The organism is Micromonospora xinjiangensis (assembly GCF_056150165.1).
The window spans coordinates 166480-221208 of record NZ_JAXCFO010000007.1; the positions used below are offsets into that span (position 1 = coordinate 166480).

The following is a 54729-nucleotide window of genomic DNA, read 5'->3' on the forward strand; positions in this document are numbered from 1 at the left end:
CAGGCGCCCGGCAGCCGCGTCGACGTGCCGGAGCACCTGCGGCTCGAGGTGATCGACTCCGCGCGGGAGTGCCCGGGCGAGTGCATCCACGTCGTGCGCGGGGGCGACGGCGTCGAGGTCGCCGGTCCCGACGCCGCGGACTGAGCGACACCGGCGAGCCACCAGGCCGGGGGACGCGCGAGCGCGCGCCCGGCCCGGGCGGCTCAGAGCATCGGGCGGCCGACGACCGAGGCGACCAGCCGGGCGAACTCCTCCAACCGGGCGATCTGCCCGGCGCCGCCGTCGTCGAGGGTCTTGCCGAAGCGCAGCGCGTCGTGCCGGGGCGCGCCGGCGGCCTCCTCCGGTGGCGGCGCCTCGTCCAGCGACGTGAGCAGCAGGTAGACGTCGATGCTGTCGACCCGGATGGTCCCGTCGTCGGCGCGGGTGAGCCGCCGCCGGCAGCCGACCTCGGTGACGGTGGAGACCGGCACGACCCGCAGCGACGAGGTCATCGACCCGGGCGGCCCCTCCCCCGGCGGCACGTCCTCGCCGTGCCAGAGGATCAGTCGGCTGCCGTCGCAGACGACGACCTCCTGCCACACGCCGTTGACCTCGTTGACGAACCGTTCCAGCGTGAAGCCGAGCACCGACGCGCCACGCAGCACCCCGCCGAGGGCCTCCAGCGCGATGTCCGGGTCCCGCAGGTAGGCCCGCGCCGCGGACTCCAGGTCCTGGTACGGGGACCAGTCCGGGAAGACCGCGGGCAGGTCCCCACCGCCGTAGCCCGGGTTGCTCATGCCGCCACCCCCTCCCGGTCGGCGCACCGGTGGACCGCGCGCGGGCGGGTGTGCCGTCCGCTCCTGCCAGGCCGCCCGTGACCCGTCACGGCGTGTCCATCTCCTCCGTTGCCTCGGGCCCCGCCGCGGCGGCCGCGACGGCCGCCTGCCGGGCCGCCTCCGCCTCGCGCAGCACCTGGCGGCGCTGGACGTACGCCTCGGCGCCCTTGCTCGGCTTGCGCCGCCGCGGCGGCGCGGTGACACCGGGGGCGAGCCTGCGGGCCGACACCAGGAAGGCGGTGTGCGCGACCATCCGGTGGTCGGGCCGGACGGCGAGGCCCTCGGCGTGCCAGTCGCGCACCAGGGACTCCCAGGCCCGCGGCTCGGTCCAGCCGCCCCGCTCGCGCAGCGCCTCGACCAGCTCCGACAGCTGCGGGGTGGTGGCCACGTAGCCGATGAACACGCCGCCGGGCAGGAGCGCCCGCTCGACCATGTCGAGGGTCTCCCAGGGGGTGAGCATGTCGAGGATGATCCGGTCGAAGCCGGTCTCCGGGCACCGCGCCACGTCGCCGACGTGCAGGTTCCAGGCGGGGTGCGGGCCGTTGAAGAACGACTCGACGTTGCGCCGGGCGATCTCGGCGAAGTCCTCGCGCACCTCGTACGAGTGCAGCTCCCCCTCCGTGCCGACGGCGCGCAGCAGGGAGCAGCTGAGCGCGCCGGAGCCGGCGCCGGCCTCCAGCACCTTCGCGCCGGGGAAGATGTCGCCCATCGCGACGATCTGCGCGGAGTCCTTCGGGTAGATCACCTGGGCGCCGCGGGGCATGGAGAGCACGTAGTCGGCGAGCAGCGGGCGCAGGGCGAGGAACGCGGTGCCGCCGCCGGTCGTGGTGACCACGCTGCCGTCGGGCAGACCGATGAGCGCGTCGTGCTCCAGGATGCCGCGGTGGGTGTGGAACGCCTTGCCGGGCTCCAGGGTGATCGTGTGCATCCGCCCCTTCGGGTCGGTCAGCTGCACCCGGTCGCCGACCTGGAACGGGCCCCGGCGCACCGGTGTCGGCCCGGTGCGGTCGGCGGGCAGGGGGGCGCCCGAGTCGGCCGGTACGGCGGAGGGAGTTGCGCTCACGTGTTCATCTTCCGGTCGGGTTCGAGGAGCTGGGCGAGATCCGCGATGTGCAGAACGCCGACGACATCTTCGCCTGCCGTCACGACGTACTGCGCGCCCGGGTGGGTCTGCACGGCCTCCATCACCCGTTCCCCGTCGAGTCCGACCGGCAGGGCGGGCAGGGCCGCCAGCGACCGGGACACCGCGTCCACGGCGAGCCAGGGGCGGCGCTCGGCGGGCACCGCCGCCGCGGCGGCCGGGTCGACCAGGGCGACCGGGCGGCCGGTGCCGTCGGTCACGAGGAGCGCGGCGTTCGGCGCGCCGCCCTCGGCGTGGCGGCGCTGCGCCTCGGCCAGCGGGGTGCCGGTGGGCACCGGCCAGACCGGGCGGGCGAGGCGGGCCAGGTCGATCAGCGGGAAGCGCCGGCTGACCCGGGCGTACCGGATCGACTGGCCGGCGCCGCGCCACAGGGTGAACGCGACGAGCAGCATCAGCGGCAGCGCCAGCGGGGCCAGGTGGCGGGTGAGGGTGAGCGCGGCGACGAGCAGCGCGGTGCCGGCGGCGACGGCCCGGCCCACCCAGCCGGCCACCTCGGTGCCCCGGTGCCGGTCGCGGGTCACCGCCCAGACCGCGGCGCGCAGCGCCCGGCCGCCGTCGAGCGGCAGCCCGGGCAGGATGTTGAACACGGCGACGATCACGTTGCTGACGGCGAGCTGGAACGCGAGCTGGTTGGCGACGGTCCGGTCGGGCAGGGCCAGGGTGGCCGCCACCGCGAGCACGCCGAGCACCGCGGAGACCGCCGGGCCCGCCAGCGACACGAGCAGGTCGACCCGGGGGGATGGGGCGTCCCGGTCCATCTCCGTGTAGCCGCCGAGCAGCTCCAGCGTGATGCCCCGTACGCCGATGCCGTAGCGGCGGGCGGTGAGGGCGTGGCCGAGCTCGTGCAGCAGCACCGAGCCGAGCAGCGACACCACGAACCCGGCGCCGATGACGTACCCGCCCAGCTGCGACAGGGCGAGCTGGTGGCGGGCGAACTCGGCGTACAGGACGGTCACCAGCAGGGCGAGCAGGAGCATCGAGCCGTTGAGGTGAAGGGGCACCCCGAAGACCCGCCCCAGGGTCAGGCCGGGGGTGCGGCCGGGCCGGCGCCGCGGCCGGGACGTCTGCTCCATCGGGTCGATGCTACGGACCACACCTGGGAGCACGCGCGGGGCGGCGGGGCGGGCGCTGTCACACCGGTGTCCTAACCTTCCGGACATGACGGCGGATCCGGTGACCACCCAGCAGGCCACGGCGACGGCGGAGGTGCCGGCCACGGTGCGGGCGTCGCTCTCCCCGTCGCGGGCGGCCGACTTCAAGACCTGCCCGCTGCTCTACCGGTTCCGCAGCATCGACCGGCTGCCCGAGCGCCCCACCGTCGAGCAGGCGCGCGGCACACTGGTGCACGCGGTCCTGGAGCGGCTGTTCGACCTGCCGTCCAGCGGCCGCACGCCGGCCGCCGCCGGCGACCTGGTCGCCCCGCAGTGGGACCGGCTGGTCACCGAGCAGCCGGAGCTGGCCGGGCTCTTTCCCGATGACGCCGATCCGGCCGCGCGGGCCGATTTCCTCCGCTCCGCCGCGGCGCTGCTGGAGGGCTACTTCGCGGTGGAGGACCCGCGGCGGCTGGAGCCGGCCGAGCGCGAGAGCCTGATCTCGGCGGTGGTCGACGACGAGCTGCTGATCCGTGGTTACCTCGACCGGCTCGACGTCGCGCCGGACGGCGCGCTGCGCGTGGTCGACTACAAGACCGGCGGCGCGCCCCGGGAGGCGTTCGAGGCGCGGGCGCTGTTCCAGCTGAAGTTCTACGCGCTGGTGCTGTGGCGCACCCGCGGCGTGGTGCCCCGGGTGCTGCGCCTGCTCTACCTGCGCGACGCCGAGATCTGCGACTACACCCCCGACGCGGAGGAGCTGGTCCGCTTCGAGCGCACGGTGGTGGCGCTGTGGCGGGCCATCGAGCAGGCCACCGCGCAGCAGGATTTCCGGCCCCGGCCGAGCCGACTCTGCGACTGGTGCAGCCACCAGGCGCTCTGCCCGAGCTTCGGTGGCACCCCGCCGCCGTTCCCGGTCGCGGCGGCCGACACCGACCCGCTGCGCGACGCCCGGTCCCGGCCGGCCCCGCCCGGCGCGGACGAGTGACGCCACCCGGCCGGCGGTCTCCGGGGCGGACGAGAAGCCCTCATCCCCGGGGAGGAGACGGGACTCGTCTGCGGCGACGATCACCTCGGCCGCACGGCCGCTAGCGTCGCGGTATGACCGAGCGCCCCCGGGCGGTGCTGCGCCGGCACCCGCTGGCCGCCGACGCGCTCCTCGCCGCCGCCCTGGTGGCGCTGGACGTGCTGTTCACGGTGCTGACCCCCCGCGAGTACCGGGTGGGGACGCTGCCCCAGGCGGTCGCCTTCAGCGTGCTCGGGGCCGCGCCGGTGGTGCTGCGCCGGGCGGCGCCCTGGCCGGCGGTCGGCGCGGCGGTGGTGACGCTGGTGGTGCCGGCGTTGACCGGGCGGGGCCCCACGGCGCAGGCCCTGTCGTTCATCGTGCTGACCTACACCCTGGCGGCACGGCGGCCGGCCCGGGCGGCCGCGCTCGCGACGGCGCTGCTCTGGGGGCCGGTGGTGCTGGCCGGCCTCGTCGCCCCGGCCCGCGAGGTGCCGGCCGCCGGCCCGGCCTTCCAGGTGCTGAACAACCTGCTGGTGGGGCTGCTGTCGTACGCGGTGGGGCGGGTGGTGCACGCCCGCAAGACGGCGACGGAGGCGCTGCGGGAACGCGCCCGGGTGGCCGAGGAGCGGCAGCGGGCGCTGGCCGAGCAGGCGGTCGCCGACGAGCGCCGGCGCATCGCGCGGGAGCTGCACGACGTCGTGGCGCACCACGTGAGCGTGATGGGGGTGCTCGCCACCGGGGCCCGCCGGGTGCTGCGCCGCGACCCGGACGCGGCCGACGAGGTGATCGGCACGATCGAGGAGACCGGCCGGGCGACGCTGCGCGAGCTGCGCCGGCTGCTGGACGTGCTGCGCACCGAGGCCGAGCCGGCCGCCGAGCTCGCGCCGCAGCCGGGCCTGGCGGGCATCGACCTCCTGGCCGAGCAGGTACGCGAGGCGGGCCTGCCGGTGACGGTGCGGGTCGAGGGCGTTGCGGGGCCGGTGGAGGAGGGGGTGGAGCTGGCGGTCTACCGGATCGTGCAGGAGGCGCTGACCAACGTCCTCAAGCACGCGGGGGCGGCGACCGCCGAGGTCCGCATCGCCTACGAGGAGGCGGCGGTGGAGGTGGAGGTGACCGACACCGGGCGCGGCCCGGCGCCCGGCGCGCCGGGGACGGGGCACGGGCTGGTGGGCATGCGGGAACGTGTCGGGCTCTACGGTGGTGTCCTACGCGCCGGCGCGCGCTCCGGCGGCGGCTTCCGGGTGTACGCGAGGATCCCGGTGGAGCAGCCGGGGTCGGTGCCGGCGTGACCGGGTGGGACAGGGAGGCGGAGTTGACCGATCGGGCGGCACGGCCGGTACGCGTCCTGCTCGCCGACGACCAGCCTCTCCTGCGCACCGGGTTCCGGATGGTGCTGGGCGCGGAGGGTGACCTGGACGTGGTCGCCGAGGCCGGCGACGGGGTGGAGGCGGTGGACCTGGCCCGCCGGCTGCTGCCGGACGTGGTGCTGATGGACATCCGGATGCCCCGGATGGACGGGGTGGCGGCGACCCGGGCGATCGTCGACGCCCGCCTGCCGGTGCGGGTGCTCATCCTCACCACCTTCGACCTCGACGAGTACGTGGTGGGGGCGCTGCGGGCCGGCGCCAGCGGGTTCCTGGCCAAGGACGTGCCCGCCGAGGACCTGGTGACGGCGATCCGCACGGTGGCCGCTGGGGAGGCCGTCGTGGCGCCGCGGATCCTGAAGCGGCTGCTGGACCGCTTCGCCGACGTGCTGCCGGACCCGTCGGCGGCGCCGCCGCGCTCGCTGGCCGCGCTGACCGACCGGGAGCGGGAGGTGCTGGTGCAGGTGGCGCGGGGGCTGTCCAACGCCGAGATCGCGGCGGAGCTTTCGGTGAGCGAGACGACGATCAAGACCCATGTGGGGCACGTGCTGACCAAGCTGGGGCTGCGCGACCGGGTGCAGGCCGTGGTGCTGGCGTACGAGACCGGCCTGGTCCGCCCCCGGGGGTAGCCGGCGGCGCCGGTCTACGCCCGCCGGCGTACCCGAAGCTCCGCCCACCGTCCGACGAACCTGTTGTCGTCGTCACGTACCGTGACCGCAGACGGCCCGGCACTGTTGACTCTCACGCGGCGTGAGCTCGTAGCGTCGGGCCTCGCGCCGTCCGGTGACGGCTGCGCGGCGGGCCCGGTGACCTGCGGTGATCAGGGGCAACCCTGAGTCGGGATCGGGGGCACCCGCAGCGCGGAAATCCGCGCCGGCTCCGCCCGGAGGTGGACGGATCCGGGGCGGGAAGCACGGACGATGGGACTGCCGGGCCGATTCCAGCGGGGGGCGGCGCGGATCAACCGGATGAACGAGGGAGAAGACGTGACCGCGACGGTAGGCCAGCAGGCGCAGGCCGCGGCCCGGGCGAGCGACGTGTGGAAGGTGTACGGCAGCGGCGAGGCACAGGTCGTCGCGCTACGGGGGGTCAGCGCCGAGTTCGAGCGGGGCCGGTTCACGGCGATCATGGGCCCGTCCGGGTCCGGCAAGTCGACGCTGATGCACTGCCTGGCCGGTCTGGACACGGTGACCCGGGGGACGGTGTCGATCGGCGACACCACGGTCACCGGCCTCGGCGACGCCGGGCTGACCAAGCTGCGCCGCGACAAGGTGGGCTTCATCTTCCAGCAGTTCAACCTGCTGCCCACGCTGAGCGCCAAGGAGAACATTCTGCTGCCCCTGTCGATCGCCGGGCGCAAGCCGGACCCGGCCTGGTACGACACGGTGATCGACACGGTCGGTCTGCGGGACCGGCTCGACCACCGGCCGGCGCAGCTCTCCGGCGGCCAGCAGCAGCGGGTGGCGTGCGCGCGGGCGCTGGTCAGCCGCCCCGAGGTGATCTTCGCTGACGAGCCGACGGGCAACCTGGACTCCCGCGCCGGCGCGGAGGTGCTCAACTTCCTGCGCAACTCGGTGCGGGAGCACGGGCAGACGATCGTCATGGTGACCCACGACCCGACGGCCGCCGCGTACGCCGACCGGGTGGTCTTCCTGGCCGACGGCCAGATCGTCTCGGAGCTGATCGAGCCGACCGCGGAGACCGTGCTGGACACCATGAAGAAGCTGGACGCGCCGACCGAGGTGAACGGCTGATGGTCCGGGCGACGCTCAAGAGCCTGCTGGCGCGGAAGCTGCGGCTCATCCTCTCCGGCCTGGCGGTCGTGCTGGGGGTGATGTTCGTCTCCGGTGCCTTCGTGCTGACCGACACCCTCGGGCGCACCTTCGACTCGGTCTTCGCCGACGCGTACGAGGGCGTGGACGTCAACGTGGCGGCCAAGCCGAAGATCGCGATGTCGGAGATGGAAGGCGAGCAGAGCGCGCCGCCGTTGCCGGCGGCCGTCGTGGAGAAGGTCCGCGCGGTGCCCGGGGTGGCCGAGGCGACGGGCATCGTGGCAGCGGACGGTGCCCGGCTGATCGGCAGCAACGGCAAGGCGGTGGCCTCGTTCGGCCCGCCGCAGCTCGGCGAGAACTGGACGGGTGAGTCCGACCTGGTCCAGCTGCGGGAGGGGCGCGGCCCCGACAACGACACCGAGATCGTGATCAACAAGGGCCTCGCCACGGCGGGCAAGGTCAAGCTCGGTGACCGGGTCGGGGTGCTCACCCCCATGGAGCCGAAGCAGGAGTTCACCATCGTGGGGATCTTCGGCTACAGCGGTGACCGCGACTCCATCGGCGGCTCCAACGAGATCATGTTCACCACGCCGGTGGCGCAGCGGCTGATGCTGGGCGAGCCGAACACCTTCAGCAACGTCTCCGTGACCGCGGCCGACGGGGTGTCCCCCGACTCGCTGCGCGACTCGGTGGCCTCCGCGGTGGGCGACACGTACGTGGTGAAGACCGGCGAGCAGCTGTCGAAGGAGGCCGCGGAGGGCTTCAAGGAGGCGCTGTCGTTCTTCAACCGCATCCTGCTCGGGTTCGCGGCGGTGGCGCTGCTGGTCGGCACCTTCCTGATCCTCAACACCTTCTCGATCATCGTGGCGCAGCGCACCCGCGAGCTGGCGTTGATGCGGGCCGTCGGCGCCAACCGGCGGCAGATCGTCGGCTCGGTGGTGCTGGAGGCGGTCGCGGTGGGCCTGATCGCCTCGGTGCTCGGCCTGGCGGCCGGCATCGGCATCGGCGCGCTGCTGGCGTGGCTCTTCGGCAACCTCGCCGGGGGGCTCAGCCTGGCCGGGCTCGGCGTGCCGCTCTCCGCGGTGATCGGGGCGTTCGCGGTCGGTGTGGTGATCACCGTGGTGGCGGCGCTGCTGCCGGCGCTGCGGGCCTCGCGCATCCCGCCGATCGCGGCGATGCAGGACGTGGCCACGCCGGACCGGCCCCTGACCAAGATCACGGTGGCCGGTGGCCTGGTCACCGCCGTGGGCGCGGTGCTGCTCTTCCTCGGTCTCACCGGCAACGCCGGCGGCAGCACGCTGGTGACGATCCTCGGCGGCGTGCTGTTCGCCTTCATCGGGGTGGCGCTGCTGACGCCGCTGATCAGCCGGCCGGTGGTGAGCCTGCTCGGGGCGATCTTCGCCTGGTCGGTGCCGGGCAAGCTGGGCCGGCTCAACTCCGGGCGCAACCCGCGCCGCACCGCCATCACCGCGGCCGCGCTGATGGTCGGCATCGCCCTCGTCACCGGCGTGACGGTGATCCTGGACTCGGCCAAGAGCAGCATCAGCGGCCTCGCCCAGGACAGCATCAAGGCGGAGCTGGTGATCGCCGGGGTGCAGAGCGGGCCGCGGCCGCCGACCTTCGACCCGGCGGTGCTGGAGAAGACGGCCGCCATCCCGGGCGTGCAACTGGTCGACGGCGAGTACGGCGACATGGCCGTCGTCGGCGGCGAGCGCACCTGGGTGGGTGCGAGCAGCAACGACAGCGCCCTGCGGCAGATCTTCGGCGCGAAGCCCACCGCCGGTGACATCGACCGGCTCGCGCCCGACCAGATGCTGGTCAGCTCGGACACGGCGAAGGCGCGCGGGCTGTCGGTCGGCTCGACGGTGCCGGTGCAGCTGGCGCGGGGCGAGAGCCGCACCTACACGGTCAGCGGCATCTACGAGAGCAGCCAGCTGACCAACCCGGTCGTGCTGCCAGCGGAGGCCACCCGCGACTTCGCCATCCCGCAGCCGATCCAGGGCTACATCCAGCTGGCCCCGGGCACCCCGGTCTCCAGCGTGCAGCCGCAGGTGGAGGCGCTGCTCGCCGACTCGCCCGAGGTCTCGGTCGCCGACCGGGACGCGTTCATCGAGCAGCAGGCCGGCCAGCTCGACGGCCTGCTCACCATGATCCAGATCCTGCTGGCGCTGGCGATCGTGATCGCGGTGCTGGGCATCGTCAACACCCTGGCGCTGTCGGTGCTGGAACGCACCCGGGAACTGGGCCTGCTGCGGGCCATCGGCCTGCGCCGGGCGCAGACCATGCGGATGATCACGGTGGAGGCCGTGGTGATCTCGGTCTTCGGCGCGCTGCTCGGCGTCGTCGTCGGCGCCGGCCTCGGCGCCGCGGTGGTCGAGGCCCTCAAGGACGAGGGGATCACCGACCTGATCCTGCCGTGGTCGCAGATGGGGATCTTCCTCGGGCTCGCCGCGCTCGTCGGCGTGATCGCGGCGGTCCTGCCCGCGGTCCGGGCCGCCCGGATCAACGTCCTGGGCGCGATCGCGCACGACTGATCCACCACGACGTGGGCCCCTGCCGTCGGCAGGGGCCCACGTCGTGCGCTCCGGCGCGGGCGCGCCTCACTCCCCGACGGCCCGCTCCCCCAGCAACGCGGCGAGCAGCTCCAGGTCGGCCGCGGTGAGGCTCTCCAGCTGGCGTACGCCCGCCAGCTCCGGCAGCGGCGCCTCCGGCACGGCCAGCACGGCCGCCCCGGCAGCCAGCGCGCTCGCCACGCCGGTCGGCGAGTCCTCGATCGCCACGCAGCGCGCGATCGGCACCCCGAGCAGCCGGGCGGCCGTCAGGTACGGCTCCGGGTCCGGCTTCGGCGCCACCACCTCGTCGCCGCAGACCACCACGTCGAAGCTGTCCCGCCCCAGGGTGTCCAGGGCCACCTCGACCAGGGGCCGGCCGCTGGAGGTGACCAGCGCGGTCGGGATGCCGGCCGCGCGTACCGCCCGCAGCAGCGCCATGGCGCCGGGGCGCCAGCGCAGCCCGCTGCGGAACAGCTCGAGGATCCGCCCGTCGATCCAGGCGGCGCTGGCCGCCGGGTCCCGCTCGGGCTGGCCCAGGTCGTCGTGGAGGATGCGCATCGAGTCGGCCATGCTGGTGCCGACGATCGCCTTGCGGGCGTCGTCGGAGAGCGTGCCGCCGTACGACTCGGCGAGCTCCTGCAACGCGACGTCCCACAGCTTCTCGCTGTCGACCAGCGTGCCGTCCATGTCGAAGAGCACGGCGGCGGGGTGACGGCTGTTCGGCGGGTCCTGCGACATCCCGGGATCCTCTCAGGGCCGCACCCGGCCGGCCCCCGCGGCACCCGCCCGGGTGACCCGGGTCAACCTCAGCCCAGCCCGCAGGCCTCGAGCGAGCGCTCGTAGCCGCGGAAGAACGACTCGGTGCGCTGCTCCGCCGTGCCGTGCGAGCCCTCGGCGAACCACGGCTGGTCGGGGTCGTCGCCGACCGCGGCGAGGCCTTCCCGGAACTCCTCCAGGTCACCCTCGGCGAGGGTCAGCGTGCCCTGCCGGACCGAGTCGCCGAGGTACGCCCCGGCCATGCAGTCCGCCTGCAGCTCCTGCTGGATGGTGAAGTCGTAGCGGATGCCGAGGCGCACCTGGATGCCGTGGGCGTACTCGTGGCCCAGCAGGTAGAACACGAACGCGTCGCCGACCTGCCGGAACGCGCCCACCGACCAGGCGACGTCGTACGCGATGAAGTCGCCCTGCGAGCAGTAGACCGCGTTGTTGCGGGGCAGCGCCTGACCGCCGCAGGACACCTCCCCCGCCCGCTGGTAGGGGATGATGCGCCGGATCGGCCGGAACGCCTGCCCCGACGCCCGGAAGCGGGCCGCCCAGTAGCGCTCGGCCACCGCCTGCGCGTCGGCGACGTCCTGGGCGAACTCCTCCACGCTCGTCGTGCCGTCGGCGCGGGTGGTGGTCGCGTCGGGCGCCGCCGTGGGAGGCGGCGGCGCCGGCTCCTCGCCCTGCGGCCCGCTCACCCCGCCGACGAAGCAGCCGCCGACGGCGAGCATCGCCGCGACCAGCCCGGCCAGCGGGCCACGAGACCGACGTGCCGAGTGTCTCCCCACGGTGCCCTCCCCGGCGTCCACGCTGCCGCATCCAGTACCCCGGCGGCACGTCGCTCATGCGAAATGATCCACTACCCGGCCGGTCAGTCCGCCGCCGGCGCCCGGTCGCCGTCGCGCGACGTCGGCCCGCCGGGCGTCGGCCGCGTGACGGGGGTCCCGGGGCCTGGTGTACGCGCGGGCTGCCCGGGCCGGGGTGCCGGCGGGGTGAACATCGCGGCCACCTCCTCGGGGCTGCGTCCCTCCCAGCCCTCGAAGTGCCATCGCCCGGGCATCCGGCGCAGGGTCAGCCGGGCGCGCAGCTTCGACGGCGGGAGGTCGAGGGCGCGACGCGCGAGATCCTCGAAGTACATGTGGTAGTTCGCGTCGTTGCGCCGCCGCCGCTCGTTGGCGATGTACGGCGACAACCTCGCCCACGAGCGCAGGATCGACCCGCCCATCGCGCTGGTGGGCACCACGTCGTCGATGACGTTGTTGGCCACCAGGAGCCCGACCGTGTTGAAGAAGCCGGCCACCGCCATGACGTGCCGCCGCGCCTCGCCGTCGAGCTGGGACGTCCCGGTCTCCGCGGGCGGATACTCCGCCCAGAGGCGGTGTTGCAGATAGTCCAGGTGCTCCTTGAACACGGGGTCCCGGAACTCCGTGAAGATGTCGACAATCACCGGCAGCAGGTTGTTGTGTCGCATCAGGCGCGCCTGCCGCAGCGCGAGCACCGTCGAGACGATCACCGCCAGCAGGGAGAAGGCCAACGTCAGGACGTTCATGAGTTGAGCGCCGTCCATCCACCCGCCTCTGTCGCGCCGCCGCGGACCGGCACCGATGCTAGGCGCGGCCGGCAACCGTCCACAACGTCAGCCCGTTGACCCGCCGATGTCCGGAACGCAGCGGCGGCGACGACGTCTCCGGTGAGCGGCGCCACCCGGCGTCGGCGGAAGGAGCACACCGTGAAGTACATGATCATGCTGTACGGCTCGCAGCAGGACTACGACGTCCTCAGCGGGCACCCCGGCGACAAGCCGGCGATGTCGCCGGAGCAGGTGGCGGCCATGCACGCCCACATGGAGAAGATCCACCAGGCGTTGGCTGAGTCCGGTGAGCTGGTCGACGCCCGCGGGCTGACCGCGCCCGTGCACGCCCGCCGCGTGCAGCTCAACGGCGGCCTGCCGGTGGTGACCGACGGACCGTACCCGGAGACGCAGGAGGTGCTCGCCGGCTACACGATCGTGGAGTGCGCGAGCTTCGACCGGGCCACCGAGATCGCCGCCGGCTTCGTGAACCCGGACGCCTCCGGGGAGTACGTCGACGTGCGGCCGGTCCTCGACGGCGTCGAGGACCTGGCCGGCTGAACGTGTGCGGGACGGGGGTCGAGGACCTGCTGCGCGATCTGGCGCCGCAGGTCCTCGGCGCGCTCGTACGCCGCTACGGCCACTTCGACACCGCAGAGGACGCCACCCAGGAAGCGCTGATCGCCGCCGCGACGGGGTGGCCGCGCCACGGCGTACCGGAGAACCCCCGCGCCTGGCTGATCACCGTGGCCGCCCGGCGGCTCACCGACCTGCTGCGGCGGGAGCAGGCGCGGGCACGGCGGGAGGCGACCGTCGCCCGGTGGGCGCTGCCCGCCGACCGGGTGGCGCCGGCCGCCGACGCACCGCCGTCCGACGCCGACGACAGCCTCATCCTGCTCTTCCTGTGCTGCCACCCGGCGCTGTCTCCCGCGTCGCAGATCGCGCTCACCCTGCGCGCGGTGGGTGGGCTCAGCACCGCCGAGGTGGCCCGTGCGTTCCTCGTGCCGGAGGAGACGATGACCCGGCGGATCAGCCGCGGCAAGCAACGCATCCGCGACAGCGGCGTGCCGTTCCGGATGCCCACCGGCCCGGAGCGGCGCGAGCGCCTCGCCGCCGTCCTGCACGTGCTCTACCTGGTCTTCAACGAGGGCTACACGCGCACGTCCGGGCCGGGCCTGCTCCGCGCCGACCTGGCCGCCGAGGCGATCCGGCTGGCCCGGCTCGTGCACCGGCTCCTGCCCGACGATCCTGAGGTGACCGGTCTGCTGGCGCTCATGCTGCTCACCGACGCGCGGGCACCGGCCCGGATCGGCCCGCAGGGCGAACTGGTGCCGATGGGCGAGCAGGACCGCCGCCGGTGGAAGGCCGACCAGATCGCCGAGGGCGTCGCGCTCGTCAGCGACGCACTCCCCCGCGGAAACGTCGGGCCGTACCAGCTCCAGGCGGCCATCGCCGCCCTGCACGACGAGGCGCCCAGCGCCGCCGAGACCGACTGGGCGCAGATCACCGCCCTGTACGAGGTGCTCCGGCGCGTCGCCGACAGCCCGGTGGTGGCCCTCAACCACGCCGTCGCGGTCGCGATGAGCCGCGGCGCGCCGGCCGGGCTGGCCCTGCTCGACGCGCTGGCCGCCGAGGGCCGGCTCGCGCACGACCCACGGCTACCGGCCGCCCGGGCCCACCTGTTGGAGCGCCTCGGTGACCGTGCCGCCGCGCGGGACGCGTACCGCACGGCCGCCGCACGGTCGACGAACCTCGCGCAGCAGCGCTACCTGCACGCCCGCGCCGACCGGTTGGCCGGCGGCGACTGACCGGACACCGGTGTGGCGAGATGGCGGTGGGGCCGGTCGGCCACGGGCCCGCCCGGGGCGGACACGGGCGGGGCGTACCGGGCCGGACGCGCGCCCGGGCCGTGCCGGGCCGGTCAGGGACTGGCGGCGAGGAACACGAACGCGGCGAGCAGTAGCAGGTGCCCACCCGCCTGGAGCAGTGTGGCCCGCCCCGGCACCACGGTGAGCACGCCGGTCACCGCGGTCAGCGCGAGCAGCACGAGCTGGGTGCCGCCGAGGCCGAGCAGCAGCGGCCCCTCCAGCCAGATCGAGGCGATCGTGATGGCCGGGATGGTGAGCCCGATGCTCGCCATCGCCGAGCCGAGGGCGAGGTTCAGGCTGATCTGCACCCGGTCGCGGCGGGCCGCCCGCGCCGCCGCGATGGTCTCCGGCAGCAGCACCAGCAGGGCGATGATCACACCGACGAACGACTGCGGCAGGTTGGCCGCCGAGACCCCCGCCTCGATGGCCGGGGAGACCGTCTTGGCGTCCCCCACCACGGCCACGAGGGCGACCAGCAGCAGACCGAGGCTGAACAGGGCGGCCCGGTTGCTGGGCGGGCTCGCGTGCGCCTCGGTGTCGACCACCCGCCCCTGCGGGTCGACCGGCAGGAAGTAGTCCCGGTGCCGCCCGGTCTGCACCATCACGAACAGCAGGTACAGCGCCAGGGACGCCACCGCGGCGAACGTCAGCTGGGCCGGGCTGAACTCCGGCCCGGGCCGGCTCGTGGTGAACGTCGGAAGGACCAGGCTCAGCGTCGCGAGGGTGAGCACCGTGGCGAGCGCGCCGCCGGTACCCTCCGAGTTGAAGATCGCCACCCGGCGGCGCAGGGCGCCGAGCAGGAGCGAGAGGCCGAAGATGCCGTTGCAGGTGATCATCACGGCGGCGAAGACCGTGTCCCGGGCCAGCGACTGCGTCTTCTCCCCGCCGCTGATCATCAACGTGACGATGAGCGCCACCTCGATGACCGTCACCGCCACGGCCAGCACCAGGGAGCCGAACGGCTCACCCACCCGGTGCGCCACCACCTCGGCGTGGTGCACCGCGGCCAGCACCGCCCCCGCGAGGAAGCCCGCCACCACGACGGTCACGGCGAGCGGCAGGTCGCGGCCCCAGGTGAACGCCAGGAGCAGCACGGCCAGCAGGGGTACGACGACGGTCCAGTCGGTCAGGCGGGAGCGCAGAGAGACGGCCATCCGTCAACTCTGCCAGCAAGGTGGATCATGCGCCCACGCTCTCCGTCGGAGGGTGGTGGAGGGTGAGCACAGGGTGTGACGACGAGCGCGGCGGGAACGTCGGCGGGATGACTGATCCGTCGGAGCTGGCGCGACGCGCTCTCCAGCGAATCCATGAGGCTGCCGTCCGGCATCGGGACCCCGAGCTACACCGCGCGGCCGACGACATCGTCCGGGCCGCCCTGGCCAGGGGCCTCGACCCGGGCCCCGTCGAGTCGTACCGCCCCTGCCCCGTCTGTGGCGCCGAGGCGGGTCAACTGTGCATCAGCGTCCCCGGGCGTCCCGTGGCCCGAGGCGAGATGCACCCTGAACGCACCACCTAGGTGAACCCCGGCCTTGTCCCCGGATCGCCGACCTGCTCGCGCCACGGGCCGACGCGGTCACCGTGTCACTTGGCGTTGAAGTAGCTCGCCTCCGGGTGGTGCACCACGATCGCGTCGGTGGCCTGCTCCGGCATGAGCTGGAACTCCTCCGACAGCTGCACGCCGATCCGGTCCGCGCCGAGCAGCTCGACGATCTTCGCCCGGTCCTCCAGGTCGGGGCAGGCGGGGTAGCCGAACGCGTACCGGCAGCCCCGGTAGTCGGTGCGCAGCAGACCCGCCAGGTCCGCCGGGTCGTCGTCGGCGACCGTACGCCCCCCGGGCAGCGTCAGCTCCGCGCGCACCCGCTTGTGCCAGTACTCGGCGAGCGCCTCGGTGAGCTGCACGGACAGCCCGTGCACCTCCAGGTAGTCGCGGTACTCGTTGCGGGCGAAGAGCTTCGCCGCGTACTCGCTGACCGGCTGGCCGACCGTGACCAGCTGCAACGCCACCACGTCCAGCTCCTCGCCGCGCGGGCGGAAGAAGTCGGCCAGGCAGAGCCGGCGCTCCTGCCGCTGCCGGGGGAACGAGAACCGGGCGCGTTCGCTGTGGCCGTTCTCGTCGAGCACCACCAGGTCGTTGCCCTCGGAGTAGGCCGGGAAGTAGCCGTACACGACGGCCGCCTCGAGCACCTGGTCGGCGATGAGCCGGTCCAGCCAGTAGCGCAGGCGCGGGCGCCCCTCCGTCTCCACCAGCTCCTCGTACGACGGGCCCTTGCCGCCCCGCACGCCGCGCAGCCCCCACTGGCCCAGGAACGTGGCCCGCTCGTCGAGCAGCGCCGCGTAGTCGGCCAGCGGCACACCCTTGACGACCCGGGTGCCGAAGAACGGTGGGGTGGGCACGTCCACGTCCCGCGCCACGTCGGAGCGGACGGAGGCGTCGTCCAGCGCCGGCAGCGAGTCGGTGACGATCGCCCGCTGCCGCTCCCGGCGGGCCCGGCGCGCCGCGAGGGCGGCCTCCCGCTCCGCGTCGACCACCGGCGCCCCGCCGCGCTTCGCCGCCATCACCCGGTCCATGAGGGACAGCCCCTCGAACGCGTCCCGCGCGTAGTGCACCTGGCCGGGGAACATCGACCGCAGGTCGTCCTCGACGTACGCCCGGGTCAGCGCCGCGCCGCCCAGCAGGACCGGCCAGCGCTCCGCGACCCCGCGACTGGCCATCTCGGCCAGGTTCTCCTTCATGATGACCGTGCTCTTGACCAGCAGCCCGGACATGCCGATCGCGTCGGCCCGGTGCTCCTCGGCGGCGTCGAGGATGGCGCCGATCGGCTGCTTGATGCCGATGTTCACCACCTCGTAGCCGTTGTTGGACAGGATGATGTCCACGAGGTTCTTGCCGATGTCGTGCACGTCGCCCTTCACCGTGGCGAGCACGATGCGGCCCTTGCCGCCGTCGTCGGCCTTCTCCATGTGCGGTTCGAGGTACGCGACCGCGGACTTCATCACCTCGGCCGACTGGAGCACGAACGGCAGCTGCATCTGCCCCGAGCCGAACAGCTCGCCGACCACCTTCATGCCGTCGAGCAGCACGTCGTTGATGATCGACAACGGGGTGCGCCCCTCGGCCATCGCCGCGTCCAGGTCGGCCTCCAGGCCGTTGCGCTCACCGTCGATGATCCGCCGCTTGAGCCGCTCCTCCAGGGGCAGCGCGGCCAGCTCCTCGGCCCGGGTGGCGCGCGCCGAGGCGGCGTCCACGCCCTCGAAGATCTCGATGAAGCGCTGCACCGGGTCGTACCCCTCGCGCCGCCGGTCGTAGACCAGGTCGAGCGCGACCTCGCGCTGCTCCTCCGGGATCTTCGACATCGGCAGGATCTTGCTGGCGTGCACGATCGCGGAGGTCAACCCGGCCTGCACGCACTCGTGCAGGAACACGGAGTTCAGCACCTGCCGGGCCGCCGGGTTGAGGCCGAACGACACGTTCGAGACGCCGAGGGTGAAGTTGACCCCCGGCCACCGGCGGGCGATCTCCCGGATCGCCTCGATCGTCTCGACGCCGTCGCGGCGGGTCTCCTCCTGCCCGGTGGCGATCGGGAAGGTCAGCGCGTCGATCAGGATGTCCGCGCGGCGCATCCCCCACCGGCCGGTCAGGTCCTCGATGAGCCGCTCGGCGACGCGCACCTTCCACTCCCTGGTGCGCGCCTGGCCCTCCTCGTCGATCAGGAGCGCCACGACTGCCGCACCGTGCTCCCGGACCACCGGCATCACCCGCGCGTACCGGGAACCGGGGCCGTCGCCGTCCTCGAAGTTGACGGAGTTGACCACGCACCGGCCGCCGAGCATCTCCAGCCCCGCCTCGATCACCGCCGGCTCGGTCGAGTCCAGCATGATCGGCAGCGTGGACGCGGTGGCGAACCGGCCGGCCAGCTCCCGCATGTCCCGCGTGCCGTCGCGCCCCACGTAGTCGACGCACAGGTCCAGCAGGTGCGAGCCGTCCCGGGCCTGCCCCCGGGCGATCTCCACGCACGCCTGCCAGTCGCCGGCGAGCATCGCCTCCCGGAACGCCTTCGACCCGTTGGCGTTGGTGCGCTCCCCCACCATCAGCACGCTGGCGTCCTGGGCGAACGGCACGTGGTGGTAGATCGAGGAGACGCCCGCCTCCGGCGCCGACCGCCGGGCCACCGGACGGGCGCCGCGCACCCGCTCCACCAGCACCCGGATGTGCTCCGGCGTGGTGCCGCAGCAGCCGCCGACCAGCGCCACGCCGTAGTCGCCGATGAACTGCTCCAGGGCGTCGGCCAGCTCGACCGGGCTCAGCGGGAAGTACGCCCCGTCGGCGGTCAGCACCGGCAGGCCGGCGTTCGGCATCACCGAGACCGGGATCCGCGAGTGCTGAGACAGGTAGCGCAGGTGCTCGCCCATCTCCGCCGGACCGGTCGAGCAGTTGAGGCCGATCAGGTCCACCCCGAGCGGCTCGATGGCCGTCAGCGCGGCACCGATCTCGCTCCCCAGCAGCATCGTGCCCGTGGTCTCCACGGCCACCTGGCAGATGATGGGGACGTCCCGGCCCAGCTCCGCCCGTGCCCGCTTGGAACCGACCACCGCGGCCTTGACCTGGAGCAGGTCCTGACACGTCTCGATGATCAGGGCGTCCGCGCCGCCGGCGATCAGCCCCGCCGCGTTCTCCTGGTAGGCGTCGCGCAGGCTCGCGTACGAGGCGTGGCCGAGGGTGGGCAACTTGGTGCCCGGCCCCATCGAGCCGAGCACGTAGCGCGGCTGCTCCGGCGTCGCGTACCCGTCGGCGGCCTCCCGGGCCAGCCGCGCCCCCGCCTCGGAGAGCTCCCGGATCCGGTCGGCGATGCCGTACTCGGCGAGGTTCGGCAGGTTGGCGCCGAAGGTGTTCGTCTCGACGCAGTCCGCGCCGGCGGCCAGGTACGCCTCGTGCACGCCGCGCACCACGTCCGGGCGGCTGACGTTGAGGATCTCGTTGCAGCCCTCGTGGCCCTCGAAGTCGTCGAGGGTGAGGTCGGCGGCCTGGAGCATGGTGCCCATCGCCCCGTCGGCGACGAGGATCCGGTCGGCCAGCGCGTCGAGAAACGGAGTCTGCACGGCTTCAGGCTAATGCGGTGAACGGCGCACTGATCCCCGCTGGCGCGCCGTCCCACATTCTGTCAGCTGGATCACTCTGTCCGGTTCCACCGCCGACGCCCCGTCTCGTCCCGCACCCCGACCGGCGCGGCCGACGGGCCCCATCCTCGCCCGGCACGTAGGCTACGGACGTGAAGGAGAACAGGGACGCCAGGGTGCACCACCGGCGGACCGGGCTCGGCCGGGCCCGCCGCCACGAGCGGGGCGAGGTGACGGCGTGACCGAGTTCGACGGACTGCCGGTGCTGCGTTCCCCGGTGGCCATCGCCGCGTTCGAGGGCTGGAACGACGCCGCCGACGCGTCCACGGCCGCGGTCGAGCACCTGGAGCAGGTCTGGGAGGCCCGGCAGGTCGCCGAGCTGGACCCGGAGGACTTCTACGACTTCCAGGTGAGCCGTCCGACCATCACGATGGCCGAGGGCGAGACGCGCCGGGTCGAGTGGCCCACCACCCGGTTCATGGTCGCGAGCCCGGAGGGCACCGACCGGGACGTGGTGCTGATCCGCGGCATCGAGCCGAGCATGCGGTGGCGCACGTTCTGCGAGCAGGTGCTGGAGATCTGCCACAGCCTGGAGGTCGACCGCGTGGTGCTGCTCGGCGCGCTGCTGGCCGACGTGCCCTACACCCGGCCGCTGCCGATCAGCGGCAGCGCTTCGGACGCGGAGGCCGCCGAGCGCTACCAGCTCACCCCCACCCGCTACGACGGGCCCACCGGCATCGTCGGGGTGCTGCACGACGCCTGCACCCGCGCCGAGGTGGACGCCGTCTCGTTCTGGGTGCACGTGCCGCACTACGCCAACAACCCGCCCTGCCCCAAGGCCACCCTCGCGCTGCTGCACCGCGTCGAGGAGGTGCTGGACCTGCCGGTGCCGATGGCCGACCTCGCCGAGGAGGCCGCCGAGTGGGAGCAGCGGGTGCGCAACGCCGCCGAGCAGGACGCCGAGCTCGGCGAGTACGTGCGCGAGCTGGAGGAGCGCGTCGGCGACGCGGGGATCACCCCGCTCACCGGTGACGAGATCGCCCAGGAGTTCGAGAAGTACCTCCGCCGCCGCGGCGGGTCGGCGGGCCCCACCGCCGGCTCCTGGTAGCCGGCGCGGCTCTCCCCCGACGTCCGGCCCGGGCGGTACGACGACAGGTCGTACCGCCCGGGCTTCTCTGTGCCTCGCCGGTCGTACGCGTCCACGCCCGACCGCTCTCGTGCGGTCGCCCGACCGTGCGCCGGGCCTCGGCCGGCGTGTCGGGTCGCGCGGGGCACACCCTCTACGGCATCCTAGGAACCTAGCTGTGATGAAGGAGGGACCCGTGCAGATCAACCCGGGGGCGGCCGAGTTCCCGCACCGGCAGATCGCCGACCAGCTGAAGGCGCGGGTGCGGCGCGGCGACTGGGCGCCGGGCGAGCGGCTGCCGTCCATCCCCGCCATGGCCGAGCTCTTCGGGGTGGCGAAGCAGACCGTGCAACGCGCCGTCGACCAGCTGCGGGTCGAGGGCGTCCTGATCACCAAGCCGGGCTCCGGCACGTACGTCCGAGGCACCCGGCGGCGGCTCAACCGCCTCTCCCGCGGACGGTACGGCGGCTTCCGCGGCTACCACACCGACCTCGCCGCGCGGTACCGCCAGCAGCTCGTCTCCGTCGGCCGCGCCCCCGCCCCGCCCGAGGTGGCCGACGCGTTCGGCGTGCCCGACGGCACCGAGCTGGTCTGCCGGCGGCACCTCGTGCGCACCGAGGACTCCCCCGTCGAGGTCGGCGCCTCCTGGTTCCTGCCCACCGACGCCGCCGGCACCACGCTGGAGCGGGCCGAGGCGTTCGGCCGGCCGCTCTACCAGGAGGCCGAGGAGGCCACCGGCCGGCGGTACGTCACGGCCACCGACACGATCAGCGCCCGCCAGCCCAGTCGGGAGGAGGCGGAGACGCTGCAGATCCGTCCGGACACGCCCGTGCTGCACCTGCTGCACGTCGCCTACGACGGCAGCCGCAAGCCGATCGAGGTGGCCCAGGCCACCTGGCCCGGCCCGATGACCACCCTCACCGAGGAGTACAAGATCCCCGCCCCGACCCCCGACCCGAACCCCGACCCCGGCCTCGTCCTGGGCTAACCCCACGCCCCGGCGGGGCGCCCCCGAGGCCAGGCGCGCGGGGTGCGGGGTGCCGGGGGGTGGGTGGGTTAGAGGTGGATGCCGAGGAGGGCGTCTACCGTGTCGCGGAAGAGCGCCGGGGCCGCCGGGTCGTCGGCCGCGCCGGCCAGGGTCTGCTCCGCCCAGGCGTCGGCGACCGCCAACGCACCCGGGCTGTCGAGGTCGTCGGCGAGGCGAGCGCGTACGCCCGCCAGCAGCTCCGCCCCGGACGGCCCGGCGGGCGCCGCGGCCGCCTGCCGCCAGCGGGCCAGGCGCTCCTGCGCGGCGGCCAGCAGCTCGTCGGTCCACGTCCGGTCGCTGCGGTAGTGCCCGGCCAGCAGCGCCAGCCGGATCGCCATCGGGTCGACCTTGTCGGCGCGCAGCCGGGAGACGAAGACCAGGTTGCCCCGGGACTTGGACATCTTCTCGCCGTCCAGCCCGATCATGCCCGCGTGCACGTAGTGCCGCGCGAACGGCGCCTCGCCGGTCAGCCGCTCGGCGTGCGCGGCGGACGCCTCGTGGTGCGGGAAGAGCAGGTCGTTGCCGCCGCCCTGCACGTCGATCCGGTCACCCAGCAGATTCAGCGCGATGACCGCGCACTCGATGTGCCAGCCGGGCCGCCCCGCGCCCAGCTCACCGCCCGGCCAGGACGGCTCGCCCTCCCGGGCGCCGCGCCACAGCAGCGGGTCGAGCGCGTCCCGCTTGCCGGCGCGGTCCGGGTCGCCGCCACGCTCCGGGAAGATCTTCAGCATCTCCTCCCGGCTGAGGTTGGACTCGTAGCCGAACCGGGGCGAGGCGGCGATGTCGAAGTAGACGTCGCCCGTGCCGTCGTCCAGGCGGTACGCGGCGCCGTCCTTGACCAGCAGCTGCACCTTCTCGGCGATGTCCGGGATCGACTCGACCGCGCCCACGTAGTGCTCCGGCGGAATGATCCGCAGCGCCTCCATGTCCTCCCGGAACAGCGCGGTCTCCCGCATCGCGAGGACCACCCAGTCCTCGCCGTCCCGCTCGGCGCGCTCCAGCAGCGGGTCGTCGATGTCGGTGACGTTCTGCACGTACCGCACCGGGAGCCCCGCGTCACGCCACACCCGCTGGACCAGGTCGAAGGTGATCATGGTGGCGGCGTGGCCGAGGTGGGTCGCGTCGTACGGGGTGATGCCGCAGACGTACATCCGCGCCACGTCGGCCGGGTCACTGGGGTGAACGCCCTGTCGCGCCGAGTCGTACAACGCCAGCGGCCCGCCCTTGCCGGGCAGCCGCGGCACCTCGTGTCCCGCCCACGCTTCCATGCCCGCCAGCCTAACGAGCCGCGCGCGGCGGGGCGGGCGGGCCCACGGGTGATCAACATGACAGCGGCGGGCGCCGAGCGCCACCGTCGTCGTGGCCGTCAGATCGGCGGCCAGGGCATCGCCGGCCACTCCTGCGGCGGCAGCGGGAACCGCCCGCTCTCGCGCAGCCGGTCGATCCGGGCGGCCACCTCGGCGACCTCGCTGATCGTCAGATGCTCGGCCAGCTCCTCACCGAGCGGCCCGGCGACCTGCGCGGCGAGCCCGTCGAGCATCTCCACCGCGTCCGGCGGCAGTTGCCGGCCCGCCCAGCCCCAGAGCACCGTGCGCAGCTTCTCCTCGACGTGGAAGCTCACCCCGTGGTCCACGCCGTAGATCCGGTCGTCCGGGCCGACCAGCACGTGCCCACCCTTGCGGTCCGCGTTGTTGATCACCGCGTCGAGCACCGCGAGGCGGGCCAGCCGCGGGTCGTCGGCGTGCGCCAGGGCGTACGGGGTGCCGTCGTCGTCCCGCGCGGCCGCGACCGCGAACCAGCGCGGCGGGAGCGCGTCGGCCGGCACGAACCCGACCAGCGGCTCGGCCTCGGCCGGCTCGTCGATCCAGAGCTGGCAGGAGCCGGGGCCGAACGGGCCGTCCCGGAGCACGGTCGGCGGGACGAGGTCCCACCCGGTGGCCCGCGACACGAGGTAGGCCGAGACCTCCCGGCCGGCCAGGGTGCCGTCGGGGAAGTCCCAGAGCGGCCGCTCGCCGCGCACCGGCTTGTAGACGCAGTGGGCGCTGACCCCGTCGAGGGTCAGCACCCCCCGCAGCGTGGCGTTCGACGCGTCGACGAGCCGCCCCTCCAGGGTGAGCTCGCCGTCGCGCAGCAACCGGAGCGCGGCGCTGCCGTCCTGCCGTGGCTGGATGCCGGACGACGTCACCGGTGGTAACCGTTGTGCCGCGGGCAGAGGTGCCCGGCGGGGTCGAGCGGCTGGCCACAGAGCGGGCAGGGCGGGCGGCCGGCGTTGACGACGCGGCGGGCCCGCTCGATGAACTCGCGGGTCGCCTGCGGGGTGAGCCGGACCCGCAGCCGGTCGAGGTCCTCGTCCGGCTCGTCGTCGTCATCCTCGTCGTCGTCGGAGCCGCCCAGCTCCACCTCGGCCTCGGCCTCGCCGGCGGCGATGGCCTCGATCACGACGGTCGCGCTGTCGACGTCGAAGGCCAGGCCGAGGGTGCCGACCCGGAACTCCTCGTCGACGGGCGTGTCCAGCGGGTCGTTGTCGCCGAGCGTCGCCGGCGCCTCGGGCAGCTCCACCCCGAACCGGCGGTGCGCCTCGGTGAGCAGCTCCTCGAGCTTCTCGGCGAGCAGGGACACCTGGACCTTCTCCAGCGCGACGCTGACCAGCCGGCCTCCACCGCGGGCCTGGAGGAAGAACGTCCGTTCCCCCGGCGGCCCGACGGTCCCGGCGACGAACCGCTCCGGCGGCTCGAAGGCGTGCACCTGGTGGGTCATACCCACGACCCTATCCGGCCCGTCACCGCGTCGCGCACCCCACCGACCCGAATCGCCGCCGCGCGCCACGCCCGGCGTACCACCGGGGGACGCCCGGCCCGCCGAGCGCCCGCCGTGATCATCGGGACGCGCCGGCCCCGCCGCCCACCGCCGCGTCCGAGTCGGCGCGGCGCGGCGCCCGCCGGCGCCGCTTGCTCGGCGGCGCGACCAGGCCGGAGAGGTCACCGCCGGTGTCGTTGAGCCGGACCAGGAACGGCCGCAGCGGGGTGTAGCGGATCACGGTCACCGACGCCGGGTCGGCCACGATCCGCTGGAAGAGATCCAGGTGTACGCCGAGCGCGTCCGCCACGATGGCCTTGATCACGTCGCCGTGGCTGCACGCGAGCCAGATCGACTCCGGGCCATGCTCGGCGGAGATCCGCGCGTCCCACGCGCGCACCGCCGCGACCGCCCGCGCCGCCATCTCGGCCATCGCCTCCCCCTCCGGGAAGACCGCGGCGCTCGGGTGCTGCTGCACCACCGGCCAGAGCGGCTCCTTGGCCAGCTTCTTGAGCGGCTGCCCCTCCCAGCTGCCGTAGCCGCACTCGATCAGCCGCTCCTCGACCACCGGGGAGGCGTCCGGCAGGGCCAGTTCGAGGGTCTGCCGGCAGCGGATCAGCGGGCTGGTCACCACCGCGGCGAGCGGCAGCCCGCGCAGGCGTTCGCCGACGGCGGCCGCCTGCGCCCGGCCGGTCTCGTCCAGCTCGACCGGCTGCCGACCGGCCAGGCCGCCGTCGGCGTTCGCGGTCGTCCGGCCGTGTCGCAGAAGCAGAAGGGTCGCCACGGTGACCACCCTAGGGCCTGCCCCGCCGCCCGTCGCGCGCCCCGGCGCAGGGTCGCGACGGCGACTCCCCAGGGTCTGCGCCGCCGCCCGTCACGCACCCGGGCCCAGGGTCGCCACGCGCCGCGGCCGCCGGGTCTCACCGCAGGATGCCCTCGTGCAGGGCCCGCAGCACCGCGTTGGTCCGGTCCCGCGCGCCGAGCTTGAGCAGGATCGTGGAGACGTGGTTCTTCACGGTCCCCTCCGCGAGGAACAGCGCGCCGGCGATCTCCCGGTTGGTGTAGCCCCCGGCCACCAGCCGCAGCACCTCGAATTCGCGCCCGGTCAGCTCCTGGGCGGTCCAGGCGCCCACACCGACGGGCGCGGGCGCCGACCGGATGGCGCGGAGCTGCCCCACCTGGTGGGCCCGCGCGACGTGCTCCCGCCCGATCGCGGTGAGGCTGAACACCGTCGCCAGCTGGATCAACGCGGGGCGGCCCACCGCCCCCGCGCACCCTGGCGACGCCACCCCGGCCGAGGCCCGTCGGGTCGCACACCACTAGCGGGAGATCACGCGACTATCGGGATGGTGTGGCCTCACCACCCGCCCGAGGCCACACCATGCCGGAAGTAGCGCGATCTTGTGGTCTGTGACGTGTGTCCGGTTCGGGATCGGGCAGTCGATACCCGGGTGGGCCGGTCTGGGTGGTTTCGGGGTGTGACCGGCGGCATGCGGGGGGCGGAATCGGTGGCGGGGTGGGGGCGTTGAACACCCCTGACGATCGAGGTAGCAGCCCCGGGCAGCCGATCAAGGGCCGCTCGAACCCGGGCTGCCGGAGCGACCGACCACCCCGGGGAATGACGGCCGGCCCCCGGTCGTTGCACACCATCCCGGCGCGGTGAGGCCCCGGCCTCCCGACCGCCGAACCCCGGATATCGCGTGAACCCCCGGTTCGCGTGCCCAGAGACTTTCCCCCCCTTGTTGTTTTGAGCGCCTGCTGGTGCTCGCGCCCGCACCCCCACCGTCCCCCCGGACGGCAGCCGGGCGCCTGACCCCCAAGGAGCTTCCCCATGAACACGATCATGCGTAAGAGCGTCCTCGGTATCGCTGGTCTCGCCTTCGCCGGTGGCATCATCGGCGGCCCCGTCGCCGCCCACGCCGCCACCCCCACCCCCGAGGTGAAGCCCGTCGCGGTGGTGCAGGCCGACAAGCCGGGCGTGGACACCACCAAGCTGATCCCCCACGGCACCCAGGGCGCGCAGTCGCACATCGACCTCAACGACGAGCAGATCGCGAACGTCAAGGCGATCATCGCGGCGACGAAGAAGTCCGGCCTGGACGAGCGGGCCGCGGTCATCTCCATCGCCACCAGCCTGCAGGAGTCGAAGCTGGAGAACCTCGGCCACCTCGGTGACCGCAACGACCACGACTCGCTGGGCCTGTTCCAGCAGCGCCCGTCCTCGGGTTGGGGCACGCCGGAGCAGATCACCGACCCCGAGTACTCCACGATGGCGTTCCTGAAGGGCCTCAAGCAGGTCGACGGATGGCACGACATGCCGCTGACCGACGCCGCGCAGACCGTGCAGGTGTCGGCCTACCCGGACGCCTACGCCCAGTGGGAACAGCAGGCCGCCGACCTCGTCGCCCAGCACTGGAACAGCTGACAACCCCCTACAGCCGAACCCCCACAGCCGAACCCGGCACCACCCACAGACATCACACACAAGGGGGAAAAACCGCTGGCCGGCACCCACCAGGGTGCCGGCCAGCGGCGTGTCCGCGAGCGGACCGGCCGGTCAGGTCGCGCTGATCTGACCGGTCAGCAGCAGCGCGAGCACCAGTGTGCCCAGCGCCACCCGGTAGAGCACGAAGACGTACAGGGTGTGGTGGGCGACGTAGCGCAGCAGCCAGGCGATGGCCGCGTACCCGATGCCGAACGCGATGATCGTCGCCACGATCATCTGGGCGACGCTCGGCGCCGACGTGCCCGGGGCGGCCGGCTCGAACACGTCCGGGATGCTGAACACCCCGGACATCACCACCGCCGGGATGGCCAGCAGGAACGAGTACCGGGCCGCCGCCTCCCGGGTCAGGTTCAGCAGCAGGCCGGCGGTGAGCGTACCGCCGGAGCGGGACACCCCGGGGACCAGCGCCATGGCCTGGGCGAAGCCCATCACCACGCCGTCGCGCATCCGGAAGTTCTCCAGGGTGCGGGTCTGCCGGCCCCAGTACTCGGCGAAGGCCAGCACGAACGCGAAGACGATCAGCGTGGTCGCGACCAGCCACAGGTTGCGGCCCGCCGTGCGGATCTGGTCCTTGAACAGGAAGCCGAAGATCCCGATCGGGATCGAGCCGATGATGACGTACCAGGCCATCCGGTAGTCGAGGCTGGAGCGCACCGACTTGTCCCAGATGCCGACGACCCAGGTGCGGGTGATCCGCCAGATGTCCTTGGCGAAGTAGATCAGCACGGCCGCCTCGGTGCCGAGCTGGGTCACCGCGGTGAACGACGCCCCGGCGTCGCGGTCGAAGAAGATCGCCGAGGTGATCCGCAGATGCCCGGACGAGCTGACCGGCAGGAATTCCGTGAGCCCCTGGACGATGCCCAGGACGATGGCCTCGACCCAGGTCACTCGCCGACTCCCGAGAGGTCCAGCGCCTCGGCGACGGTACGCAGGGTCTGCACGCCGCTGTCCCGGTCGGCCACGAACAGCGTCACCGACAGGGTGGTGACGCCGGCCGCGGCGTACTCCCGCATGCGCTCGGCGATGCGCTCCTTCGGCCCGAGCAGGGACGTCCGGTCGATGAACTCCAGCGGCACGGCCGCCGCCGCGTCCCGCTGCCGCTTCGCCAGGTAGAGGTCCTGGACCTCGCGGGCGGCGTCGCCGTAGCCCATCCGGGTGGCGAGCTGGTTGTAGAAGTTCTGCTTCCGGCTGCCCATGCCCCCGACGTAGAGGGCCGCGTACCAGCGGACCAGCTCGGCGCAGGAGGCCACGTCGTCGCCGACGACCACGGGCACGGACGGCACCACGTCGAAGCCGGCGAGCTCCTTGCCGACCCGGGCCCGGCCGGCGCGGACGGAGGCGAGCTGCTCCTCGGCGAACTCGGGGGCGTAGAAGACGGCCAGCCAACCGTCGGCGATCTCACCGGCCAGCTCGAGGTTCTTCGGGCCGACGGCGGCCAGGTAGATCGGGATGTGCTCGCGCGGCGGGTGGAAGCTCAGTCGCAGCGCCTTGCCGGGGCCGTCGGGCAGCGGCAGGGTGTAGTGCTCGCCGTCGTACGCGACCTCCTTGCGGCCGACCGCCAGCTTCACGATGTCCACGAACTCGCGGGTGCGCGCCAGCGGCTTGGCGAACCGTACGCCGTGCCACCCCTCCGAGACCTGCGGCCCGGACACGCCGAGGCCGAGCCGGAAGCGGCCGCCGGAGAGGGCGTCGATGGTGGCCGCGGTCATCGCGGTGGCGGCGGGGGTGCGGGCGGGGATCTGCATCACCGCGCTGCCCACGTCGATCCGTTCGGTCTGGCCGGCGATCCAGGCGAGCATGCTGGGCGAGTCGGAGCCGTACGCCTCCGCCGCCCACACCACCGAGTAGCCGAGCCGGTCCGCCTCCTGCGCCAGAGCCAGGTGATCCGCCGGCGTGCTCCACGCCGTCTGATATCCGAGGCTGAGCCCGAGTCGCAATCGTCCTCCCCCATCCGCACCACAGGTCGCACCAGGTTACGCAATGCCGGCGTCCGACTGGATCACCGGCTCACCGCGAAGGCGGCGGGGGGCGGCTGCCGGGACTCCGGCGGCAGGAACACCGGCAGAACCCGGTAGACATGACGGGAGCGAGGATATCGGTTGCGCCAGGTTCGAAATAAGGTTCACCCATGCAACAGCGACCGCTCGGCCGAAGCGGGCTGGCGGTTTCGCGGCTCGCCCTCGGCACCATGACCTGGGGTCGGGACACCGACGCCGACGACGCGGCCGCCCAGCTGAAGAGTTACCTCGACGCGGGCGGCAACCTGATCGACACGGCCGACGTCTACGGCGACGGCGACGCCGAGTCCGTGATCGGGTCGTTGCTCGGCACCCTGGTCCCCCGCGACGAGCTGCTGATCGCCACCAAGGCGGGGCTGCGGCCGGGCAACGGCCGGCGCCGCGACAACTCCCGGGGCCATCTCCTGCGTACGCTCGACGCGTCGCTGCGCCGCCTCGGCACCGACCACGTGGACCTCTTCCAGGTGCACGGCTACGACCCGGACACCCCGCTCGAGGAGACCCTCGCCGCGCTGGACCACGCGGTGGCCAGCGGCCGGGTGCGGTACGTGGGGGTGTCGAACTTCTCCGGGTGGCAGACGGCCCGGGCCGCGGCCTGGCAGGCGGCCTGGCCGGGGCGGGCGCCCGTGGTCGCCGCCCAGGTCGAGTACTCGCTGCTCGAGCGGGGCGTGGAGCGCGAGGTGCTACCCGCCTGCGACGCGCTGGGCCTGGGTGTGCTGCCCTGGTCGCCGCTGGGCCGGGGCGTGCTGACCGGCAAGTACCGGCACGGCCGCCCGGCGGACTCCCGGGCCGCGTCGCCGCACTTCGAGCGCTTCGTGGCGACCTACCTGGAGCCGCGCTGCTCCAGCATCGTCGAGGCGGTGGCCACCGCCGCCGGCGGGCTCGGCGTCTCGCCGCTGGAGGTGGCGCTGGCCTGGGTGCGGGACCGGCCCGGGGTGACCGCCCCGATCCTCGGCGCGCGCACGGTCGGCCAGCTGCTCGGCGCGCTCCAGGTGGAGCGGATGACGCTGCCCGAGGAGATCATCACGGCGCTGGACGACGTGTCGGCGGTGCCGGTCGGCTACCCCGAGCGCGACAGCTGACGCCGGGCGGCGGGCTCCCGCGCGGGCGGGACCGGGCGCGTGCACCGGTGCCGGACGGGAGGTGAACCCGTCGTGGCGGCACGGGGCGGCACGAAACGCGCCGGCAGCGGCGGCGGTCACCCCGCAGGGGGTGGCGGACCGCCGCCGAGCTGGGCAGCATAGGTCCCATGGACTACGAATACGCGCCGCTGCGGTTGCCGCCGAACGTCGACCGGTTGACCGCCGCGGCGCAGCTGGCGATCCAGGCGGAGTTCTCCGGATGGGAGCTGGCCCGGGTGCGGCTGTTCCGTGACGGCACGCGGCAGGTCATGCTGCGCCGTCGGCGGGTCAACCAGCCGCAGCCGGGCCTGTCGTACTGAGGCGGTTTCCGCCGTACGCGCCAGGGCCCGACCGCGTGGCCGGGCCCCGGCGCGGCGTCGCCTAGTGGACGTGGTCGTGCTCGTCGTCCAGCTCGAGGAACGGGTGCTCGTCGAGGCGGCCGATGAGCCGGTCGTCGGCGGCCGGCTGGAACGGGCCGACCGCGTCGTCGTCCTCGAACGACTCCAGGTCGACCGGGGTGCCGACCTCGCTGACCATCACCACGCCGTCGAGTGGTTCCAGCTCGGGGATGTCCAGCGCGCCGAGTGAGCCGTCGCCGCTCTGCAGCAGCTCGAGCACCGCCTCGCCGACGCCCTCCACCGGCGCCGGCTCGTCGTCCTCCGGGGTGCCCTCCCGGCGGGCGATCTCGGCGACCTTCATGAGGGCCGAGACACTGGGCACCCGGTAGTCGCGGCGCTGGCGCACCGAGATCACCCGCGGGTGCGGGTCGGTGGCCTCGACGCCCTCCGCGCCGCCGCCGAAGCGCTCGTCGGCCTCGTCGGGGTCGATCGACTCCACGTCCCAGGGCGTGACCTCGCCGAAGGCGTCCAGGAGTCGCTCGTCGTAGGCGTAGGAGGCGTTGTTCAGCTCCACGTACGCCTGCCAGACGTCGTCGTCGTCGATGCGGCCCTGGGCGGAGCGGACGGCGGCCAGGTGGCGACGGGCCGCTTCGATCACCCGCTCGAGGGCGGCATCCAGCTCGCCGTGCTGGTCGGTCATGCGAGGTGTTCCCTTCACGATGGGGAGGTGCCGCGCCGGGCGCAGCGGGGAGGACGGGTCAGCAGCTGCGGAGGAACCGGTCGAGAACCCGCACGCCGAACTGTAGTCCGTCCACCGGGACCCGCTCGTCGATGCCATGGAACAACGCGGAGAAGTTCAGGTCGGCCGGCAGTCGCAGCGGGGCGAAGCCGAAGCAGCGGATGCCGAGCCGGGAGAAGGCCTTGGCGTCGGTGCCGCCGGAGAGCATGTAGGGCACCGGGTGGGCGCCCGGGTCCTCGGCGCGCAGCGCGGCGGACATCGCGTCGACCAGGTCACCGTCGAAGGTGGTCTCCAGCGCGGGCTGGCGCTGAATGTACTCGATGGCGATGTCCGGGCCGATCAGCTCGCGCAGCTGCGACTCCAGCAACTCCGACTGGCCGGGGAGGCTGCGGCAGTCGATGGTGGCGGTGGCCCGGCCCGGGATCACGTTGTCCTTGTAGCCGGCGGCGAGGCGGGTGGGGTTGGCGGTGTTGCGGATCGTCGCGCCGATGATGTTGGCGATCGGCCCGAGCTTGGAGATGGCCGTCTCCGGGTCGTCCGGGTCCAGCTCGATGCCGAGCAGGTCGGAGACCTCCTCCAGGAAGGCCCGCACGGTGGGGGTGACCACGACCGGGAAGCGGTGTCGGCCGACGCGGGCGACCGCCTCGGCGAGCGCGGTCACCGCGTTGTCGTCGTGCACCATCGAGCCGTGCCCGGGGCGGCCCTTGGCGTGCAGCCGCAGCCAGTCGATGCCCTTCTCGGCGGTCTCGATGAGGTAGAGCCGCTGCGAGTCGTTGACCGAGTAGGAGAAGCCGCCGACCTCGCCGATCGCCTCGGTGCAGCCGTCGAAGAGGTCACGGTGGTGCTGGACCAGGTGGTGGGCGCCGTAGTCGCTGCCCGCCTCCTCGTCGGCGGTGTAGGCGAGCACGATGTCACGCTCGGGGCGGACACCGCTGCGCTGCCAGTGCCGCACCACGGCGAGCACCATGGCGTCGAAGTCCTTCATGTCGATGGCGCCCCGGCCCCAGAGGTAGCCGTCACGGATCTCGCCGGAGAACGGGTGCACCGACCACTCGTCCGCGTCGGCCGGCACCACGTCCAGGTGGCCGTGCACCAGCAGGGCGTCCCGGCTCGGATCGGTGCCGGCGATCCGCGCGACCACGTTGGCCCGGCCGGGCACGGACTCGTGGATCTCGGCGGTGAGACCCACCTCGGCCAGCTTCTCGGCCACGTACTCCGCGGCGCGGCGCTCGCCCGCGCTGGTGTCGTTGTCGCCGGTGTTGGTGGTGTCGATCCGGAGCAGGTCGCGGCAGAGGTCGACGACCTCGTCGGTCGGCGCGGGTGGGGCGGAGGCGGCGTCGCTCGTCATCGCTTCTTCATACCAGCCGCGTCACCCGGCCGGGACGCCCCGGGCCAGGTGCCGGTTTCGCGCCGGGTCGACCCGGGTACCGCCGCCCGCGACCGTGCGTCGGCGGACGCACGGCCCGCCAGACGAGGAGGGCACCATGACCGTCCCCCTGCCCCCGCTGCCGCCCGCCCCGGACGAGGGCTACCGGCCCGGCGGACGCAGCATCGCCGACATCGTCGCGCAGGAGCACCGCGAACTGCGGGACCTCGTCGGGCGGCTCACCGACCCCGAGCCGTCCACGGACCAGCACCTGGCGGTGTTGACGGCCACGCTGTCGCGGCACCTCTCGGCCGAGGAGCAGTACCTGCTGCCGGCCGTGCGGGCGGCGGTGCCCGCCTGCGACGAACGCGTCGACGCGGTCCTCGACGCGGACGCCGCGCTGCTGACCGCCCTGAAGACCCTCGACCCGACGGGGTTCGGCGCGGTGGCCGAGCGGGTGCGCCGGCACGTCGACGAGGTGGACGCGCTGGTCACGGCGCTGCGCGAGGTGGCCAGCGAGGAGGAGCTGATCCGGCTCGGCAACCGGCTGGAGATCGCCGAGGAGGCGGCTCCGACCCGGCCGCACCCGGACACCCCGGCCACCCCGCCGTGGAACCGGATCGTGGAGCCCGCGCTGGGTGTCGTGGACAAGGTCCGCGACGTGGTGACCGGCCGCCCCACGTACGTCGAGGATCTGTCGGAGCCGCCGCGCGACTGACCCGGCCCCCGGATCGCCGGTCATCCACCATCGCCGATACGTCCGGCCCTTCCCCAGGCCGGAGCGGGGTCATACCGTCACCGTATGAATCTGGAGCTGCGACACCTGCGGGTGGTGTGCGCCATCGCTGAGACGGGGAGCGTGACCAAGGCCGCGTCGACGCTCGGCCTGGCCCAGCCGGCGCTCACCGCCCAGCTCCAACGCATCGAGCGCACCCTGGGCGGCCCGCTGTTCGAGCGGGACCGGCGCGGCGCGCGGCCGACCGCGCTCGGCGAGCTGGTGCTCGCCCGGGCCCGGGTGCTGCTGCCGGCCATGAAGGGACTGCAGGACGAGGCGGCCCGGTTGGCCGGCGCGGCCGACGCCCCCCGCCGGTACCGGTTCGGCGGGGTGAACAGCCCCATCCTCGGCCGGCTCGTGCACCGGCTCGCCGCCGAGCAGCCGCAGGCCCAGATCACCACGTACGCCTCCTGGTCGGTGGACGAGCTGGCGCAGCTGGTGGTCGGTGGCCGGCTGGACTTCGTGCTCACCGGCGTCTGCGGCGACTCCAGCCCGTCGGGTGAGTTCGGGCTGAGCTGGCGGGAGGTGTCGGTCGACCCGGTGCTGGTCCTGCTGCCGGAGACCCACCCGCTGGCCGAGCGGGAGGAGGTGCGGCTGGTCGACCTGTGCCACGAGCAGTGGGTGGCGGCGCCCGGCGACGGCTGCTTCGGTGACTGCTTCGCCGCGGCCTGCGCCCGCGCCGGCTTCACCCCGAGGAAGGTGTACGAGACCGACGTCCGCGGCTGCGTGGACCTCGTGGACGCGGGCGAGGCGGTGGCGCTGTGCCAGGCCACGTTCCGCCCGCCCGCCGGGCTGGTCACCCGGCGGCTGGCCGGGGTGCCGCTGCGCTGGCGGCTGATGTTCGGCTGGCACCCCGACTCCCCCGCCGCCCGGGTCGCCGAGCTGGTGCTGGAGACGGCGAAGGCCGCGTACACCGACTCGCTGGCCCCGCACCCCGCGTACCTGGCCTGGCTGGTGCGCAACCCGGAGTTCGGCGTGCGCCGGTCCCCGGCGCTCGGCCCGGTCTCCGGCGGCAACGGGGTGCGAACCGCGTAGCGACGGGTATCACGGCCCTCATGACCGACGTGTCTCCCACCGCCGACGACCGGGACCTGCTGCGCCGCGCGGCCGCCGCGCACACCGCCGCCGCCCAGGACGTCGAGGCGTTCCTGCGCCGGCTGCCGGAGGTTCCCGGCCCGGCGGAGATCACCGAGTACGCCAACCTGCTCACCCGGGAGGAGCGGATGCGCGCCGACCGGGACGCGGCCGCCGACGCGGCCGGCATCACCATCTACAGCCTGGAGTCCGACCAGGGCACCTGAGGACGGTTACGAGGCCGTCGTCGCGGCTCGCGGGGAGCCGGGACGACGACCTCGTGACGTCGGTGCGGGAACGTGCCGCTCAGCGCTCCACCAGGACGTCGTGGCCCAGGTCCAGCAGGGAGTGCCGCCACTCGTCGTCCGCGTTGCCGCGCGGCGGCCGGGCCTCGACCAGGGACTGGATCCGCGCGACGGCGTCGCGCATCACCTCGATGTCCTCCGGCGTGAGGTCCACCTTGCGCTTGGTCAGCACCTGGAGGATCTGCCGGCCCGGTTCGGGCAGACCCAGGTCCGGGTCCGCGCCGAACGCCTCCTCGCCGGAGCCCCGGGTCAGCAGCCACTGCCGCAGCTGCGCGGACGGGACGTTGACCTGGGCGTGGAAGTCCTCCCAGAGCACCTCCACCTCGGGATCGAGCCGCTGCTCTCGTGCCATCAGGCCTCCTCTCCGGGTGGTGGCCCGGACGCCTCCGGGTCCCCCTCGTCCTTCTTGCGGCGCCAGCCCTCCGCCGGCATGCGGACCCGCGCCGGGTTGGCGGTGGGGCGGGCCCGGATCGGCTCGGGGTGCTCGGACTCCTCCGGGGCCTGCGCCTCCCGGGGCTCCTCCGGCTCCGGCGTCTCCGGCCGGCTCATCGCGGGTGGGTCGTCGAGGCGGCCGTGTAGCCGCGGTCGCCGGCGCCCACGTCGAAGGCGAGCGCGCCGTCACGGGCGTCCACCGTGACCTTCTGGCCCGGTGAGATGGCCGACTCCAGCAGCATCCGGGAGAGCTGGTTGTCCACCTCCCGCTGGATCACCCGGCGCAGCGGCCGGGCGCCGAACTCCGGCTGGTAACCGTGCTCGGCCAGCCAGTCGATGCCCGCGGTGGTGAAGTCCACGTCGATGTCCTGGGCGTGCAGCCGTCGGCGGGTCTCCTCCAGCAGCAGCTCGGTGATCTCGCGCAGCTGCGCGGCCTCCAGCCGGCGGAAGATGATCACCTCGTCGATGCGGTTGAGGAACTCCGGCCGGAAGTTCTCCTGCAGGCGACGCATGAGCCGTTCGCGCAGCTCGTCGCTCTCCTGGGCGCTGCCGGGCTCGCCGGCGCCGAAGCCGACCGCCCGCTGGGCGCCCGTGATCAGCTCCGAGCCGAGGTTGCTCGTCATGATCAGCACGGTGTTCTTGAAGTTCACCGTGCGGCCCTGGCCGTCGGTGAGCCGCCCGTCGTCGAGCACCTGGAGCAGGATGTTGAACACGTCCGGGTGCGCCTTCTCGATCTCGTCGAGCAGCACCACCGCGTACGGGCGGCGGCGCACCGCCTCGGTGAGCTGGCCGGCCTCCTCGTAGCCGACGTACCCGGGCGGCGCGCCCACCAGCCGGCTCACGGTGTGCCGCTCCTGGAACTCGCTCATGTCCACCCGGACCATCCGGTCGGACTCGCCGAAGAGCGCCTCCGCGAGGGCCCGGGCCAGTTCGGTCTTGCCGACGCCGGTCGGGCCGAGGAAGAGAAAGCTGCCCATCGGCCGCTCCGGGTCGGCGAGGCCGGTGCGGGAGCGCCGGACCGCCTCGGCCACCGCGGAGACGGCGTCGTCCTGCCCCACCACCCGCTCGTGCAGGTGCCCCTCCAGGCGCAGCAGCCGGTCCCGCTCCTCCTCGGTGAGCTGGGCGACCGGAATCCCGGTCGCCCGGGAGACCACCTCGGCGATCTCCTGCGGCCCGACCTCGGGCACCTGCGAGCCGTTGCCGTCCTCGCCGTGCGCCCGGCGCACCTGGTCCTCCAGCTCGGCGATGCGGTCGCGCAGGGTCGACGCCCGCTCGTACTTCTCGTCGGCGACCGCCTGCTCCTTGTCCCGGCGCACCTCGTCGAGCTGCCGTTCCAGGTCCCGCACGTCGGCCGCCGGGGTCCGCGTGCGCAGCCGCACCCGGGCGCCCGCCTGGTCGATGAGGTCGATCGCCTTGTCCGGCAGGTAGCGGTCGGTGATGTACCGGTCGGAGAGCTCGGCCGCGGCGATCAGCGCCTCGTCGGTGAAGCGGACCTGGTGGTGTGCCTCGTACCGGTCGCGCAGCCCCCGCAGGATGGCCACCGTGTCGTCCACGCCGGGCTCGGGCACGAGCACCGGCTGGAACCGGCGGGCCAGGGCCGCGTCCTTCTCGATGCTCTTGCGGTACTCGTCCAACGTGGTCGCGCCGATCACCCGCAGCTCGCCGCGGGCGAGGGCGGGCTTGAGCATGTTGCTCGCGTCCATGCCGCCCTCGCTGCCGGCGCCACCCGCCCCCACCAGAGTGTGGATCTCGTCCAGGAAGATGATCAGCTCGTCGCGGTGGGCCCGGATCTCGTCGATCACCTTCTTCAGCCGCTCCTCGAAGTCGCCGCGGTAGCGGGTGCCGGCGACCAGCCCGGCCAGGTCGAGCTGCACGACCCGCTTGCCCAGCAGCGTCTGCGGCACGTCGCCGTCGCAGATCCGCTCGGCCAGGCCCTCGACGATGGCGGTCTTGCCGACGCCGGCCTCACCGATCAGCACGGGGTTGTTCTTCGTCCGCCGCGAGAGGATCTCCACGGCCTGCTCGATCTCGTCGGCCCGGCCGATGACGGGGTCGATCTGGTCGTTGTGGGCCAGGTCGGTGAGGTCCTGGCCGTACTGGTCGAGGGTCGGCGTGCCCCGGTCCGGACGGGGCCCGGTCATCGGCCCGCGTTCGGCGTTGGCGGCCTGCAGCGACTCGGGCTGGACCCGGCCGGCGGCGAGCATCCGGCCGGCCGGGGACTCGGGGTTCAGCGGCAGCGCCATCAGGATGTGCTCGGGCCCGATGTAGTTGGCGCCCATCGCCCGGGAGAGCTGGTGGGCGTCGAGCAGCGCCCGCTTGGCCGCCGGGGTGAGCGACAGGTTCGGCGGCACCTCCCCGCGCGGCGCTCCGTCGCCCCGCCCGCCCAGGGCGTTCAGCAGCGTGTCGGGGTCCGCGCCGGCACGCCGGACCAGGTCGCGCAGCGGTTCGCGCTGCAGCGCCGCCCAGAGCAGGTGGTCGGTGTCGAGGTCGGTGCTCTGCTTCTGCGCCGCGCGGCGGGCCGCGTCGGCCAGCATCTCCCGCGCGTCGGCGGTCATGAGCCGGGTGATGTCGACCCGGTGCGCCGGCCGGCGCCCACCCTCGCCCCGGCCGAAGTACCGGGCCAGGAACTCGTCCCAGGGGTCGGTGCCGAAGTCGCCGGGTCCCATCATGTCTGTCCTCCGCAGTCGTGCGGCACGGTCGGCAGGGGCTACCCGGCGGTCGGCGCGACAAACGCCGGGGCGGACCCGCCCGGCGGGGCGGACGGCCGCGCGGATGGCAGGCTGGGGCCATGGACGAACCACCGCTGCTGATCGTGGACGCCGCCAACGTGGTCGGTTCCCGGCCGGACGGGTGGTGGCGGGACCGGGCCGGCGCCACCGCCCGGTTGCGCGACTCGCTGACCGGGGTGGCCGGCGCCGGACTGCTCCCCGACCTGCCGCCTCCGGTGGAGGTGGTCCTGGTGGTCGAGGGCCGCGCGCGGGACGTACCGGCCGCGCCGGGGGTCAGGGTCGTCGCCGCGCGCGGATCGGGCGACGACGCGGTCGTCGAGCTGGTCAGCGCCGCGCCACGGCGGCGACGGGTGGTCGTCACGGCCGACCGTGAGCTGCGGGAACGCGTCACCGCGCGGGGGGCCGAGGTGTACGGGCCCCGCTGGCTGCGCGACACGGCGCGTGACACGGACGAGACGGCCGGGGACTGACGCGCACCATGCATGTGGTCCCACCAATCGGACTCCCGGCGCTTCATGGTGACAAGCGGTCACCGGGGCAGGAACACTGACAGGGCGGATGTCTCCGCACCGCACGGATAGGCTCTAATGAAGGCCTCCCCGCCCCCAGGAGGTACCCCCGTGGCGAGCGTCGCCGAGCTGAAGGCAGCCATCGACGTTGCACTGCAACAGATCGGCGACGGCCAGAGCGCCGTGCAGGCCGCCGGCGAGAAACTGGCCGAGGCGCAGCAGACGCTGGCCGGCGCGCTGGAGGGCAGCGGCCACGAGACGGTCGAGGCGGCGCAGGCCTCGCTGACCCAGGCCAGCCAGGAGCTGGAGGAGTGCCTCGCGGCCACCCTGGTCGCCGTCGAGCAGGCGCAGCTCTACGTCGCGGCGCTGTAAGGCCCGGCCGTGTCGATCGTCGAGGATGTCGGCGCACAGGTCCGCGCCGCCGCCGAGGAGCTGCCGCTCGGCCTGGTGGCGCAGGCGTTGGAGAAGTTCGGGCTGGCCAGCGAGCGACTCCGCTGGGTGCGCCAGGAGTCGGCCGACCCGATGGGGGTCCCGGAGCTGTCCGCCGCCACGGAGCACGCCGAGACCGCCGGATACGCGCTGCGGCTGGCGCAGGAGCAGCTCGGGGCGTACCTGACGGCGATCGGGTTGGGCGGCGACGGGGCTGCGCCGGCCCGGCCGGCGCAGCCGGAGCGCACCCGGCACGACGCGCCGCGGGAGGGCGCCCCGGCGGCGGCCCCGGTCGCGCCGGCCGAGCAGGTGCGGCTGCGGCGCTGGTGGTCGGTGCGGGTGGCGGAGCTGACCGGCGGGCGGGAGGGCGCCGACGAGCCGGACGAGCGGATCACCGACTCCGCCGAGCTGCTACGCCGGGTCGTGCGCGGGGTACGCGCCGGCGACCGGGACCGGCTGCACGCCGAGCTGCGCCGGGCGCACGCGGACGTCGGGCTCGGGCTGGCCGCGCTCGCCCCGCCGCTGCTGCGTGATCTCGCCGGCGACCTGCTCGGGCGCCCGCCGCGGGCCGAGGACCTCGGCCGCCTGCGCGGCGAGCTGGACGGACGGGTCCGCGACCTGCTGCCCGGACTGCCGGCACCGGTGCTGGAGACGTTGCTGACCCGGGTGTGCCGGATGCCCCCGCCACGCCGCTCCGGGGAGCCGCCGCACGCCGCCGACTCCGCGGTGGCCGGTGGCGTGCTGACCGGCGTGCTCCTCGCCCGCCTGGGCCGGGACCTGCCCGCCGACGCCGTGGCCACGAAGGGCACCCCGGATCAGGCCGGCGACGGCGGAGGTGGCCGGACGGGCGCGGGGCGCACCGGCGCCGGCCGTACGGCGGCGGAGCCGGGTCGGGCGGCGCCGGCCGGGCCGGCGGACGCGAGACCGGGGCGGGCGGCCTCGGCAGGGATGGTCGGCCGGACCTCGGCGGCCTTCGGCGCCCGATCCGACCGGCCCGGACCGTGGGTGGACGCGCCGCGGCGGACCCCGCGCCGGGACGGCGATGGCTGACCGACGCGCGCAGCTGGTCAGCCGGGTCCGGGACACGCTCGCCGACGCGCTCGGCGCGGCCCGCACCCGGCTCTTCGCCGCCCAGGCCGAGCTGGCCGCCGGCCGGGAGCGACTCGTGCGGGTGCGCGAGGCCTCGGCGGCCGTGCCGGCCCGCGTCGGCGCGGAGCGGGACCGGCGGCTCGCCGAGCTCGACGAGCGACACGCGGCCCGGATCACCGAGCTGGCCCGCCGGGCCGCCGACGCCGCCTGGCGGGAGGCGCCCGGCGCCGCGGTCGAGGAGTGGGGCCGCTGGCACCCGACCCCCGTCGACCGGGGCGAACCCCCCGGCGCGCTGCGGATCGGCACCCTCGGCCTGCCGGGCGCCGAGCCGGTGCCGGCGCTCGTGCCGCTGCTCGACGCCGGCCACGTGGAGCTGGTCGGGGACGACCGGGACGGCTGCGACGCGGTGGTGTCCGCGCTGCTGCTGCGCGCCCTCGGCCGGGCCGGGCCCGGCACCGTGCGGCTGATGGGGTACGACCCGGAACACCTGGGCGGCGGCCTGGCCGGATTCGCGCCCCTGGGCACCGCGGGCCTGCTCACCTTCGTCGGCCCCGGCGGCCTGGGCCGGTTGCTGGACGACCTGGTGGAGCAGATCCGCCGGATCAACGAGACCGTGCTGGCCGGCGAGCACAGCTCACTGCGCGAGCTGGCCGCCGCGACGGGGCGCCGACCCGAGCCGTGGCGGGTGGCGGTGCTGCTCGGCGGCGACGAGCTGTCCCGACACGAGCGGGGCCAGCTCGACCGGGTGGTCCGCACCGGCGCGGCGTGCGGCGTGCACCTGGTGGTGCGCGGGGTGACGCTCCCGGACGACCCGACGGTCACCCGGGTCGTCGTCGAGCCGGGCGGCGCGCGCATCGATGCGATGCCGAGCCTCCTGGTACGACTCGACCCGCCGCCACCGTCGACGCTGGTCACCGAGACCTGCCGCGACGTGGCGGCCCGCGTCAACGCCGGGCCTGCGCCGACCCCCTTCACGGACCTGCTGCCGCCGCCCGAGCGGATGTGGCAGGAGGATTCGGCCACGGGGCTCACGGCACCCATCGGCGAGGGACCGCACGGCCGGCCGGTGCTGCTGACGTTGGGCGACTACCCGCCGCACGCGCTGATCGGCGGGCCGTCGGGCACCGGCAAGACGAATCTGATCTTCGCCTGGATCGGGGCGCTCGCCGCCCGCTACTCCCCCGCCGAGCTGGAGTTCTACCTCCTCGACTTCAAGGAGGGGGTGTCCTTCGCCCGGTTCGCCCAGGGCCGGCGTGACCCGAGCTGGCTGCCGCACATGCGCCTGGTCGGCATCAACGTCAACACCGACCGCGAGTTCGGGTTGGCGCTGCTGCGGTTCCTCGCCGAGGAGCTGCGGCGGCGGGCGGACGCCGCCAAGAAGCACGAGGTCACCAAGCTCGCCGAACTGCGTGCGGTCGACCCGACCGGGCGCTGGCCGCGCATCGTGGCGGTGGTCGACGAGTTCCAGATGCTGCTCGCCGGGCGGGACGTGGTCGCCCGGGAGGCGGCCGACCTCCTGGAGGATCTGGCCCGACGCGGCCGGTCGCAGGGCATCCACCTGGTGCTCGCCTCGCAGGACGTCCGGGGCATCGAGGCGCTGTGGGGACGGCCGGCGCTGGTCGCCCAGTTCACCCTGCGGATCGCGTTGCCCAAGGCGCTGCGGATCCTCGCCGAACGCAACGACGCGGCCCAGTCGCTGCCCCGCTGGCACGCGGTGATCAACGCCGAGTCGGGCCTGCCGGAGGGCAACGAGGTGGCCCGGATCCCGTCGGCCAGCGACTGGGAGACGTGGAGCGGCCTGCAGCACCGGCTGTGGCGGATGCGCCCGCAGGATGCCGCACCGGCGCGGCTCTTCGACGGTGACGCGATCCCCCGCCTGGTCGACGCCCCGGACTTCCGCGCGCTCACCCCCGGCGACGGCACGGGGCGGGGGCCGGTCGCGCTGCTCGGCGAGATCATCGACGTGCAGGCCCGCTCGGCGGCGCTGCGGCTGCCCCGCGCCCCGGGGCGCAACCTCGCGGTGCTCGGCACCCGGGTCGACGAGGCGTGCGCCGTGCTGGACGCGGCCGCCCGCTCGCTGGCCCGCCAGCACCGCCCCGGGACCGCCCGGTTCTCCATCGCCTGCCTCGACCCGGACGCCGACCCCGTCGCGCGGGCCCTCTACGAGGACCTCGCCGACGACGCCGCCTGGTACGACGAGGAGACCGTGCCGGAGCTGATGGCCGAGACCGTGGAAGGGCTCGCCACCGCCGGCGAACCGCACTACCTGCTGCTCTTCGCGGTGGACGCCGCGGCGGGCTCGCTGGCCGCGCGGGCCGGCCGGCGTACCGGGCTGGAGCAGCTGCGCCGGATCCTGCACGACGGGCCGGAGCGGCGTACCCACGTGCTGGCCTGGTGGCGGGGCGTCGCCCGGATGCGCGCCGACCTGGGCGGGCCCGCGGCGCGCACCGACCAGATCGGCGCGTGGGTGGCGCTCGACGCGCACGGCGGCGAGCTGGGCTCGTCGCTCTACCCGGGCACCGGCGGCCCGGACTGGTATCCCCGACCGTGGCGGGGCCTCTTCTTCGACCGGGCGGTCCACCGCACCGGCCAGGTGATCATCCCTTATGGACCATCGCGATGAACCGACCCGTCGCCAGTGAGACGTACGCGGCGCAGCTGCGGCGGCTTGCCGACCTGACCGCCCGCGTGCACGACCAGCGGGAGGAGGCGCGCACCTGGTACGAGCGGCAGTGCGCCGCCGCGGACCGCGCGGTCGCCGAGGCCGCGGAGCAGGTGAGGCGCGCGGAGCGGGAGCTGGCCGACGCCCGGGAACTCCAGGAGCGGGTCGACGCCGAGGTCGCGCACCTGTGGCAGGTGCTGCGGGAACGGCTCGGTCCCGGCGGGCGGCGACTCGCCGACCCACCCGCTCCCACCGCCGGTGTGGACGCCGACCCGGTGCTGCTGCTGGCCCGCGTACGGGAGCTGCTCGACCGCACCCGGCAGCCCGGTGAGCTGCCCGGCGGGGTGAACCCGCTGCTCGCCCTCTGCGGGGTGGCCGGTGCCGTGCTGGCGTACGCCCTCGGCGCGGGCGCCCGGGCGGCCGGGGTCGGCTACGGCGGTGACCTGGCGGTCGGTATGCCCGTGCTGGCGCTGGTGGTGACGTTGCTCGGCCCGCTGGTGGGCCTGGTGCCGGCCAAGGTGCTGGCCGACCGGCGGCACGCCGTGCTCGGCCCCCGCCCGATCACCGTGGTCCTGGGCGCCGGGCTGCTGACCACGGCGCTGCTGCTGGCGCTGGTCCGCTGACGCCCCGTGCCGCCCCCGCTGTCCGCGTCCCCCGGTCCCGCCGGACCGGCGCACAGGCGCGGGAGGCCGCGGCGGCGCGGGGTCAGGCGGGGACGATCACCGCCTCGCGGAGCAGGCGCCGCGCCAGCACGAGCCGGTCGGCGTCGTCCGGGAGGCCGGGTAGGTCCCCGACCCTGCTCCCCGTGCCGTCGAGCAGCGCGCGCAGCGCCGGCTCGCACGGAGCGGGTAGCGTGATCGTCCGGTCGACGAGGCGCAACACGATCCGCTCCTCGCCCTCGGGCGCGAGCTGCCAGCGCAGCCCGGGGCGCGCGGCGACCCGGCTGTCCGGGGTGAGGGCGGCCAGCGCCGCCGCCTGCGCCAGCGGGCGGATCGGGGCGGGTCGGGCGGCCGGCCAGGCGCGCCGCCGCAGCCGCGCGGCCACCGCCACCGGGTCGACGCGCAGCAGCCAGTCCCGCAGCGCCTCGACGGTCTCGGTGAGCTCCGGCTCGATGGCGTCCGGATCGGCGACGTCGGTGCCGAGCGGCAGACCGGCCCGCAGCCGGGGGTCGTCGGCCGCCAGCGCCAGCAGCTCCTCCACGAGGGCGTAGCGGGTCAGCGCGCGGACGCCGACGGTCAGGTGCAGTGAGCTGGAGTCCTGCGCCTGCGCGCGGTGCAGCCAACCGCGGGGCAGGTAGAGCGCGTCGCCGGGAGCGAGGACCACGTCGAGCGCGGGCGGCCCCTGCTCGGTGGCGGCCACCTCGTCGGCCCGGCCGCCCCACGGCTGCTTCTCCAGCGGGTCGGGCAGCACCGGCGGGTGGATCAGCCAGTGCTTGCGACCGTCCACCTGGAGCACGAAGACGTCGTGCGTGTCGTAGTGGGTGGCGAAACCCTGGTTGCCGGCCGGCGTCAGGTACGCGTTGACCTGCAACGGCTGGCCGAGTGCGAGCCCCAGGTCCCGGGCGAAGTCGATCAGTGCGGGCCAGGTGCGGTGCAGACCCTGGAGCACCAGGGTCGCGCCGGCGGCGTACTGCTCCAGGACCCGCTCGTCGAGCACCTGGTCGTCGATCTCGGCGCCGGCGCCGCCGCTCCCGGTCCAGCGCGACGAGGGCACCAGCTCCCCGTCCTTGGCGATCCGCAGGAACGGCGTCCGCAGACCGCGGCGGCTGAGCAGCTCGTCGGCGTCGGCGGGGCTGAACAGGTCGGTGAAGCCGACCGGGTTGGGCAGTTCGTCGGCGCGGGAGAGCAGCGGGGTGCGACCCCAGTGGGCGGCCGCGAACTTCGCCGGCTCGACGGCCACGCACCGCGCGAGCGCGTCCGCCGCCGACGCCGCCGCCGGGCGGCCCGTGCCGCCCGGCGAGTCCACGTGCGTCACGGCCATCCGTCAGCGCGCGGGGCCGTCGGCGCCACCGTCCTGCTTGCCCGGCGTCGCGCCGCCGTCGGCCGGGCCCTCGGCGCCACCGTCCGCGCCGCCGTCCTGCTTGCCCGGGGTCGCGCCACCGTCGGCCGGGCCCTCCGCGCCCTGGTCGGCGCCGCGGTCCATGCCGCGTTCGACGCCCTGGTCGGCGCTGCCGTCCGCACCGCCGTCGCGCTTGCCGGGCGTCGCGCCCCCGTCGGCGGGGCCTTCGGCGCCACCGGCGCCGCTCGTGGTCATGTCGTCGTCGCTGAGTGCCATCGGTGCTCCCTCGTGCCGCCCCGCCGTGCGCCGGGGACTCTCGTGCAGCGGGTGCTACCCCACGCTCGCTTCTCTAACCACACCGTAGACGCCCGGCAGGGCGGGCACGGCCGGTTCGCGGGGAGCGCGCGACCCGCGCCCGCGGGCCGTCCGCCGCCGGTGCCGCGGCGGCCGACCGGCCGGGTGAGCGCCGTGCCACGCGGATCGGCGGGAGGCCGCCCGGGATGGCAGGATGGGCCGGACGGCCCAGGAGGTGTCGATGACCGAGCCGACAGTGACCCCGCTCGAACCCGTGACGGAGGACTGGCAGCGCGCACTGGCCGTGGTGGCGCACCCCGACGACCTGGAGTTCGGCGCCGCGGCGGCGGTGGCCCGCTGGACGGGTCAGGGCAAGCAGGTCGTCTACTGCCTCGTCACCAGCGGTGAGGCGGGCATCGACGGGATGCCGCCGCCGCAGGCCCGGCGGGTGCGCGAGGAGGAGCAGCGGGCGTCCGCCGCGCTGGTCGGGGTCGACACGGTCGAGTTCCTGGGTCTGCCCGACGGTGTGCTGGAGTACGGCGTCCCGCTGCGCCGGGCGATCGCCGAGGTGGTGCGCCGGCACCAACCCGAGATCGTCATCACGAACAACTTCCGCGAGACGTGGGACGGGGCGTACGCCCTGAACCAGGCCGACCACATCGCCACCGGCCGCGCGGTGCTGGACGCGGTGCGCGACGCCGGCAACCGGTGGGTCTTCCCGGAGCAGTTGACCGACGGGGTGCGGCGGTGGGCCGGGGTGCGGCAGGTGTGGGCCGCCTCGTCGCCGCGCGCCGCCCACGGGGTCGACGTCACCGACACGTTCGACCGGGGTGTCGACTCGCTGCGGGCGCACGAGGCGTACCTGGCCGGGCTGGGCGACGGGAGCTTCGACGCCGAGGAGTTCCTGGAGGGGCTGTCGCGGCCGGCCGGTGTCCGGCTCGGCACCCGCCACGGGGTCGCGTTCGAGGTGTTCCACTTCGACCTCTGGTAGCCGCCGATGATCCTGCTCGGCACCTCCGGATGGCAGTACCGCGACTGGCGCGACCGGTTCTATCCGTCGGGGCTGCCGCAGCGGCTCTGGTTGGAGCACTTCGCGGAGCGGTTCGCCACCGTGGAGGTGAACAACGCCTTCTACCGGCTGCCGGAGCGGGAGACCTTCGCCGCGTGGCGCGCGCGTACCCCCGACGACTTCTGCGTGGCGGTGAAGATGAGCCGCTACCTGACCCACATCAAACGGCTCCGGGACCCGGCCGAGCCGGTGGCGCGGTTCCTGGGCCGGGCCACGGCGCTGGGCGACCGGCTCGGCCCGGTGCTGCTGCAACTGCCGCCCACCCTGGCGGCGGACCCACCGGCGCTCGACGCGACGCTGCGGCTCTTCCCCGCCGAGGTGCGGGTGGCGGTCGAGCCGCGCCACCGCTCCTGGTGGACGGCGCAGACCCGGGCGACGCTGGAGCGGCACGGGGCGGCGCTGGTCTGGGCGGACCGGGCCGGTCGGCCCGTCACGCCGCTGTGGCGGACGGCCGACTTCGGCTACCTGCGGCTGCACGAGGGCCGGGCGCGACCGCACCCGCGTTACGGCCGCGCGGCGCTGGCCTCGTGGGTGCGCCGGCTCGCCGACACGTTCGGCGACGGCAGGACGTACGTCTACTTCAACAACGATCCGGGCGGCGCGGCCATCGCGGACGCGGTCGCCTTCGCCGCCCTGGCCGCCCGGGCGGGGCTGCGGGTCAGCCGCGTCCCGGCCGGGTGATGTGCGGCCCGCCCCGCAGCGGGGCGGGCCGACGTCACCTCACGGAGGCGGCGTCGCCTCACGGCATCATCCGCGCCAGGTCCCGGGGCATGGTGTCCTTCACGTCCTCCCACTCGCCCTGGGTGACGTGCCGGCGCAGCGTGTCGAGCACCACCTGCACCACCCGCTCCGGACCGCCCTCCACGTCGTACGGGAAGCCCTGACGGACCTCGTAGAGGAAGTCGTCACGGTTCAGCTTGACGGGCACGTCGGACGGGCGCCACCCGTCGAAGTAGATGCCGCGCACGAGCACCGGCAACTGCTGGGCGAACTCGGCGCTCTCCTGCACCGGCAGGCGGTCGCGCAGCAGGTGCAGCACGGTCCGCAACGCGGCGTAGGACTGGTTGCGCTGCGCCTTCGGCCAGCCGTAGGCGCTCTCGATGTCCTTCAGGATCAGGTTCGTCTTGTCCAGCGAGGACTCGAACGCCGAAATGAACTGCTCAGCCATCTTCCCACCCCCGTTCGTCCGTGACCCAGCGTCGGTCGTCGTCGCGCCGCGGCGGCCCCACCGGGCCCGGCCGGGTCCGGATCGGGCTGCGCCGGCCGGCCGGTGCGGCCTGCCGGGCGTCCCGGGACGAGCCGACCACGTGCAGCACGGACCCGCGTCGGGGATCCGCCACCACCCGAGTCATACCGGTCACCTCCTCGTGGTGCGCCGGCCGGTCCACCGACCGCACGCACTCTCCACGGTGCCTCCCCGCGGGGTGACCCGGCGTCACCCGTGTGGGGTGAGGCGGGCCGCGCGGTCGACAGGGCCGCGCTCAGTCGTCCCCGAGCAGGCCGGCGAGGGTGGCGGCGTTGGTCTGCGCGTAGTCGCGGTAGCAGTTGTTCATGAGCACGTGCGTCTCTGCGGCCGAGTCCGCCAGCTCGCGCAGCTTCGGCGCCCAGTCGCGCAGCTCCGCCTCGGAGTAGCGGTAGCCGAACTTCTCGTGGATGTCGGTGCTGGTCCACTTCTCGCTGTGCCCGTGGAAGCGCACCACCGCCAGGTCCGCGGTGGCAGCCAGCACCGGCGGCACCGACGAGCGGTGCCCCTGCGGCATGTCCACGCAGACGTACGGCAACCGGTGCTTACGGAGGAACTCCAGCGTCTCGTCCCGGTTGTCGCCGTCGAACCAGGAGGCGTGCCGGAACTCGTACACCGGTCGCAGCGGGGCACAGCGCCTCGCGACCTCCAACAGGTACTGCTTGTTGTCGCGCTTGATGGTGAACCAGGGCGGGAACTGGAACAGCAGCGCGCCGAGCTTGCCCACCTCCACGAGCGGGTCGAGCGCGGCGAGGAAGCGCGTCCACACCTCCTCGTACGCCTGCGGGGCGAGGGCGTCCGGGTAGACGTTGCGCTTCTCCGTCTGCGGCCGCAGGTCCTTGTAGAGGGCGCTGACCCGGGTCGGGTGTCCGGTGAGCAGGCTGAACGCCTTCACGTTGAAGGTGAAGCCGGCCGGGGTGCGCTCGGCCCAGAGCCGCGCGGTCCGCTCGGCCGGCGGCGAGTAGTAGGTGGCGTCCACCTCGACCAGGGGGAACTGGCGGGCGTAGTACGCCAGCCGCTTCTCCGGGGTGTCCGCGGTCTGCGGGTACCAGCCGGAGTCCAACAGCGTCCGGTCGGTCCAGGACGCGGTGCCCACCTTGATGTCACCCATGGGTGAAGTCCACCGCGCTCCGGACCGACCGGCAACCGGGCCGTGCCGTCAGGCCGCCCGCCGCTCCCGGGTCTGCTTGCAGGAGACGCAGGTGGTGGCCGAGGGGAAGATCTCCAGCCGCTCGACCGGGATCGGTGCCGAGCAGCCCTCGCAGAAGCCGTAGGTGCCCTCGTCGAGGCGGGTGAGGGCGTGCTCGTACTGGGCGCGGCGGTCGAGGATGGTGCGCAGCAGCGACTGGGCGGTGTCGCGCTCCGCGGTCTTCGTGCCGCTGTCGGCCTGGTCGTCGCCGGCCGTGTCGCCGACCTCGACCAGCCGCAGCACCTGACTCTGCAGCACCGCCTGCTCGTACTCCGCGGACAGCTCGTCGTAGCGCGCTTGGAGGGACTGCCGGATCTGGTCGATCTCCGCCTCGGTTCGGCCCGTTCCTACCGTGTCGTGGACGAGCATGGCTGCCTGCCTTTCCTGGCCTCTGGTCAACCGGGGGCCCGGCGCGCGGTGGCCCCGGTCACGGTCGCGTCCGGTGCACGGGCGATCACCCGTGCTCTGTGAGCCGGGCGATTACCCCCCGGATCTCGCGATCAAACCGGGGATTTCCGGGACGCCGGGGCACGATCGTCCGCCCGCTCAGTCCCCCTCCACGAGGGCGGGATGGCGGGGGTCGTCGACCCGTACCACCACGTCGGCGAAGGAGGCGGGGTCGACCTCGGCGGCGTACCGGTCGAACGCCGGCAACGTCCACCGCTGCGCGGGATCGGTGCGCCGGCGCAGCGCCGCCGGGGAGAGCGCCAGGTGGACGGTGACGTCGAAGGGGAGCCCGCCGCCGAGCAGCAGCGCGCCGCTGACCAGCACCACCCCGCCGGGCGGGAGGTCGACGTACGCCGCCCGGCTGGCCCGGTCGGCCACGGCGTCCCAGAGCGAGGGCAGCATCCGGCCGGACCCGCCCGGCGCGGCCGGGTCGAGCACCTCCCGGCGCAACCCGGCCTCGTCGACCCACCCCTCGTAGTACGCGTCCGGGTTGGTGCGGCCCTGCTCGAGGCGGACCGAGGCGGGCCGCAGGAAGTCCTCCGCGCGCACGTGCAGGACGGGGCGGCCCCGGGCCCGCAGCGGGTCGACGAGCGCGGCGGCCAGCGCGTCCGGGGCCGCGGCGGCGGGGCCGTCGACGCCGACCCGCAGCCGTGCCGGCGCGGCGGCGGCGTCGGTGTGGGCGGCCTGCTCGGCAAGCCGGTCGGTCAGCTCGGTGACGAGTCGCTCGGGCGAGATGGGGCGGATGCGCACCCGACCATCCTGCCCGGCGCTCGCGCGGTCAGCCGCTGCGGTCGACGGTCACCCGGGCGTCGTCGGCGAGCCGGTAGCCGACCCCGTAGACCGTCGTGACCAGCGGGACGTCCACGCCGACCTTGCCGCGCAGCCGGCGCACGTGCACGTCGACGGTGCGGACGCCGGCGTGCTCGTAGCCCCAGACGGCGTTGAGCAGTTGCAGGCGGGTGAAGACCCGGCGGGGGTGGGCCACCAGGTGCAGGAGCAGGTCGAACTCGAGGCGGGTCAGGGGCAGCGGCTCACCGTCGCGCAGCACGGAGCGGGACGAGGCGAGGATGTGCAGGGTGGGGATCGTCGGGGCGAGCGACCGGGAGGCGGCCCGGTTGGCCGGCACGTCGACGCGCCGCTCCACGGCGGGGGCGGGGAGGCCGGAGACGACGCCCTCGCCGCGTTCGATCATCTCGCGGGCGGCCTCCAGCAGGCGGCGGGCCGGCGCGGTCAGCGACTCCTCGCACGTCAGCGGGATCGAGAGGGTGACGGTGAGCACCGGCGCCGGATTGTTGGCCGGACGGCGCTGACCACCGGGGGGTCGACCGGGGACCGCGGGTTGGGACGTATGCCATCCGGCGCGCGACGAGGCGGGGCTGACCGACATGGTCCTCCTTGGCTGATCCGGGTTTATCCCCACGGCCCGGGACGCCGCTTCATCGATGCTTCCCGGCGCCCGTGCGAGGGTCAAGAGGCGGCTGCGTTGCATGAATGTGACAATTGACGAACGCATCGGAGCCGCCTGCTCGCTCTGTGTACGAGGCCTGATGATTACAGCAGAGCCGCCCGGATGACCCGATACGGGGGGTCCCCTCCCGGTTCACATTCGACGTTGGCGGGGCCGACGGCATCCCTGGGGCCTCACCACCGCTTCGGACGCGCTCCCATGTGGACCGGGCGCGTCACCCGCACGGGACGCCGCCGCTGGCGTGGCTCACCCTCCCGCCGCGGCCTCGGCGAGGCGCTCCACGGTGACGCGGGCGTCGTCGGCGAGGCGGTAGCCCACCCCGTGCACGGTGGTCACGAGCGGGGTCCCGGTGCCGAACTTGGCGCGCAGCCGGCGCACGTGCACGTCGACCGTGCGGGCCACGGCGTGCTCGTAGCCCCAGACGTTGGTCAGCAGTTGCAGCCGGGTGAAGACCCGGCGGGGGCGTTCGGCGAGGAACAGCAGCAGGTCGTACTCGATGCGGGTCAGCGGGACGACCCGCTCGCCGTGGCGGACGACGCGCGGGCCGGCGAGGATGTGGATCTCGTCGGGCCGCGGCGGCGCGGGGACCACCCGGGGCGTCCGGGGCGTGGGGGCGCCGCGCAGCCGCCCCTCGCCGGACTCGGCGAGTTCGCCGATCAGGTCGAGCAGCCGGGCCAGCCGCGGCGGGAGCGGGCCGGGCTGGAGGTCGACGGTGATGGTGAGGGTCGCCGCGGAGCGGACGGACCGGTCGGCGCGGGCCGGCGGGTGGGACCGCGGAGAGATGGCGACGACGGACATGGTGCCTCCTGTGACGGCGTACGTCCGCCACGCCCGGTGGAGCGCGGCGGTCAGCGGAGCGCTCGGCCGGCGGTCACCGGGAGCGGGGTGGGGGGCAGCGGGGTCGGGCCGAGGGCGGGCAGGCCGGCGATCCGCCAGGCGGCGAACCCGCCGACGATGTCGGTGGCCCGCCACAGGCCGAGGTCCTGGAGGGAGGCGGCGGCGAGCGAGGAGGTGTAGCCCTCCTGACAGAGGATCACCACCGGCAGGTCGTAGCCGACCGCCTCGGGCAGACGGGACGGGCAGCGCGGGTCGAGGCGCCACTCGAGCACGTTGCGCTCCACGGCGAGCGACCCCGGCACCATGCCGTGCGCGGCGCGCTGGGCGGCCGGCCGGATGTCGACCAGCAGCGCGCCCGACCGGTACGCCAGGTGCGCCCGCTCCGGTTCGAGCCGGTCGAGCCGGGCGCGCGCGGCGGCCAGGATCTCGTCGATCCCGCGCGATCCCGGCGGGGGCACCCGGGCCGGACAGCCGGCGGGACGGGACTGCTGCATGTGCGGTTCCTTCCGATGCGGACGGCGCGCAGGGCCGTCGGACGGGGTGTCGGGGGCGGCCGGGCGACCCGCGGCGCGGATCACCAGGCGACGCCCGCCTCGGCCACCTCGGCGGCGCGCAGCCGGCCGTCGACGAGGTGGTAGCGGGTCATCCGGCGCAGCGCCGGGCGGTAGACGTGCACGCTGACCGCGGGCTCGGCGTGCCGGTTGGCGACGACGTGCACGTGCCGGACGCCGAAGCGGCGGCCGGCGCCGGCGGGCAGCCGCCGGGGGCGCAGGCGCCCGCCGGAGACGGTCTCCTCGGTGAGCACCCCGGCGACGACCAGGAAGGCTCCCGCCGAGCCGCCGTGGTCGTGCAGGTCGGTGCCCTGACCGGGCAGCCAGCTCAGCGCCCACACCTCGTGGTCGGCGCCGGCGGCGAGCCGGGCGTACCAGCGCTCGGCGGGGTCGAAGCGCAGTGGCACCGGCCAGGCCGACGGGTCGGCCCATCGGGCGGCGACGGCGAGCAGGTCGGGCTCGGTGCGGCTGCGGTGGCTCATGGCGTCCTCACGGGTCGGGCAGGTGCGTCACCGCCAGCCTAGGATATAAACCCTATAGGTTTAGTAGGTATTCCGGATGCTGGGACGGCCCCTCGCCCCGGCCCGGTCAGCGGAGGACGGGCGGCTCCACCCGGTAGCCCGGCACCGACGGCCACCGGACGGTGAGCACCACCGACTCCCGCTCGGCGTACCAGGAGTGGTCCACGCCGGGACCCCACACCACGTAGTCGCCGGGGGCGCCGAGCACCACGGTGCGGTCGCGCAACTCGACGCGGAACCGGCCGCTCACCAGCACCAGCAGGGCGGTACGGCGCTCGCCGGTCGCCCACCGCGAGCGCGTCTCCCCCGGCGGGTGCACCCCCCACTTGATCTCGACGTCGGTGCTGTGCCGGACCTCGCCCACCGGCATGAAGTGCCCCAGCAGCCAACCACCGTTCGTCGCGCCGTCGACGGCGGCGTTGCCCACGTAGACCGTCTCGTCCATGATCCTCCCCACGCGCCGCAGACGGTACCAAGCGCGGCCCGGCCCGTAACCTGGACCGGTGAGCGAGGGGCGGCGCCGCTGGCCCGGGGTGCCGACCAGACCCGCGCCAACGACCGGGGCGCGCCCCCGCATCCCCGAGCGCGCTCGCCCCGCGCCCGGTATACAGGGGCGGTGGAAGATCCGCTGCCCGAGCAGATGCGCACGGCCGGCGCCGCGCTGCTGGCCACGCTCGACGAGCCGGCGCGGGCCCGCGCCACCTACCGCTTCGACGACACCGAGGCCCGGCACTGGCTGGAGTATCGGCCCCACCCGCGGCCCGGCGTCTGCCTCGACGACCTGGGCCGCGCCGGGCGCAAGGCCGCCCACCGGCTGCTGGCCACCGCGCTGAGCCCCGCGGCGTACGCGCAGGCCATGGCGATCGTCGCCCTCGAGGAGGTGCTGGACCGGGCCGAGGGATGGCGGCAGGGCCGGCACAGCGGCGACTACTGGGTGGCGGTCTTCGGCGACCCGGCGCGCGACGACCGCTGGGCCTGGCGGCTGGAGGGGCACCACCTCTCGGTCAGCATGACCGTCGTCGACGACCAGGTCTCCCCCGCCCCGATCTTCTTCGGCGCGAACCCGGCCGCCGTCCGGCACGCCGGGCGGCCGGTCTCCCGGCCACTGGCCGTCGAGGAGGACCTGGCGCGCGCCCTGCTGGACGCCATCGGCCCGGCCGCGCGGGCGGCGGCGATCGTCGCCGACGAGGCTCCCCGGGACATCATCAGCGCCACCCGGCCCCACGTGGACGCCCCGCTGGAGCCGCTCGGCGTGCCGGCGGACCGGCTCGGCCCGACCGGCCGGGCGCTGCTCGGGCAGCTGGTGGCGGTCTACCTCGACCGGCTCCCACCCGAGCTGGCGATCCGCGAGGCGCGCCGGCTCGACGGCCGCGAGCTGCACTTCGCCTGGGCCGGCCCGACCCGCCCCGGGCAGCGGCACTACTACCGGGTGCAGGGCGACGACCTGCTGATCGAGTACGACAACACCACCGACGACGGCAACCACGCGCACACCGTGCTGCGCCGACCGGCGAGCGACTTCGGCCAGGACGTCCTGGCCGACCACCACCGCGCACACTGACCCCGGCACGCCCTCGCGACCGGAACGCGGGTGGGCGCCGGTCAGGGACGGTGGGCCTCGATGAGGAAGCGGCGGGCGTGGGCGACGAACGGACCCTCGGCCAGGATGCGCCGGTGCAGGGCGTACAGCTCGCGCCGGTAGCGCTCGACGGTGAAGCCGGGGACGGTCCAGACCACCTTGCGCAGGAACCACACGACCGCCCCGATGTCGTGGAACACCGTGCGCAGGGTCGCCTCCCGCAGGTCGACCACGTCCAGCCCGGCGGCCCGGGCCTCGGCCACCGCCCGGGCCGGGTGCCGCGCGGTGGGCGGCGGCAGCGGCCCGAGGATCGCCTCGCTGAGTTCGCGTACCGTGCCCGGCCCGATCTGCTGGGACAGGAACGTGCCCCCGGGCCGGAGCACCCGGGCGGTCTCGGCCCAGTCGGTGCGGACGGGATGCCGGCTGACCACGAGGTCGAAGCTGGCGTCGCGGAACGGCAGCGGGGCGTCCGGGGTCACCGACACCACGGTGGCGCCCAGCGGGCGCAGCACCCGGCGGGCGACCTCGACGTTCGGCGGCCAGCCCTCGGTGGCCACGAGCAGCCGGGGCGGCCGGGGCACCTCGGACAGCACCTCACCGCCGCCGGTGTCCACGTCCAGCGCGGCGTCGGCCGACGCCATGCGGGCGGCGACCAGCCGCGCGTAGCCCCAGGGTGGGCGCTCCTCGGTGGCGCGGCCCGCCAGCCAGTCGAACGCCCAGCCCTCGACGGGCGCGGCAGCCCCGTCGGCGACCAGGTGCGCGAAGTCGGAGTCGGTCTCCATCCGGGCAAGCCTGCCGGGCCGTGCTCACCCCGGCAACGGGTTTGTCCCGTGCCCGGTGGGCTCAGGGCCGAGGCGGGATGATCTCGACGGTCGAGCCGTGCACCCCGTTCAGGGCGTCGAAGGTGGTGGCCTCGGCGCGGCCCTCGTCGAAGCGGTGCACCAGCCGGGCGCCGAGTCGGACACCCACCCCGCCCACGGCGAGGGCGACCAGCTCGGTGAGGAGCAGCGCCACCGTGGCGCCGCGCTCCGGCGAGTCGGCCCGGATGAGGCAGGCGAGCAGGAACAGCCCGGCCATCGCGAGGTTCACGAGGTTGAAGGCGACGGCGGTGCGCCGGGTGCGGCCACCGGGCACGTCCCACAGGTCGACCATGCCGGCGACCATGGCCAGCCCGGCCGCGACCAGCGCCGCCACCGCCGTCCAGTAACCGACCTCGCCGAGGAAGGCGGGCCCGCCGAGCACGTCGGTCAGGTCGAAGACGACAGCGCTGACGAAGAGCCCGTACGGGAACGTCACCAGCATCGGTTGGATCGGGTGCCCCTGGACCCGCAGCCGGCTCTGCATCGTTCCCTCCCCTGGTTCGATCGGTCGGTCAGTCCAGGGTGCTACCCGGGCGCATCCGGGGCGAAACGGCGCGATACCGCGCCCGGTCAGTTGTC

Annotated in this window: 59 protein-coding genes (2 of these 59 cut by a window edge); 25 read left to right on the forward strand and 34 right to left on the reverse strand. The window is 74.5% G+C overall.

From position 1 onward, the window contains the following. Positions 1 to 144 carry the final stretch of a ferredoxin gene (locus SM573_RS24565; protein ID WP_474610242.1) on the forward strand. Its footprint begins 150 nt before the window's first position, so only the last 144 of its 294 coding nucleotides appear in the window; its start codon lies beyond the left edge, outside the window; the stop codon is at positions 142 to 144. A gap of 59 nt (positions 145 to 203) precedes the next feature. On the opposite strand, the gene SM573_RS24570 is transcribed toward SM573_RS24565, so the two are convergent. The 3 genes from SM573_RS24570 to SM573_RS24580 form a co-directional block, all read right to left on the reverse strand. Further along, positions 204 to 776: a hypothetical protein gene (locus tag SM573_RS24570; RefSeq protein ID WP_474609489.1), complete on the reverse strand. Its 573-nt coding sequence runs from the start codon at positions 774 to 776 to the stop codon at positions 204 to 206. Between the two features lie 85 nt (positions 777 to 861). Continuing rightward, positions 862 to 1878, reverse strand: coding sequence for a tRNA (adenine-N1)-methyltransferase (locus tag SM573_RS24575; RefSeq protein WP_474609488.1), 1017 nt, complete (start codon positions 1876 to 1878; stop codon positions 862 to 864). Continuing rightward, the gene (locus SM573_RS24580; RefSeq protein WP_474609487.1) at positions 1875 to 3029 is read right to left on the reverse strand and encodes a site-2 protease family protein; all 1155 of its coding nucleotides are present in this window, start codon (positions 3027 to 3029) and stop codon (positions 1875 to 1877) included. Before SM573_RS24580 ends, SM573_RS24575 begins: the two co-directional genes overlap by 4 nt. A gap of 85 nt (positions 3030 to 3114) precedes the next feature. On the opposite strand from SM573_RS24580, the gene SM573_RS24585 reads away from it, so the two are divergent. The 5 genes from SM573_RS24585 to SM573_RS24605 all read left to right on the forward strand — a co-directional run bounded on the left by SM573_RS24585 (position 3115) and on the right by SM573_RS24605 (position 9720). Then, complete coding sequence (locus SM573_RS24585; RefSeq protein WP_474609486.1) at positions 3115 to 4032, forward strand: RecB family exonuclease; 918 nt, start codon at positions 3115 to 3117, stop codon at positions 4030 to 4032. A gap of 113 nt (positions 4033 to 4145) precedes the next feature. Then, a complete protein-coding gene (locus SM573_RS24590; protein ID WP_474609485.1) occupies positions 4146 to 5339 on the forward strand; it encodes a sensor histidine kinase in 1194 nt (397 codons plus the stop codon). 23 nt (positions 5340 to 5362) lie between these two features. Then, positions 5363 to 6043 carry a response regulator gene (locus SM573_RS24595; protein WP_474609484.1) on the forward strand — a complete coding sequence of 227 codons (681 nt, stop codon included), beginning with the start codon at positions 5363 to 5365 and terminating at the stop codon, positions 6041 to 6043. 357 nt (positions 6044 to 6400) lie between these two features. Then, a complete protein-coding gene (locus tag SM573_RS24600; RefSeq protein ID WP_474609483.1) occupies positions 6401 to 7168 on the forward strand; it encodes an ABC transporter ATP-binding protein in 768 nt (255 codons plus the stop codon). Then, positions 7168 to 9720: an ABC transporter permease gene (locus SM573_RS24605; RefSeq protein ID WP_474609482.1), complete on the forward strand. Its 2553-nt coding sequence runs from the start codon at positions 7168 to 7170 to the stop codon at positions 9718 to 9720. The genes SM573_RS24600 and SM573_RS24605 overlap by 1 nt, the downstream gene beginning before the upstream one ends. 66 nt (positions 9721 to 9786) lie before the next feature. On the opposite strand, the gene SM573_RS24610 is transcribed toward SM573_RS24605, so the two are convergent. The 3 genes from SM573_RS24610 to SM573_RS24620 all read right to left on the reverse strand — a co-directional run bounded on the left by SM573_RS24610 (position 9787) and on the right by SM573_RS24620 (position 12067). Beyond that, complete coding sequence (locus SM573_RS24610; RefSeq protein ID WP_474610241.1) at positions 9787 to 10437, reverse strand: HAD family hydrolase; 651 nt, start codon at positions 10435 to 10437, stop codon at positions 9787 to 9789. A 107-nt stretch (positions 10438 to 10544) separates the two neighbouring features. After that, on the reverse strand, positions 10545 to 11288 hold the full coding sequence (locus tag SM573_RS24615; RefSeq protein WP_474609481.1) for a neutral zinc metallopeptidase: 744 nt from the start codon (positions 11286 to 11288) through the stop codon (positions 10545 to 10547). Positions 11289 to 11371: 83 nt separating this feature from the next. After that, entirely contained in the window at positions 11372 to 12067 is a 696-nt protein-coding gene (locus tag SM573_RS24620; RefSeq protein WP_474609480.1) for a DUF4760 domain-containing protein, read from the reverse strand. A gap of 171 nt (positions 12068 to 12238) precedes the next feature. Between SM573_RS24620 and SM573_RS24625 the strand changes: the two genes are divergently transcribed. After that, a complete protein-coding gene (locus tag SM573_RS24625) occupies positions 12239 to 12631 on the forward strand; it encodes a YciI family protein (RefSeq protein ID WP_474610240.1) in 393 nt (130 codons plus the stop codon). Positions 12632 to 12633: 2 nt separating this feature from the next. After that, positions 12634 to 13878, forward strand: a complete 1245-nt coding sequence (locus tag SM573_RS24630) for an RNA polymerase sigma factor (protein ID WP_474609479.1) — start codon at positions 12634 to 12636, stop codon at positions 13876 to 13878. Positions 13879 to 13991: 113 nt separating this feature from the next. Here the strand turns inward: SM573_RS24630 and SM573_RS24635 are convergent, their stop codons facing one another. After that, on the reverse strand, positions 13992 to 15092 hold the full coding sequence (locus SM573_RS24635; protein ID WP_474617168.1) for a calcium:cation antiporter: 1101 nt from the start codon (positions 15090 to 15092) through the stop codon (positions 13992 to 13994). Between the two features lie 107 nt (positions 15093 to 15199). Here SM573_RS24635 and SM573_RS24640 point away from each other — a divergent pair, with 107 nt between their 5' ends. Beyond that, positions 15200 to 15454 carry a zinc finger domain-containing protein gene (locus tag SM573_RS24640; protein WP_474609477.1) on the forward strand — a complete coding sequence of 85 codons (255 nt, stop codon included), beginning with the start codon at positions 15200 to 15202 and terminating at the stop codon, positions 15452 to 15454. A gap of 65 nt (positions 15455 to 15519) precedes the next feature. On the opposite strand, the gene metH is transcribed toward SM573_RS24640, so the two are convergent. Beyond that, on the reverse strand, positions 15520 to 19035 hold the full coding sequence (gene metH / locus SM573_RS24645) for a methionine synthase (protein WP_474617169.1): 3516 nt from the start codon (positions 19033 to 19035) through the stop codon (positions 15520 to 15522). 256 nt (positions 19036 to 19291) lie between these two features. Here metH and SM573_RS24650 point away from each other — a divergent pair, with 256 nt between their 5' ends. Both SM573_RS24650 and SM573_RS24655 read left to right on the forward strand, forming a co-directional pair. Next, positions 19292 to 20161 (forward strand): PAC2 family protein, encoded by an 870-nt coding sequence (locus SM573_RS24650; RefSeq protein ID WP_474609475.1) that lies wholly within the window; start codon positions 19292 to 19294, stop codon positions 20159 to 20161. Positions 20162 to 20375: 214 nt separating this feature from the next. Beyond that, the gene (locus SM573_RS24655; RefSeq protein ID WP_474617207.1) at positions 20376 to 21167 is read left to right on the forward strand and encodes a GntR family transcriptional regulator; all 792 of its coding nucleotides are present in this window, start codon (positions 20376 to 20378) and stop codon (positions 21165 to 21167) included. Between the two features lie 68 nt (positions 21168 to 21235). Here the strand turns inward: SM573_RS24655 and mshC are convergent, their stop codons facing one another. From mshC to SM573_RS24680, 5 genes are all read right to left on the reverse strand, one after another. After that, complete coding sequence (gene mshC / locus SM573_RS24660) at positions 21236 to 22474, reverse strand: cysteine--1-D-myo-inosityl 2-amino-2-deoxy-alpha-D-glucopyranoside ligase (RefSeq protein ID WP_474609474.1); 1239 nt, start codon at positions 22472 to 22474, stop codon at positions 21236 to 21238. Between the two features lie 98 nt (positions 22475 to 22572). Continuing rightward, a complete protein-coding gene (locus tag SM573_RS24665) occupies positions 22573 to 23391 on the reverse strand; it encodes an SCO1664 family protein (protein WP_474609473.1) in 819 nt (272 codons plus the stop codon). Next, complete coding sequence (locus SM573_RS24670) at positions 23388 to 23963, reverse strand: DUF3090 domain-containing protein (protein ID WP_474609472.1); 576 nt, start codon at positions 23961 to 23963, stop codon at positions 23388 to 23390. The genes SM573_RS24665 and SM573_RS24670 overlap by 4 nt, the downstream gene beginning before the upstream one ends. 118 nt (positions 23964 to 24081) lie before the next feature. Then, complete coding sequence (locus SM573_RS24675; protein ID WP_474609471.1) at positions 24082 to 24795, reverse strand: histidine phosphatase family protein; 714 nt, start codon at positions 24793 to 24795, stop codon at positions 24082 to 24084. Positions 24796 to 24922: 127 nt separating this feature from the next. Continuing rightward, positions 24923 to 25264, reverse strand: coding sequence for a helix-turn-helix domain-containing protein (locus SM573_RS24680; RefSeq protein ID WP_474617170.1), 342 nt, complete (start codon positions 25262 to 25264; stop codon positions 24923 to 24925). Positions 25265 to 25833: 569 nt separating this feature from the next. Here SM573_RS24680 and SM573_RS24685 point away from each other — a divergent pair. Continuing rightward, positions 25834 to 26427 carry a hypothetical protein gene (locus SM573_RS24685; protein WP_474617171.1) on the forward strand — a complete coding sequence of 198 codons (594 nt, stop codon included), beginning with the start codon at positions 25834 to 25836 and terminating at the stop codon, positions 26425 to 26427. A 132-nt stretch (positions 26428 to 26559) separates the two neighbouring features. Here SM573_RS24685 and SM573_RS24690 read toward each other — a convergent pair whose 3' ends face one another. After that, a complete protein-coding gene (locus SM573_RS24690; RefSeq protein WP_474610268.1) occupies positions 26560 to 27396 on the reverse strand; it encodes an undecaprenyl-diphosphate phosphatase in 837 nt (278 codons plus the stop codon). Further along, positions 27393 to 28445, reverse strand: coding sequence for an LLM class F420-dependent oxidoreductase (locus SM573_RS24695; protein ID WP_474617172.1), 1053 nt, complete (start codon positions 28443 to 28445; stop codon positions 27393 to 27395). Before SM573_RS24695 ends, SM573_RS24690 begins: the two co-directional genes overlap by 4 nt. A 191-nt stretch (positions 28446 to 28636) precedes the next feature. Here SM573_RS24695 and SM573_RS24700 point away from each other — a divergent pair, with 191 nt between their 5' ends. After that, on the forward strand, positions 28637 to 29608 hold the full coding sequence (locus tag SM573_RS24700; protein ID WP_474610270.1) for an aldo/keto reductase: 972 nt from the start codon (positions 28637 to 28639) through the stop codon (positions 29606 to 29608). A 167-nt stretch (positions 29609 to 29775) separates the two neighbouring features. After that, entirely contained in the window at positions 29776 to 29967 is a 192-nt protein-coding gene (locus SM573_RS24705) for a DUF5703 family protein (protein WP_039906151.1), read from the forward strand. Between the two features lie 61 nt (positions 29968 to 30028). On the opposite strand, the gene SM573_RS24710 is transcribed toward SM573_RS24705, so the two are convergent. After that, the gene (locus SM573_RS24710) at positions 30029 to 30685 is read right to left on the reverse strand and encodes a hypothetical protein (RefSeq protein ID WP_474610271.1); all 657 of its coding nucleotides are present in this window, start codon (positions 30683 to 30685) and stop codon (positions 30029 to 30031) included. 58 nt (positions 30686 to 30743) lie between these two features. After that, positions 30744 to 32072 (reverse strand): M20/M25/M40 family metallo-hydrolase, encoded by a 1329-nt coding sequence (locus SM573_RS24715; protein WP_474610272.1) that lies wholly within the window; start codon positions 32070 to 32072, stop codon positions 30744 to 30746. 136 nt (positions 32073 to 32208) lie between these two features. On the opposite strand from SM573_RS24715, the gene SM573_RS24720 reads away from it, so the two are divergent. From SM573_RS24720 to SM573_RS24730, 3 genes are all read left to right on the forward strand, one after another. Beyond that, positions 32209 to 32808: a hemerythrin domain-containing protein gene (locus tag SM573_RS24720; protein ID WP_474610273.1), complete on the forward strand. Its 600-nt coding sequence runs from the start codon at positions 32209 to 32211 to the stop codon at positions 32806 to 32808. A gap of 84 nt (positions 32809 to 32892) precedes the next feature. Next, the gene (locus SM573_RS24725) at positions 32893 to 33900 is read left to right on the forward strand and encodes a LysR family transcriptional regulator (protein ID WP_474610274.1); all 1008 of its coding nucleotides are present in this window, start codon (positions 32893 to 32895) and stop codon (positions 33898 to 33900) included. 20 nt (positions 33901 to 33920) lie between these two features. Then, a complete protein-coding gene (locus tag SM573_RS24730; RefSeq protein ID WP_474610275.1) occupies positions 33921 to 34166 on the forward strand; it encodes a hypothetical protein in 246 nt (81 codons plus the stop codon). A gap of 79 nt (positions 34167 to 34245) precedes the next feature. Here SM573_RS24730 and SM573_RS24735 read toward each other — a convergent pair whose 3' ends face one another. The 3 genes from SM573_RS24735 to SM573_RS24745 are packed head-to-tail and all read right to left on the reverse strand — an operon-like array spanning position 34246 to position 37345. Further along, the gene (locus SM573_RS24735) at positions 34246 to 34596 is read right to left on the reverse strand and encodes a DUF3140 domain-containing protein (RefSeq protein WP_474610276.1); all 351 of its coding nucleotides are present in this window, start codon (positions 34594 to 34596) and stop codon (positions 34246 to 34248) included. Beyond that, positions 34596 to 34793 carry a hypothetical protein gene (locus SM573_RS24740; protein WP_474610277.1) on the reverse strand — a complete coding sequence of 66 codons (198 nt, stop codon included), beginning with the start codon at positions 34791 to 34793 and terminating at the stop codon, positions 34596 to 34598. Before SM573_RS24740 ends, SM573_RS24735 begins: the two co-directional genes overlap by 1 nt. Then, positions 34790 to 37345 (reverse strand): ATP-dependent Clp protease ATP-binding subunit, encoded by a 2556-nt coding sequence (locus SM573_RS24745; protein WP_474610278.1) that lies wholly within the window; start codon positions 37343 to 37345, stop codon positions 34790 to 34792. Before SM573_RS24745 ends, SM573_RS24740 begins: the two co-directional genes overlap by 4 nt. A gap of 119 nt (positions 37346 to 37464) precedes the next feature. On the opposite strand from SM573_RS24745, the gene SM573_RS24750 reads away from it, so the two are divergent. The 5 genes from SM573_RS24750 (at position 37465) to SM573_RS24770 (ending at position 42717) form a co-directional block, all read left to right on the forward strand. Further along, a complete protein-coding gene (locus SM573_RS24750; RefSeq protein WP_474610279.1) occupies positions 37465 to 37875 on the forward strand; it encodes a hypothetical protein in 411 nt (136 codons plus the stop codon). Positions 37876 to 38025: 150 nt separating this feature from the next. Then, entirely contained in the window at positions 38026 to 38286 is a 261-nt protein-coding gene (locus SM573_RS24755) for a hypothetical protein (protein ID WP_088993708.1), read from the forward strand. 9 nt (positions 38287 to 38295) lie between these two features. Further along, positions 38296 to 39393 carry a hypothetical protein gene (locus SM573_RS24760; RefSeq protein ID WP_474617173.1) on the forward strand — a complete coding sequence of 366 codons (1098 nt, stop codon included), beginning with the start codon at positions 38296 to 38298 and terminating at the stop codon, positions 39391 to 39393. Continuing rightward, the gene (locus SM573_RS24765) at positions 39386 to 42055 is read left to right on the forward strand and encodes an FtsK/SpoIIIE domain-containing protein (RefSeq protein ID WP_474617174.1); all 2670 of its coding nucleotides are present in this window, start codon (positions 39386 to 39388) and stop codon (positions 42053 to 42055) included. The genes SM573_RS24760 and SM573_RS24765 overlap by 8 nt, the downstream gene beginning before the upstream one ends. Next, positions 42052 to 42717, forward strand: coding sequence for a hypothetical protein (locus tag SM573_RS24770; RefSeq protein WP_474610282.1), 666 nt, complete (start codon positions 42052 to 42054; stop codon positions 42715 to 42717). Before SM573_RS24765 ends, SM573_RS24770 begins: the two co-directional genes overlap by 4 nt. Before the next feature lie 82 nt (positions 42718 to 42799). Here the strand turns inward: SM573_RS24770 and SM573_RS24775 are convergent, their stop codons facing one another. Continuing rightward, positions 42800 to 44068, reverse strand: coding sequence for a cupin domain-containing protein (locus SM573_RS24775; protein WP_474610283.1), 1269 nt, complete (start codon positions 44066 to 44068; stop codon positions 42800 to 42802). 9 nt (positions 44069 to 44077) lie between these two features. Continuing rightward, positions 44078 to 44368: a hypothetical protein gene (locus SM573_RS24780; RefSeq protein WP_474610284.1), complete on the reverse strand. Its 291-nt coding sequence runs from the start codon at positions 44366 to 44368 to the stop codon at positions 44078 to 44080. Positions 44369 to 44627: 259 nt separating this feature from the next. On the opposite strand from SM573_RS24780, the gene SM573_RS24785 reads away from it, so the two are divergent. Together SM573_RS24785 and SM573_RS24790 are read left to right on the forward strand one after the other, a co-directional pair. Further along, a complete protein-coding gene (locus tag SM573_RS24785; protein WP_474610285.1) occupies positions 44628 to 45377 on the forward strand; it encodes a PIG-L deacetylase family protein in 750 nt (249 codons plus the stop codon). 6 nt (positions 45378 to 45383) lie between these two features. Continuing rightward, the gene (locus SM573_RS24790; protein WP_474617175.1) at positions 45384 to 46136 is read left to right on the forward strand and encodes a DUF72 domain-containing protein; all 753 of its coding nucleotides are present in this window, start codon (positions 45384 to 45386) and stop codon (positions 46134 to 46136) included. A 58-nt stretch (positions 46137 to 46194) separates the two neighbouring features. Here the strand turns inward: SM573_RS24790 and SM573_RS24795 are convergent, their stop codons facing one another. From SM573_RS24795 to SM573_RS24835, 9 genes are all read right to left on the reverse strand, one after another. Continuing rightward, entirely contained in the window at positions 46195 to 46623 is a 429-nt protein-coding gene (locus tag SM573_RS24795; protein WP_474610287.1) for a DUF2267 domain-containing protein, read from the reverse strand. A gap of 313 nt (positions 46624 to 46936) precedes the next feature. After that, positions 46937 to 47809 (reverse strand): DUF72 domain-containing protein, encoded by an 873-nt coding sequence (locus SM573_RS24800; protein WP_474617176.1) that lies wholly within the window; start codon positions 47807 to 47809, stop codon positions 46937 to 46939. A 48-nt stretch (positions 47810 to 47857) separates the two neighbouring features. After that, positions 47858 to 48256: a TraR/DksA family transcriptional regulator gene (locus SM573_RS24805; protein ID WP_474610289.1), complete on the reverse strand. Its 399-nt coding sequence runs from the start codon at positions 48254 to 48256 to the stop codon at positions 47858 to 47860. Between the two features lie 177 nt (positions 48257 to 48433). Then, complete coding sequence (locus SM573_RS24810; RefSeq protein WP_474610290.1) at positions 48434 to 49084, reverse strand: nucleoside/nucleotide kinase family protein; 651 nt, start codon at positions 49082 to 49084, stop codon at positions 48434 to 48436. 28 nt (positions 49085 to 49112) lie between these two features. After that, positions 49113 to 49721, reverse strand: coding sequence for a winged helix-turn-helix domain-containing protein (locus tag SM573_RS24815; protein WP_474610291.1), 609 nt, complete (start codon positions 49719 to 49721; stop codon positions 49113 to 49115). Between the two features lie 327 nt (positions 49722 to 50048). Continuing rightward, positions 50049 to 50600 (reverse strand): winged helix-turn-helix domain-containing protein, encoded by a 552-nt coding sequence (locus SM573_RS24820; protein ID WP_474617177.1) that lies wholly within the window; start codon positions 50598 to 50600, stop codon positions 50049 to 50051. A gap of 50 nt (positions 50601 to 50650) precedes the next feature. After that, positions 50651 to 51133, reverse strand: coding sequence for a rhodanese-like domain-containing protein (locus SM573_RS24825; RefSeq protein WP_474610293.1), 483 nt, complete (start codon positions 51131 to 51133; stop codon positions 50651 to 50653). An 80-nt stretch (positions 51134 to 51213) separates the two neighbouring features. Continuing rightward, positions 51214 to 51672 (reverse strand): cysteine dioxygenase, encoded by a 459-nt coding sequence (locus tag SM573_RS24830; RefSeq protein WP_474617178.1) that lies wholly within the window; start codon positions 51670 to 51672, stop codon positions 51214 to 51216. Positions 51673 to 51778: 106 nt separating this feature from the next. After that, complete coding sequence (locus SM573_RS24835) at positions 51779 to 52156, reverse strand: signal peptidase I (protein WP_474610295.1); 378 nt, start codon at positions 52154 to 52156, stop codon at positions 51779 to 51781. A gap of 171 nt (positions 52157 to 52327) precedes the next feature. Here SM573_RS24835 and SM573_RS24840 point away from each other — a divergent pair, with 171 nt between their 5' ends. Continuing rightward, positions 52328 to 53272, forward strand: a complete 945-nt coding sequence (locus SM573_RS24840) for a DUF3500 domain-containing protein (protein WP_474610296.1) — start codon at positions 52328 to 52330, stop codon at positions 53270 to 53272. Between the two features lie 41 nt (positions 53273 to 53313). Here the strand turns inward: SM573_RS24840 and SM573_RS24845 are convergent, their stop codons facing one another. The 3 genes from SM573_RS24845 to SM573_RS24855 all read right to left on the reverse strand — a co-directional run. Then, complete coding sequence (locus SM573_RS24845) at positions 53314 to 54072, reverse strand: class I SAM-dependent methyltransferase (RefSeq protein WP_474617179.1); 759 nt, start codon at positions 54070 to 54072, stop codon at positions 53314 to 53316. 61 nt (positions 54073 to 54133) lie between these two features. Then, positions 54134 to 54634 carry a DUF2231 domain-containing protein gene (locus SM573_RS24850; RefSeq protein ID WP_474610298.1) on the reverse strand — a complete coding sequence of 167 codons (501 nt, stop codon included), beginning with the start codon at positions 54632 to 54634 and terminating at the stop codon, positions 54134 to 54136. Positions 54635 to 54720: 86 nt separating this feature from the next. Further along, a protein-coding gene (locus tag SM573_RS24855) for a GAF and ANTAR domain-containing protein (RefSeq protein ID WP_474610299.1) crosses the window boundary here: on the reverse strand, positions 54721 to 54729 show its 3' portion. 732 nt of this gene lie beyond the right edge of the window; the window shows 9 of its 741 coding nt (coding positions 733-741); its start codon lies beyond the right edge, outside the window — the gene reads right to left on this strand; its stop codon occupies positions 54721 to 54723.

What these genes read in the sequence shown, in the direction of transcription:
- SM573_RS24570 (WP_474609489.1), bottom strand. Translation starts at nt 776, where the DNA reads ATGAGCAACCCGGGCTACGGCGGTGGGGACCTGCCCGCGGTCTTCCCG.
- SM573_RS24580 (WP_474609487.1), bottom strand. Translation starts at nt 3,029, where the DNA reads ATGGAGCAGACGTCCCGGCCGCGGCGCCGGCCCGGCCGCACCCCCGGC.
- SM573_RS24585 (WP_474609486.1), top strand. Translation starts at nt 3,115, where the DNA reads ATGACGGCGGATCCGGTGACCACCCAGCAGGCCACGGCGACGGCGGAG.
- SM573_RS24590 (WP_474609485.1), top strand. Translation starts at nt 4,146, where the DNA reads ATGACCGAGCGCCCCCGGGCGGTGCTGCGCCGGCACCCGCTGGCCGCC.
- SM573_RS24605 (WP_474609482.1), top strand. Translation starts at nt 7,168, where the DNA reads ATGGTCCGGGCGACGCTCAAGAGCCTGCTGGCGCGGAAGCTGCGGCTC.
- SM573_RS24620 (WP_474609480.1), bottom strand. Translation starts at nt 12,067, where the DNA reads ATGGACGGCGCTCAACTCATGAACGTCCTGACGTTGGCCTTCTCCCTG.
- SM573_RS24625 (WP_474610240.1), top strand. Translation starts at nt 12,239, where the DNA reads ATGATCATGCTGTACGGCTCGCAGCAGGACTACGACGTCCTCAGCGGG.
- SM573_RS24635 (WP_474617168.1), bottom strand. Translation starts at nt 15,092, where the DNA reads ATGGCCGTCTCTCTGCGCTCCCGCCTGACCGACTGGACCGTCGTCGTA.
- SM573_RS24640 (WP_474609477.1), top strand. Translation starts at nt 15,200, where the DNA reads ATGACTGATCCGTCGGAGCTGGCGCGACGCGCTCTCCAGCGAATCCAT.
- mshC (WP_474609474.1), bottom strand. Translation starts at nt 22,474, where the DNA reads ATGGAAGCGTGGGCGGGACACGAGGTGCCGCGGCTGCCCGGCAAGGGC.
- SM573_RS24670 (WP_474609472.1), bottom strand. Translation starts at nt 23,963, where the DNA reads ATGACCCACCAGGTGCACGCCTTCGAGCCGCCGGAGCGGTTCGTCGCC.
- SM573_RS24685 (WP_474617171.1), top strand. Translation starts at nt 25,834, where the DNA reads ATGAACACGATCATGCGTAAGAGCGTCCTCGGTATCGCTGGTCTCGCC.
- SM573_RS24700 (WP_474610270.1), top strand. Translation starts at nt 28,637, where the DNA reads ATGCAACAGCGACCGCTCGGCCGAAGCGGGCTGGCGGTTTCGCGGCTC.
- SM573_RS24705 (WP_039906151.1), top strand. Translation starts at nt 29,776, where the DNA reads ATGGACTACGAATACGCGCCGCTGCGGTTGCCGCCGAACGTCGACCGG.
- SM573_RS24710 (WP_474610271.1), bottom strand. Translation starts at nt 30,685, where the DNA reads ATGACCGACCAGCACGGCGAGCTGGATGCCGCCCTCGAGCGGGTGATC.
- SM573_RS24715 (WP_474610272.1), bottom strand. Translation starts at nt 32,072, where the DNA reads ATGACGAGCGACGCCGCCTCCGCCCCACCCGCGCCGACCGACGAGGTC.
- SM573_RS24720 (WP_474610273.1), top strand. Translation starts at nt 32,209, where the DNA reads ATGACCGTCCCCCTGCCCCCGCTGCCGCCCGCCCCGGACGAGGGCTAC.
- SM573_RS24725 (WP_474610274.1), top strand. Translation starts at nt 32,893, where the DNA reads ATGAATCTGGAGCTGCGACACCTGCGGGTGGTGTGCGCCATCGCTGAG.
- SM573_RS24730 (WP_474610275.1), top strand. Translation starts at nt 33,921, where the DNA reads ATGACCGACGTGTCTCCCACCGCCGACGACCGGGACCTGCTGCGCCGC.
- SM573_RS24735 (WP_474610276.1), bottom strand. Translation starts at nt 34,596, where the DNA reads ATGGCACGAGAGCAGCGGCTCGATCCCGAGGTGGAGGTGCTCTGGGAG.
- SM573_RS24740 (WP_474610277.1), bottom strand. Translation starts at nt 34,793, where the DNA reads ATGAGCCGGCCGGAGACGCCGGAGCCGGAGGAGCCCCGGGAGGCGCAG.
- SM573_RS24745 (WP_474610278.1), bottom strand. Translation starts at nt 37,345, where the DNA reads ATGATGGGACCCGGCGACTTCGGCACCGACCCCTGGGACGAGTTCCTG.
- SM573_RS24750 (WP_474610279.1), top strand. Translation starts at nt 37,465, where the DNA reads ATGGACGAACCACCGCTGCTGATCGTGGACGCCGCCAACGTGGTCGGT.
- SM573_RS24765 (WP_474617174.1), top strand. Translation starts at nt 39,386, where the DNA reads ATGGCTGACCGACGCGCGCAGCTGGTCAGCCGGGTCCGGGACACGCTC.
- SM573_RS24770 (WP_474610282.1), top strand. Translation starts at nt 42,052, where the DNA reads ATGAACCGACCCGTCGCCAGTGAGACGTACGCGGCGCAGCTGCGGCGG.
- SM573_RS24780 (WP_474610284.1), bottom strand. Translation starts at nt 44,368, where the DNA reads ATGGCACTCAGCGACGACGACATGACCACGAGCGGCGCCGGTGGCGCC.
- SM573_RS24785 (WP_474610285.1), top strand. Translation starts at nt 44,628, where the DNA reads ATGACCGAGCCGACAGTGACCCCGCTCGAACCCGTGACGGAGGACTGG.
- SM573_RS24790 (WP_474617175.1), top strand. Translation starts at nt 45,384, where the DNA reads ATGATCCTGCTCGGCACCTCCGGATGGCAGTACCGCGACTGGCGCGAC.
- SM573_RS24795 (WP_474610287.1), bottom strand. Translation starts at nt 46,623, where the DNA reads ATGGCTGAGCAGTTCATTTCGGCGTTCGAGTCCTCGCTGGACAAGACG.
- SM573_RS24800 (WP_474617176.1), bottom strand. Translation starts at nt 47,809, where the DNA reads ATGGGTGACATCAAGGTGGGCACCGCGTCCTGGACCGACCGGACGCTG.
- SM573_RS24805 (WP_474610289.1), bottom strand. Translation starts at nt 48,256, where the DNA reads ATGCTCGTCCACGACACGGTAGGAACGGGCCGAACCGAGGCGGAGATC.
- SM573_RS24815 (WP_474610291.1), bottom strand. Translation starts at nt 49,721, where the DNA reads ATGTCGGTCAGCCCCGCCTCGTCGCGCGCCGGATGGCATACGTCCCAA.
- SM573_RS24820 (WP_474617177.1), bottom strand. Translation starts at nt 50,600, where the DNA reads ATGTCCGTCGTCGCCATCTCTCCGCGGTCCCACCCGCCGGCCCGCGCC.
- SM573_RS24825 (WP_474610293.1), bottom strand. Translation starts at nt 51,133, where the DNA reads ATGCAGCAGTCCCGTCCCGCCGGCTGTCCGGCCCGGGTGCCCCCGCCG.
- SM573_RS24830 (WP_474617178.1), bottom strand. Translation starts at nt 51,672, where the DNA reads ATGAGCCACCGCAGCCGCACCGAGCCCGACCTGCTCGCCGTCGCCGCC.
- SM573_RS24835 (WP_474610295.1), bottom strand. Translation starts at nt 52,156, where the DNA reads ATGGACGAGACGGTCTACGTGGGCAACGCCGCCGTCGACGGCGCGACG.
- SM573_RS24845 (WP_474617179.1), bottom strand. Translation starts at nt 54,072, where the DNA reads ATGGAGACCGACTCCGACTTCGCGCACCTGGTCGCCGACGGGGCTGCC.
- SM573_RS24850 (WP_474610298.1), bottom strand. Translation starts at nt 54,634, where the DNA reads ATGCAGAGCCGGCTGCGGGTCCAGGGGCACCCGATCCAACCGATGCTG.